The 57671-nt window shown below is 55.5% G+C and carries 39 protein-coding genes and 1 pseudogene (1 of these 40 cut by a window edge); 23 read left to right on the top strand and 17 right to left on the bottom strand.

The features are described 5' to 3' along the window. The 13 genes from Pla52o_RS18005 to Pla52o_RS17945 form a co-directional block, all read left to right on the top strand. Positions 1-2517, top strand: partial view of a beta strand repeat-containing protein gene (locus Pla52o_RS18005; protein WP_231612458.1) — the 3' portion only. The gene continues 2442 nt to the left of window position 1, outside the view; 2517 of the gene's 4959 nt are visible here — the last part of the coding sequence; the start codon falls outside the window, past its left edge; the stop codon is at positions 2515-2517. Positions 2518-3901: 1384 nt separating this feature from the next. Beyond that, positions 3902-4924, top strand: coding sequence for a DUF1559 domain-containing protein (locus Pla52o_RS18000; RefSeq protein ID WP_197169329.1), 1023 nt, complete (start codon positions 3902-3904; stop codon positions 4922-4924). A gap of 53 nt (positions 4925-4977) precedes the next feature. Continuing rightward, a complete protein-coding gene (locus Pla52o_RS17995; protein ID WP_146595988.1) occupies positions 4978-5454 on the top strand; it encodes a hypothetical protein in 477 nt (158 codons plus the stop codon). Between the two features lie 543 nt (positions 5455-5997). Next, positions 5998-7020, top strand: coding sequence for a DUF1559 domain-containing protein (locus Pla52o_RS17990; protein WP_146595987.1), 1023 nt, complete (start codon positions 5998-6000; stop codon positions 7018-7020). Between the two features lie 50 nt (positions 7021-7070). Next, on the top strand, positions 7071-7547 hold the full coding sequence (locus Pla52o_RS17985) for a hypothetical protein (protein ID WP_146595986.1): 477 nt from the start codon (positions 7071-7073) through the stop codon (positions 7545-7547). A 652-nt stretch (positions 7548-8199) separates the two neighbouring features. Beyond that, entirely contained in the window at positions 8200-9126 is a 927-nt protein-coding gene (locus tag Pla52o_RS17980; RefSeq protein ID WP_197169327.1) for a DUF1559 domain-containing protein, read from the top strand. 50 nt (positions 9127-9176) lie between these two features. Then, complete coding sequence (locus Pla52o_RS17975; RefSeq protein WP_146595985.1) at positions 9177-9653, top strand: hypothetical protein; 477 nt, start codon at positions 9177-9179, stop codon at positions 9651-9653. A 586-nt stretch (positions 9654-10239) separates the two neighbouring features. Further along, complete coding sequence (locus Pla52o_RS17970) at positions 10240-10857, top strand: GntR family transcriptional regulator (RefSeq protein WP_146595984.1); 618 nt, start codon at positions 10240-10242, stop codon at positions 10855-10857. Next, the gene (locus tag Pla52o_RS17965) at positions 10854-14207 is read left to right on the top strand and encodes a PSD1 and planctomycete cytochrome C domain-containing protein (RefSeq protein WP_146595983.1); all 3354 of its coding nucleotides are present in this window, start codon (positions 10854-10856) and stop codon (positions 14205-14207) included. The genes Pla52o_RS17970 and Pla52o_RS17965 overlap by 4 nt, the downstream gene beginning before the upstream one ends. 115 nt (positions 14208-14322) lie before the next feature. Then, the gene (locus Pla52o_RS17960) at positions 14323-15645 is read left to right on the top strand and encodes a DUF1501 domain-containing protein (protein ID WP_197169342.1); all 1323 of its coding nucleotides are present in this window, start codon (positions 14323-14325) and stop codon (positions 15643-15645) included. 261 nt (positions 15646-15906) lie between these two features. Further along, positions 15907-17025 (top strand): mandelate racemase/muconate lactonizing enzyme family protein, encoded by a 1119-nt coding sequence (locus Pla52o_RS17955; RefSeq protein ID WP_146595982.1) that lies wholly within the window; start codon positions 15907-15909, stop codon positions 17023-17025. 55 nt (positions 17026-17080) lie between these two features. Beyond that, positions 17081-18130 (top strand): succinylglutamate desuccinylase/aspartoacylase family protein, encoded by a 1050-nt coding sequence (locus Pla52o_RS17950; protein ID WP_146595981.1) that lies wholly within the window; start codon positions 17081-17083, stop codon positions 18128-18130. Between the two features lie 272 nt (positions 18131-18402). Continuing rightward, positions 18403-19920, top strand: coding sequence for an alpha-amylase family protein (locus Pla52o_RS17945; RefSeq protein WP_146595980.1), 1518 nt, complete (start codon positions 18403-18405; stop codon positions 19918-19920). A 118-nt stretch (positions 19921-20038) separates the two neighbouring features. Here the strand turns inward: Pla52o_RS17945 and Pla52o_RS17940 are convergent, their stop codons facing one another. The 4 genes from Pla52o_RS17940 to cls form a co-directional block, all read right to left on the bottom strand. Next, positions 20039-21592, bottom strand: a complete 1554-nt coding sequence (locus tag Pla52o_RS17940) for a hypothetical protein (RefSeq protein ID WP_146595979.1) — start codon at positions 21590-21592, stop codon at positions 20039-20041. 459 nt (positions 21593-22051) lie between these two features. Next, positions 22052-23116: a dihydrodipicolinate synthase family protein gene (locus Pla52o_RS17935; protein WP_146595978.1), complete on the bottom strand. Its 1065-nt coding sequence runs from the start codon at positions 23114-23116 to the stop codon at positions 22052-22054. Between the two features lie 69 nt (positions 23117-23185). Then, positions 23186-24217, bottom strand: a complete 1032-nt coding sequence (locus Pla52o_RS17930; RefSeq protein WP_231612457.1) for an NAD-dependent epimerase/dehydratase family protein — start codon at positions 24215-24217, stop codon at positions 23186-23188. 124 nt (positions 24218-24341) lie between these two features. Beyond that, positions 24342-25937: a cardiolipin synthase gene (gene cls / locus Pla52o_RS17925; RefSeq protein ID WP_146595976.1), complete on the bottom strand. Its 1596-nt coding sequence runs from the start codon at positions 25935-25937 to the stop codon at positions 24342-24344. A 313-nt stretch (positions 25938-26250) separates the two neighbouring features. Between cls and Pla52o_RS17920 the strand changes: the two genes are divergently transcribed. From Pla52o_RS17920 to Pla52o_RS17905, 4 genes are all read left to right on the top strand, one after another. Next, positions 26251-26691, top strand: coding sequence for a PGPGW domain-containing protein (locus tag Pla52o_RS17920; protein ID WP_146595975.1), 441 nt, complete (start codon positions 26251-26253; stop codon positions 26689-26691). Positions 26692-27231: 540 nt separating this feature from the next. After that, entirely contained in the window at positions 27232-28350 is a 1119-nt protein-coding gene (locus Pla52o_RS17915; protein WP_231612456.1) for an alkaline phosphatase D family protein, read from the top strand. 236 nt (positions 28351-28586) lie between these two features. Further along, positions 28587-30170 carry an arylsulfatase gene (locus Pla52o_RS17910; protein WP_146595974.1) on the top strand — a complete coding sequence of 528 codons (1584 nt, stop codon included), beginning with the start codon at positions 28587-28589 and terminating at the stop codon, positions 30168-30170. Between the two features lie 74 nt (positions 30171-30244). Continuing rightward, positions 30245-31651: a pyridoxal phosphate-dependent decarboxylase family protein gene (locus Pla52o_RS17905; RefSeq protein ID WP_146595973.1), complete on the top strand. Its 1407-nt coding sequence runs from the start codon at positions 30245-30247 to the stop codon at positions 31649-31651. Between the two features lie 48 nt (positions 31652-31699). On the opposite strand, the gene Pla52o_RS17900 is transcribed toward Pla52o_RS17905, so the two are convergent. Next, positions 31700-33535, bottom strand: a complete 1836-nt coding sequence (locus tag Pla52o_RS17900; RefSeq protein WP_146595972.1) for an alpha-amylase family glycosyl hydrolase — start codon at positions 33533-33535, stop codon at positions 31700-31702. Positions 33536-33961: 426 nt separating this feature from the next. On the opposite strand from Pla52o_RS17900, the gene Pla52o_RS17895 reads away from it, so the two are divergent. After that, positions 33962-34462: a hypothetical protein gene (locus Pla52o_RS17895; RefSeq protein ID WP_146595971.1), complete on the top strand. Its 501-nt coding sequence runs from the start codon at positions 33962-33964 to the stop codon at positions 34460-34462. A 491-nt stretch (positions 34463-34953) separates the two neighbouring features. Next, the gene (locus Pla52o_RS17890; protein WP_146595970.1) at positions 34954-36411 is read left to right on the top strand and encodes a sigma-54-dependent transcriptional regulator; all 1458 of its coding nucleotides are present in this window, start codon (positions 34954-34956) and stop codon (positions 36409-36411) included. Between the two features lie 366 nt (positions 36412-36777). On the opposite strand, the gene Pla52o_RS17885 is transcribed toward Pla52o_RS17890, so the two are convergent. The 3 genes from Pla52o_RS17885 to Pla52o_RS17875 form a co-directional block, all read right to left on the bottom strand. Next, the gene (locus tag Pla52o_RS17885) at positions 36778-37113 is read right to left on the bottom strand and encodes a DUF4235 domain-containing protein (RefSeq protein ID WP_146595969.1); all 336 of its coding nucleotides are present in this window, start codon (positions 37111-37113) and stop codon (positions 36778-36780) included. Between the two features lie 65 nt (positions 37114-37178). Further along, positions 37179-37661 (bottom strand): pyridoxamine 5'-phosphate oxidase family protein, encoded by a 483-nt coding sequence (locus tag Pla52o_RS17880; protein ID WP_146595968.1) that lies wholly within the window; start codon positions 37659-37661, stop codon positions 37179-37181. 110 nt (positions 37662-37771) lie between these two features. Next, positions 37772-38338, bottom strand: coding sequence for a type 1 glutamine amidotransferase domain-containing protein (locus Pla52o_RS17875; RefSeq protein ID WP_146595967.1), 567 nt, complete (start codon positions 38336-38338; stop codon positions 37772-37774). 408 nt (positions 38339-38746) lie between these two features. Here Pla52o_RS17875 and Pla52o_RS17870 point away from each other — a divergent pair, with 408 nt between their 5' ends. From Pla52o_RS17870 to Pla52o_RS17855, 4 genes are all read left to right on the top strand, one after another. Beyond that, the gene (locus Pla52o_RS17870) at positions 38747-44323 is read left to right on the top strand and encodes a PAS domain S-box protein (RefSeq protein WP_197169326.1); all 5577 of its coding nucleotides are present in this window, start codon (positions 38747-38749) and stop codon (positions 44321-44323) included. A gap of 61 nt (positions 44324-44384) precedes the next feature. Then, positions 44385-46685: a CHASE3 domain-containing protein gene (locus Pla52o_RS17865; protein ID WP_146595965.1), complete on the top strand. Its 2301-nt coding sequence runs from the start codon at positions 44385-44387 to the stop codon at positions 46683-46685. Positions 46686-47196: 511 nt separating this feature from the next. Beyond that, the gene (locus Pla52o_RS17860) at positions 47197-47841 is read left to right on the top strand and encodes a hypothetical protein (RefSeq protein ID WP_146595964.1); all 645 of its coding nucleotides are present in this window, start codon (positions 47197-47199) and stop codon (positions 47839-47841) included. Positions 47842-48068: 227 nt separating this feature from the next. Continuing rightward, positions 48069-48713, top strand: coding sequence for a M15 family metallopeptidase (locus tag Pla52o_RS17855; RefSeq protein ID WP_197169325.1), 645 nt, complete (start codon positions 48069-48071; stop codon positions 48711-48713). A gap of 50 nt (positions 48714-48763) precedes the next feature. Here Pla52o_RS17855 and Pla52o_RS17850 read toward each other — a convergent pair whose 3' ends face one another. The 9 genes and pseudogenes from Pla52o_RS17850 to Pla52o_RS17810 form a co-directional block, all read right to left on the bottom strand. After that, the gene (locus tag Pla52o_RS17850; RefSeq protein ID WP_146595962.1) at positions 48764-49855 is read right to left on the bottom strand and encodes a hypothetical protein; all 1092 of its coding nucleotides are present in this window, start codon (positions 49853-49855) and stop codon (positions 48764-48766) included. 4 nt (positions 49856-49859) lie between these two features. Further along, complete coding sequence (locus tag Pla52o_RS17845) at positions 49860-51509, bottom strand: flavin monoamine oxidase family protein (RefSeq protein ID WP_197169324.1); 1650 nt, start codon at positions 51507-51509, stop codon at positions 49860-49862. Then, positions 51506-53029, bottom strand: coding sequence for a polyamine aminopropyltransferase (locus Pla52o_RS17840; RefSeq protein WP_146595960.1), 1524 nt, complete (start codon positions 53027-53029; stop codon positions 51506-51508). The genes Pla52o_RS17845 and Pla52o_RS17840 overlap by 4 nt, the downstream gene beginning before the upstream one ends. Before the next feature lie 9 nt (positions 53030-53038). Further along, the gene (locus Pla52o_RS17835) at positions 53039-53302 is read right to left on the bottom strand and encodes a DUF350 domain-containing protein (protein WP_197169323.1); all 264 of its coding nucleotides are present in this window, start codon (positions 53300-53302) and stop codon (positions 53039-53041) included. Between the two features lie 14 nt (positions 53303-53316). Continuing rightward, on the bottom strand, positions 53317-53505 hold the full coding sequence (locus tag Pla52o_RS17830; RefSeq protein ID WP_146595959.1) for a hypothetical protein: 189 nt from the start codon (positions 53503-53505) through the stop codon (positions 53317-53319). Positions 53506-53538: 33 nt separating this feature from the next. Beyond that, positions 53539-55071 (bottom strand): DUF4178 domain-containing protein, encoded by a 1533-nt coding sequence (locus Pla52o_RS17825; RefSeq protein ID WP_146595958.1) that lies wholly within the window; start codon positions 55069-55071, stop codon positions 53539-53541. Next, positions 55068-55511, bottom strand: a complete 444-nt coding sequence (locus tag Pla52o_RS17820) for an S-adenosylmethionine decarboxylase family protein (RefSeq protein ID WP_197169322.1) — start codon at positions 55509-55511, stop codon at positions 55068-55070. The genes Pla52o_RS17825 and Pla52o_RS17820 overlap by 4 nt, the downstream gene beginning before the upstream one ends. A 172-nt stretch (positions 55512-55683) precedes the next feature. Then, positions 55684-56808: an SPFH domain-containing protein gene (locus tag Pla52o_RS17815; RefSeq protein ID WP_146595956.1), complete on the bottom strand. Its 1125-nt coding sequence runs from the start codon at positions 56806-56808 to the stop codon at positions 55684-55686. 442 nt (positions 56809-57250) lie between these two features. Further along, a pseudogene (locus Pla52o_RS17810) lies at positions 57251-57671 on the bottom strand (hypothetical protein); the annotation flags it as partial.

Here is a 57671-nt window from a genome sequence, read left to right as displayed (position 1 = left end):
GACGGCAGCAGCGGTTCAGGCGGCGGGATCTTAAATCTCGGTGGATCGACCACCGTGACCAACAGCGAAATCAGCGGCAACACAGCCAACCGGGCTGGCGGTGGGATCGAAACCACCAGCGGTTCGACGGTCACGCTCGACGGCGTGACGCTCGATACCAACAGTGCGGGAGTGGACATTGGCGTGGGCGCGACACCCGCGCCGGGTAACGGTGGCGGATTACATGTTTCGGGCGACGGCACGGTCACCGTCACGGGCGGTACGGTCAGTGGGAACGTGGCAGCCCAGGAGGGTGGGGGTTTGTGGAACGACAGCGGCTTGATGACCATCTCGGGAACCTCGCTGCTCGGCAACACCGCCAACGCTGGTAACAATACAAACAACGATCAAGGCGGAGGAGGGATTTTCAACAACGGTGGTACGTTAGCGATCTCAGGTGCGACGATCCGTGGCAACATATCGGTTGTCAATGCCGGCAATGGCGGCGGTGTGATGACGGTCGGGGGAACGGTAACGATCAACAACACTGCGCTGAGCGAAAACGTCGCGGCGCGAGCGGGTGGAGCGATCGAGAACAACGCTGGCGAAGTGACGTTGACGAATGTGATTCTCGGTGGCGAATTGAACGCAGGGAACACGGCGGGAATCAACGGCGGTGCCGTGCATCTCTCCGGCCAGGCCATGCTGAGCGTTCTCGAATCAACCGTAGCGAGCAACACGGCCGCCAATGAGGGCGGCGGCCTTTGGAACAGTGCCGCAGGAACGATCCACGTCGTGCGTTCCACCCTCTCAGGAAATACGGCGCAAGACGGAGGAGGTATTTTTAACGATGGCACGACGGGTGACATTACCATCGCGAACTCGACGATTGCCGCCAACTCGGCAACCAACCTCGGAGGAGGCATTGCCAGCGAAGGGGGCAAGCTCACACTAACGAGCGTCACCCTTGCGGGCAACACCGCTGCCGCGGGCGGCGGGATCGCCACCCAAGGCGGTGATTTCACGGCCACCAACACCCTGGTCGCCAACAATAACGCCGCAACGGGAGCGGACGCGTTAGGCACCATCAACAGTGGTGGCAATAATCTGTTCGGTGACTCGAGCGGTGTCACACTCCTAGGCACCTCGAGTTCGGACATCATTGATGTCGATGCAGGACTAGGAATGTTAGACGACAATGGTGGCACGACTCAAACGATCGCGTTACTAGATGCCAGCCCCGCACTGAACGCGGGCGTCGCCGCTGGATTGTCAATCGACCAGCGAGGCGTCGCGCGTCCGCAAGGACTTGCGATCGACATTGGGGCGTTTGAGTCCAGCCTTGGTGGTGCGGTTGGCAAGGCATTGCTGAGCATCGCGGCGACGGATGCCATTAAAAAAGAAGGAGACTCGGGATTAACTCCGTTCACGTTTACCGTCACGCGTAGCGGGAACACCGACGTCGAGGCCACGGTCGACTATGCCGTCACCGGCACGGGACTCCATCAAGCGACCGCTGATGATTTTAAGAACGGCGTATTCCCAAGCGGCACAATCGAGTTTGCTCAGGGAGAATTAAGTCAAACGCTGACGATCTACGTCAGAGGGGATACCGCGGTCGAAATCTACGATCGCTTCCGTGTCACCCTCGACAATCCATCGGCCACCGCTGAGACGATCGACGCCACTGCGAATGGGACGATTCTCGACGATGATCTCGTCATTCCCTCCCTCAATATTATCATCCCACACCAAGTCGAAGGAGGACAAACGATCCCTGGCGACGGGTCGACGAACGCGATTTTGTTCCAGTCGTTGACGGACACGGTCGTGAGCGTGACGCCCGTTGGCACGGCCGTGATCAACGAAAGGATCTTGATTTTTGATACCCACATCCAACTCATCAGCACGATGCATGGCACCATCGCGACAGCGGATCTCGAAGCAGGAGGCGTGTACGCGATCGTGTTCGAGCCCCAATCGTTTGACCGCATTTTCGCGATTCGCACCTCCACCGGCTCAGGCACGCTTTCCCAGGCCGCACCGACAAATATTCTGCAACCTACCGACACCAATGGCAGCGGCGAGACAACCGCATTGGATGCGGTCATCGTGATCAATGCGATCGACCGAAACCACGGTACCCAAGGCGAACAAGTCATCCCGAGGTTCCTGGACGTCAATCGCGACAACAAAGTCTCGGCTCTCGATGCGTTGCAAATCATCAACCATCTAAACCGTATTGGTAGCGGTCTTGTACAAACCGATGCGCACGGTGAGTCGATACCGATGTTGATAACGAACGATTCCACGCTGCAGACCCAATCGGCTAGCCAACGCGACGATGCCGTCGACGCATTGTTTAGAAACTCCAGTAGCGAATCGACCGGCAGCTCGTTTGTCGATCCAAGCTCTCCTACAATCGATCCGCCGTCGATTCATTCGACAGCCAACTTGGATGCCGTGGATGAAGCGATGGAGGAGGACGAGTTTGGATCCAATTCGGTGCTCCAAGATCCGATCGAGTTGCTAGTTTAGCAACACATCCACGCTTCTCGTTGTCGTCCATCGTATTCCTACGTCGCCAGTACGTCAGCATCACCGCTGTCGCGCCGTGACGCTGATGCGATGGTTTCGCACACGTGAACGCGTTAAGAAGTGACCAGGACAACGCAAGTTGCTCGCATCCGCAGGCGACTTGCGAAGCGGCCGTTGCACACCGAGAACCACCTGATCAACGGGGGCTTCCTAGCGGTGCTCTCGTCGAACGGACTGCGTTGCGGACTCGCTAGGGGCACAGAGACCCTCGCAGCGTCAGCGCTAAAGCAGAGCTTGCGACCATCACGTGCGACCTTGGTTGGCGAGCATCGCTTGCGACCGCATCTCTCAGTCGCATCTCTCAGTCGCATCGATCCGACGCCCGCGAGAACAAGCAGCGGCTGATTCCCATCATACGGATGAATGCACCGCGGCGTCGCGAACCGTCCGCACTCGTTGCGTCGTGCAAATCGTCGTCAAAAAAACAATATCAACACCGACACGGAAACGCCTGCATCGCTCCAGTGCAAACCGCCGTTCCCCTTTTCGGCGATCTCAACAGACAGCGATCTCTACAGGCAGCGACCGACGCTAGCAAGCCAATTCCTCTCCAACGAGTTCCGGCCCCACCATCGCCCTACATTCCGGCCTACGAGCCTAAACGAAGCCGCATCCTCGCCGCGACACTTTGCTGCGATCCCATTGCGCCAGCACGATCGCCGGCGCTACCCCAATCCGAACGATGCGGCCCTATCCGAACGATGCGGGTTGTCGATTGGGCGCTGATTTGAACTCACTTCCTGCAGCTCCCTTCAACGCGACGAGAAAACGCAATGGACGGAAAAGCTGAATGCACTCACAAATCTCTGATTTTTTAACATAAAAATGATTGACCCCGCCTTTGAGACCCCACATATTGTATGCAATCAACAATTGACCTCTTCCGAGAGATCATCGAACCCCCACACTAAAAGGTTGTCGCCATGGGGTCACGATTTTCCAAACGCTGCGGCGAAGGCATGATGGCTTGCCAGCATGACGGTTTCGCCACGGTTCTCACGCGACACCCCGCGACGGCAAGTGGGTCGGGAAAATCAGCTTCACAACCATCTGCGTCCGCAGGCCTGAGGCGACGGCACCGAGTATCAGAAACTCTCCCTTGCCCGCGACGGACAAATCGTCGCCACGCCACCCCGGTCATCGCTCCATCGCGAGAGGATCAAATCGGATGCTCGGGCACGCTTCTTCCGCGTCTCACGACGACAACCTCGTCACGTCCACGCCGCCCAACGCCGCACTGGTGCAATGCACCTGATTGCGCGCCGGTTCCAACAACGCAACTTTTACCGGTCCTTTTCTTTACTACTTCTGAGGGATTTGTCTGATGATGTCATTAACCATGCGTTGCGTGCCCAATAAGACGGGCGTTGACTCGCGAGATTCACATCCTGAGTCTTGCCCCCCTTTGACAAAAGTCTCGGGTGTATTCCCGCGTCACCGGCGTGATGGCAACGCCCGGCTAGGCTTCACGCTGGTGGAATTGCTGGTCGTGATTGCCATCATTGGTGTGTTGGTCGGACTGCTGCTACCCGCAGTGCAATCGGCGCGCGAAGCGGCGCGACGAATGAGTTGCAGCAACAACTTGAAACAGATCGCATTGGGACTGCATAACTACCACGACAGCAATCTCGATTTTCCCGCTGGCTACTACCAATTCACCTATGGGCCGGCGAACGAATCGACTTGGATCTCACACATTCTTCCCTTTATCGAACAAGGCGCATTGTACGAGCAAATCGAACAGTGGAATTATTTCGGCAGCCCAAATGTAAACCCCGGTGTCACCAACGTCATCAAAACCTTCCTGCCCACGATGACCTGTCCCTCGGATGTCGACGTGAAGCTAGCGCTCGGCTATTGGGCACGGGGTAACTACGGGGCAAACAACGGCATTGGGCCGATGTACACCGAAGGTCGAAACCTGGTTACTCGTGGGCCCGTGGGCGTGTTTGGCCAAAACGATTCCAAGAACATGAAGGACATTTTGGACGGGACGAGCAACACGGTAATGATTGCGGAGTTGCTGCGATCCCCCGGCGACGATTTCCGGGGCACGATGCATTATCCCGAAGGACCGCTTTACCAACACAACCAAGGCCCCAACAGCAAGGTGTTTGACCAATTCCGCACCAGTCTATGCAAATCGATCGACCGCGCTCCCTGCACTGGCACGTACACCGCTTGGAACAACCGATCCATCGTGTTGTCGACCCGCAGCCTTCATCCGAGCGTCGTCAATGTCGCGTTGGTGGACGGCAGCGTGCGCACGATCAGCGACTCCATCAACCTAGTCACTTGGCAATACCTCGGTACCCCCGAGGATGGCAATGTGCTTGCGGACTACTAAACGCCCCGCCCGAATGAATTGAATCAATCTCTTTTGAACTTTCGAGACATCACATGAAACTTAGCTTTTTTCCTAGCGTCGCGCAGCGCACGGACGCTGCGGGCGCAAGGGCACCATTGGGACGAATCCTTCCATTGGTGACCTTGGCCTCGACACTATTATTCGCGGTCGGTTGTGGGGACTCCGGTCCGCCACGTGCCGCGGTGCAAGGCAACGTATCGTGGAACGGAGCGCCGGTCGATGCCGGTACGATTAGCTTCATTCCCGATGCCGGTCCAGCGGCCACAGCCGAGATCGTCGCGGGCAAATACGCACTGGCAAAAGAAGAGGGCGCGATCTTCGCAACTCACACCGTGCAAATTTTTGGGATCAAGAATCTAGGCTCGGTCGAAGCGGGACCTCCTCATCCACCCGGCACGATGATTGACGCCACCGAGCAGTACATTCCGGCAAAATTTAACAATGCCACTACGTTGACGGTCGAGATCAAAGATGGCGACAACCAGCACGACTTTGATTTGAAAAAATAGTCGGCTGGCATCGTCCCGTGTGCGTTCGCGCCCGAATCGCAACCCGCACCGCGATCCACGCTCGACACGAATGCAGGGAACGACACGTAATTTGGGAACGCCGCCTCTCCGCCAAGCATCGGAGCGGCGGCGATCTCGACCGCTGTCCGCTCTCTCTCTCTCCGCCGCGACTGCTGACATGGCGCCAACGGCCTCACTCCCCAAGCGCAGCGGAGCGGGCACGATGCGATCCTTTGTACGCATCGCGCCGTCGCATTCTGGCGTAACTCGCCCACCCCCTATCGCAGGCCAAAACGCGGCAACGACGATTTGTCAACATTTTGTCCCCAGTTAGTTTACCCCGCCTTTCGCAACCGGTACCATGTGTGCCACAGACACCCCTACAGAACTCCCCTTAAGCCCCCTTCGCAACAGTGGTCGGAATCGGATTACTCTGTGCCGCGTTTTGCAAAAAACGCATCTGGCGGTCCCCCCACAAGCGTGACGCATCCTGCAGCGAAACTTTCTCGGCCGTTTTCATTACTACTTTTAGGGACTTTTCAGATGATAGTATCCACCATCTGCAGCGCACTCAGCGAACGGGACGCGTGCGTGCAACATTCACATTCCAAATCTTCCCCACGATCGCGCCGGGAATCAGGTGCATCCACTCGCCACCGGCATGATTGCAACGCCCGGCTAGGCTTCACGCTGGTGGAATTGCTGGTCGTGATTGCCATTATTGGCGTGTTGGTGGGACTGCTATTGCCTGCGGTGCAAGCCGCTCGTGAAGCGGCGCGACGAATGAGTTGCAGCAACAACTTGAAACAAATCGCATTGGGACTGCATAACTACCACGACACAAATCTCGACTTTCCTGCCGGTTACTATTGGTACACCTATGGAAGATCAAACGAGTCGACATGGGTCACACACATCCTGCCCTTCATCGAACAAGGGGCTGTGTACGATCAAATCGATGAATGGAGTTACTTTGGCAGCCCGAACCTTAACCCGGGCGTCACCAACGTCATCAGAACCTTTATCCCCACGATGACCTGTCCCTCGGATGTCGACGTGAAGCTGGCGCTCAGTTATTGGGCGCGGGGTAACTACGGGGCAAACAACGGCATTGGGCCGATGTCCACCGCAGGCAAAAACGTGGTTGCTCGTGGTCCAGAGGGAGTGTTTGGACAAAACGACGCCAAGAACATGAAGGACATTTTGGACGGGACGAGCAACACCGTGATGATTGCGGAGCTACTGCGGTCCCCCGGCGACGACTTCCGGGGCGTGTTGCATTACCCCGAAGGACCGCTCTACCAACACAACCAGGGCCCCAATAGCAAGGTGTTTGATCAATTCCGCACCGCTCTGTGCAAATCGATCGACCGCGCTCCCTGCACCGGCACGTATACCGCGCATAACAACCGCTCGATCGTATTATCGACTCGCAGCCTTCATCCGAGCATCGTCAATGTCGCGTTTGTCGATGGCAGCGTGCGCACGATCAGCGACTCCATCAACCTAGTCACCTGGCAAAACCTCGGCATCCCCGACGATGGCAACGTGCTTGCGGACTACTAAACAACCCCGCGCAGTATTGAATCAATTTCTTTTGAACTTTCGAGACAACTATGATACATAGCAGTTTTTCCGGGGGCGTGCTGGCTACGCACCTCTCCGGCGCAAGGGCACGGTTGGGCCGAACCCTACCACTGGTGACCTTGGCCTCGACACTATTATTCGCGGTCGGTTGTGGGGACTCCGGTCCGCCACGTGCCGCGGTGCAAGGCAACGTGTCGTGGAACGGAGCGCCGGTCGATGCCGGTACGATTAGCTTCATTCCCGATGCCGGTCCTGCGGCGACAGCCGAGATCGTCGCGGGCAAATACGCACTGGCGAAAGAAGAGGGCGCGATCTTCGCAACTCACACCGTGCAAATCTTTGGGATCAAGAATCTAGGCTCGGTCGAAGCGGGACCTCCTCATCCACCCGGGACGATGATTGACGCCACCGAGCAGTACATTCCGGCAAAATTTAATAACGCCACTACGTTGACGGTCGAGATCAAAGACGGCGACAACCAGCACGACTTTGATTTGAAAAAATAGTCGTCTGCCATCGTCCCGCGTGTGGTGGCGCCCGAATCGCAACCCGCACCGCGATCCACGCTCGACACGAATGCAGGGAACGACACGTAATTTGGGAACGCCGCCTCTCCTCCAACCAGCGGAGCGGCGGCGATCTCGACCGCTGGCCGCTGGCCTCTCTCTCTGCGCCGCGACTTCTGACATGACGCCAACGGCCTCAGCCCCCAAACGCCGCGGAGCGGGCTGGTAAAGCTGCGTCATTGGTGCCTGCCTCGTGCCCAAGCCTTCTTGTGTGACTCGCTAATCCGGGATCCCAGAACAGCATGCGGCAACGACAAATCTTCGATTTTCTCAGACAAAAATCGTTGACCCCACCTTTTACGACCTGCACATTGTATACAATATCCGCGCAAGGGAGTGCCCCAGCACCCCCTTGCTGAGCGTTGTTCGGAATCTGAGCACGATTTGCGGGATGCCACCAAAAAACGGCAGGTAACGTCCCGCACCGGCGTGTTGCTTCAAACAACGATCCCTTTACCGGTCGCTTTCATTTCTATCTTTAGAGATTCATCTGATGATGTCATCAAACATTTGCTGCCCACTCCACCACAGGGACGCGCGTGCGCGAGAGCCACGTGCAAAATTTGCCCCGCCTTCGACCAAAAGACCAGGTGTGCTCCCGCGTCACCGGCATGATGGCAACGCCCGGCTAGGCTTCACGTTGGTGGAATTGCTAGTCGTGATTGCCATCATTGGCGTGTTAGTCGGTCTGCTGTTGCCTGCGGTGCAAGCCGCTCGTGAAGCGGCGCGACGGATGAGTTGTAGCAACAACATGAAACAAGTCGCATTGGGGCTACATAACTACCACGATACCCATCTCAATTTCCCGGCTGGCTACTACTTTTGGGTGTCCGATCCATCGCCGAACGAGTCCACTTGGGTCACCCAACTTTTGCCATTTATCGAGCAAGGGGCACTGTATGACCAGATCACAGACTTTGATTATTTTGGCTACGGCACTCCTGGGACGGGGGTCACGTTAGTAACCAAAACCTTCCTGCCAACCATGACCTGCCCCTCGGATATTGATGTGGAGCTAATGTTTAGCGCGTTTGCGCGTGGCAACTATGCGGCGAACAATGGCATCGGCCCGATGTACACCGACACCATTAATGCTGCTGCTCGAGGTCCTGTGGGAGTGTTTGGACAAAACGATTCCAAGAACATGAAGGACATCTTGGATGGGACGAGTAACACGATAATGATTGCGGAATTACTGAAATCCAAGGGCACTGATTTCCGAGGCGTGCTGCACTACCCCGAAGGCCCGCTGTACCAGCACAATCAAATCCCCAATAGCAATGTGCCTGACCAAGTTCGCGGGTCTTTTTGCCAATCGATTGACCGCGCGCCTTGCATCAGCGGGTACACCAATCATACAACCCGCGCCCAAGTGCAGGCGTCTCGCAGCCTTCATCCCGGCATCGTCAATGTCGCGTTGGTCGATGGCAGCGTCCGCACAATCAGCGAAACGATCAACCTAGTCACGTGGCAAAACCTCGGCATCCCCGACGATGGCAACGTGCTTGCGGACTACTAAACAACCCCGCGCAGTATTGAATCAATTTCTTTTGAACTTTCGAGACAACTATGATACATAGCAGTTTTTCCGGGGTCGTGCTGGCTAGGCACGTCTCCGGCGCAAGGGCACGGTTGGGCCGAACCCTACCACTGGTGACCTTGGCCTCGACACTATTATTCGCCGTCGGTTGTGGGGACTCCGGTCCGCCACGTGCCGCGGTGCAAGGCAACGTGTCGTGGAACGGAACGCCGGTCGATGCCGGTACAATTAGCTTCATTCCCGATGCCGGTCCTGCGGCAACAGCCGAGATCGTCGCAGGCAAATACGCACTGGCAAAAGAAGAGGGCGCGATCTTCGCAACTCACACCGTGCAAATTTTTGGGATCAAGAATCTAGGCTCGGTCGAAGCGGGACCTCCTCATCCACCCGGGACGATGATTGACGCCACCGAGCAGTACATTCCGGCAAAATTTAACAATGCCACTACGTTGACGGTCGAGATCAAAGATGGCGACAACCAGCACGACTTTGATTTGAAAAAATAGTCGGCTGCCATCGTTCCGTGTGCGTTCGCGCCCGAATCCGCAACCCGCATCGCGATCCACGCTCGACACGAATTCAGGGAACGACACCTAATCAGGGAACAGCGCCGCCGCTCCGGCAACCAGCGGAGCGGCGGCGACCTCGGCTTATCTTGTTTAACGGCTTATCTTGTTTAACACTGCGACGACTTTAGCTACGCCGGAGGATGCGTGGCGGCCCCCCGGGTGCAAAAATCGCTAAGGCGTCGGTGGTGATTCCAGCGTGGCTCCGCCGAGGCAATAGGGCGACGCGATCGCGAAATGGACTGCGAAATGGACCCTGCGTTTCCACAATTTTGCCTTTCCACCCGAACGTCATGGACTCGTTCGCCACCCACCTTTATCGTTGTTTAGGTAATGCATCGTCATCCGTTTTGCTTCCCAAGCTTTGATGCAACGGTTCGGCCGATATCGCTAGCCGAAGCGAAGCAAAATTGCGGAAAAACCAGCCTCATCCGTAGCTTTCTCTTGGCAGACCGCCCGGATTGTATACAATGTGCAGGCACGATGTGTTCGCGTTTACAAATCATCCATTGCAATGGAGCTCAAAATGAATCCACCACTTGTCAGAGGCCTTGGAGAGCAGATTGTAGACCGACTGCGTGACGACATCTTCTCGGGACGCGTTAGCGAAGGGGAGCGATTGCGCGAGACCGAGTTAGCGAAGCGATTTGAGGTCAGCCGCAGTCCGATCCGCGACGCGCTCAAGCAACTGACGTGGGAAGGGGTCGTAGAGACCGACCGGAATCGAGGCTCGCAGGTCGCTTGCTCCGCTCCCGACGAAATCCAAACATTGATCATTCCCCTGCGTCGCACGGTTGAGACACACGCGCTGCGTCTTTTCTTTGGCACGCTACAGGATGCAGATTTCATCCAATGGGAAGGCATCTTGGAGCGAATGAAACATGCCTGTGCAAGCGGTGATTTCGCCGTCGTTTCGGAACAGGACATTGCCTTTCATCGCTATTGGGTCCAGCGATCGAACTCTCCCGATCTGCTCGCAATTTGGTCGGTGATTGTGGCACGAGTGCGGCGTCACTTTCTGGAAAGTCACCGAGCCTACACCGACCCGATGGACATCTATCGCGAACACTTACCGATCATCCAGCGGTTGAAGGACGGGGACCTTGAGGGGACCGTTTTAGCCCTGGAGGAGCACATTCAATGATCACTTTACCCGCGTTGCCGCTTGGCTTGCGTCGCTTCCTTTCGATTCAAACGTTGATCATCACCGCCCTGGTTGGCTCATTTCAATGCAACGATTTGCGCGCGGACAACGCGGTCTCCGCCGAACAACAGGCCGAGATCGAAGCCTTTTTTGAGAACAAGGTACGTCCGCTGTTGTTTGATAAGTGCATTTCGTGCCATGGAGAAAAGAAGCAGCACGCGGGACTGCGACTCGATTCGCGGCACGCGATGCTCGAGGGTGGCGACAGCGGCCCCTCGGTGGTGCCAAAGCAACCCGACGAAAGCTTGTTGATCGAGGCGGTTAAGCGTGAATCATTTGAGATGCCACCGGAGGAATCGCTCGACGACGACCAGGTTCAGATTTTGACGCGATGGGTGGAAATGGGCGCGCCATGGCCGGGCGAGGTCGCCGCGGTCCGCAGCGGCCCCGATTTTGCAAACCACTGGGCGTTCAAACCGATCATCCGTCCCGAGGTGCCAGCGGTCCGCAACTCCGCGTGGCCCCGCAATGCGATTGACTTTTTCATTCTCAATCAGTTGGAACATCAGGGACTCGCCCCCTCAGAACCCACGACGCAGGCGACGCTGGCGCGACGGATCAAATGGGACCTGGTCGGATTGCCTGCCACGTTCCAAGAGCTCGCAGAACTTGAACACAGCGACGCGGAAACCGCAATTTCAGATTGGACCGACCGCTGGCTCAATTCGCCACATTATGGCGAACGAACGGGCCGCCATTGGTTGGATGTGGCACGCTACTCCGATACCAAAGGATACGTTTTCTTTGAGAAACACGATTTCCGTGCCGCCTTCACTTATCGTGACTACGTCATCGACAGCTTCAATGCGGACAAGCCCTTTGATCAATTCATTCGCGAGCAATTGGCCGCGGATTTGATGGACGATGTACCTCATGAATCACTGGCCGCGCTCGGCTTTATTGTGGTGGGGCCGCGATTTAAGAACGACGAACATGAAATTGCCGCGGATCGCATCGACGTGGTCTCACGCGGACTCATGGGGCTCACGATCGCTTGCGCCCGTTGCCATGACCACAAATTTGATCCGATCACGATCGATGACTACTACGCGCTTTACGGTGTCTTTCAAAATTCAATCGAACCGCTGCAGTGGCCATTTCGCTGCGGCGACGAGAAGGCGTTGAAGGATCCTCAAGCAATTGCCATTCGCAAGGCAGCCGTTGAACTCGAGGATCACTACCACGCGCAATACGAGAAAGTGATGGCGGATAGCCATCAACGTTTGGCCGAGTATTTGTTGACGGCCCAATCGCAACGCGGCGGCGTCAACACCGCTGCCTTCGATACCGTCTCCGATGGCGACGACCTGAATCCGGAACTCATGTTGATCTGGAAGCAGTACCTCGACGACACCGAAAGCAGCAACGACCCGGTCTTTTTAGCCTGGCACCGTTTGGCTGGATTAACGCCGGAGACGTTTGCGGCGGAAGCCCCCAACGTGCTGAGTGCAATGACGGCGGCGGACTCCGAACCCGCCGCGAATTCGATCGTTGTCCAACGGTTGTTGGCTGACGCACCTCAATCATTAGCGGATGTTGCCGCCATCTACAAACAGTTGCTAGATGAAGCCGAGGCCGAGCCCACGAAAACCGCAGGCTCCGATCCAGCTTGGCAGGCATTCCGAGACACACTCCGCGGCAGAACCTCACCGCTGCAAACGCCATTTCATGCCTTCCGCATCCTGCGATTGTTTCCGGATCGTCCCTCCCAAGGACCGATCAAAAAACTAAATAACGCATTAGATTCTGCGCGTGCCAAGGCGCCGGTCGAGCTAGCACAAATGTTAGTGCTGAAGGACGCCGACCCTTTGATGGATGCACGTGTATTCCGGCGAGGCAATTCATCCAGCCCCATGCACGTGGTACCACGGCGGTTCCCAAGTTTTTTCGCCTCGGTCAGCGATCAACCGTTCGAACAAGGCAGCGGTCGATTGGAGTTGGCCAACGCAATTGTGTCTCCCAAAAACCCTTTGACGGCGCGTGTGATTGTCAATCGTATTTGGCATCAGCACTTCGGCCGTGGTTTGGTGACGACGCCGAGCAACTTCGGTATGCAGGCGCCCCCGCCATCGCACCCCGCATTGCTCGACTATTTGGCGAGTTGGTTCATGGACCACGGCTGGTCCATCAAGTCGCTTCGACGACTGATCCTCGATTCAGCGACCTACCAGCAGCAAAGCCATCTTAATTCGAAGATCAACACCATCGATCCTGATAACCAATGGTGCAGTCGGATGAACCGTCGTCGGCTCGATTTCGAAACGATGCGTGACACTTTATTATCGATCCGAGGCGATTTGGACCTGACCATTGGGGGCCCCTCGGCGGGAGATCCGCTGGAGCTCACCAACCGCCGTCGTTCGATGTACGCTCACAACAATCGGTTGGACGTTTCGGGCACGATGCGATTGTTCGATTTCCCGTCGCCGGATATCAGCAACGGGCGTCGCGACATGACCTCGGTGCCGGGACAGGCCTTGTTCCTAATGAATCATCCGTTGATGTTGTCGGCTGCGGAACAGGTTTCCAAACGAGCCGCCGAGGCATCCACGCCCGCGGAAAGTATCGAGCGATTGTTTCGTGAGATTTTAAATCGTCACCCCACGGCTCAGGAATTGGAGGAAACAACGGCCTTCGTACAGCGAGCGAGCGAACGTCAAACGGAGGACATTCTCCCTCCTTCCTACTGGTCGTACGGCTATGGCGACGTTGCGACGGATCCTGAGACGTTGAGCAAGTTTGCGGCACTTCCATTTTTCGACGGCGTTCAATTTCGAGGCGGCCCCAAGCTGCCCGATCCCAAGCTCGGCTGGGTGTTCCTCGATGCCACAGGTGGGCATCCGGGCAACACGCCACGACACGCCTCGGTCATTCGCTGGACCGCTCCCACCGCGATCACGGTCTCGGTCACCGGTACCCTGGCTCATGAAAGGGAACCGGGAGATGGCATCCGCGGTCAAATTTTTGCGGCCGGGCGTCGAATCGCCGGGCCGTTCACCCTGCACCAAGACTCCGTCGACACGCCCATTGAGTCGGTCACACTAGCGGCTGGCGAAACGCTCGACTTTGTCGTCGATGTAAATGGGAAACTCGGTCACGATTCGTTTGCTTGGTCGCCCACCATTGTCGAGCTTGTTCCCGAACCGTCGACATCCGAAGCCGAACCACCGGCCGCGCGAAGCTGGAACTACAGCGATCAGTTCCGCCCCAAAGACCCCATCCGGATCACACCGTTACAAAGTGTGGCTCAAGTGCTGTTGATGTCGAATGAATTCCACTTTATCGATTGAGAACTCCATGAACGAAACCAAACTCGACCGATCCAATGGATCCGACCTCACCGCGTCGGGCGTCTCCATTGGCAACCCGGTTTGCAATCGCCGCGAGATGTTGCGGCGATCGGGGATGGGCATCGGCATGCTCGGACTAGCCAGCGTGGCGGCGCATGAGGCCGCTGCGGGTTCCTCGGCACTGCACCATCCCGCCAAGGCCAAGCAAGTCGTTCATTTATTCATGAATGGCGGACCGTCACACGTCGACACGTTTGACCCGAAGCCCGCACTCAAAAAGTACCATGGAAAACCGCTTCCGAACCCTGCCTTGCCGACCGAACGTAAAACAGGCGGCGCGTTAGCGTCCCCGTTTAAGTTTTCACGTTACGGGGAATCGGGAATCGAGGTCAGCGAGTTATTCCATCAAACCGCCCAACACATCGACGACATGTGTGTGATCCGGTCGATGCATTCGGATATCCCTAATCACGAACCGTCACTGCTGTTGATGAACTGTGGTGATAACAATCAACCGCGTCCGAGTTTTGGATCCTGGGTGAATTACGGGCTTGGATCGCTCAATGATAATTTGCCGGGATTCGTGGTATTGTGCCCCAACGGCGTCCCCGTCGTCGGCTCGCAAAATTGGCACTCGGGCTTTCTACCCGGCGCGATGCAGGGCACGCATGTGGACACTGGCAAAGCGGACTATTCGCGGTTGATCGAAAACATCAACAATCCACAGGATCCCGGTGTTCAACGCCGCCAGCTCGATTTGTTGCAAACGATGAACCAACGCCATCTCGAAAACAGTGGCATCGATCCCCAATTGGAGGCCCGGATCGAATCGTATGAGTTGGCCTATCGGATGCAATTCGAAGCGTCCGATGCATTCGACCTGAGTCAGGAACCCGCCTACATTCATGAAATGTATGGTGATTCATTGCAGGGACGACAACTAATGTTGACGCGACGATTGGTCGAACGCGGCGTTCGCTTCACTCAGGTTTGGCATGCCGGTGGCCAAGAGTGGGATCACCACTCCAATCTCGAAAGCGGGTTACGAAACTTGTGTGGCCAGTGGGACAAGCCGTTAGCAGCTTTCCTGGCCGACTTGAAACAACGCGGCATGCTGGATTCGACACTGGTGTTGTGGGGCGGCGAATTCGGACGTACTCCCGTCGCCGAGCTGCCATCGTTGAGTGGTCGCGATCACAACCATTGGGGATTCAGCACGTGGATGGCGGGAGGCGGAGTCAAAGGCGGCCACGTCCACGGAGCAACCGATGAATTGGGATTCGCTGCGATGGAGGACCGAGTCCATGTCCACGACCTGCACGCGACGATGTTGCACTTGATGGGGCTGGATCATGAAAAATTGACCTATCGATACGCCGGTCGTGATTTCCGTTTGACCGACGTGCACGGAAATGTCGCCCATTCCATACTTAGCTAACTCCGAAACATTGATCGCTGGCTAAGGAACGAACGAAACACAATCGCGCAGTTTCACGTAGGGCCGGTTCCCACCGGCCGTCCTTAACGGCTCGATGAAACCGGCCGGGGTAGGAACCGGCCCTGCACTCCTGCCTCAAAAATCACAACCCGAAGCGTAAGCGAGGGACTGAACCAAGAGTCACGGGTCCCTCGCTCACGCGTCGGCTTACCCAAAACCAATGCCCCCCATCAACATGAAGACCACGAAAGCGATCGCTGGATGAAAATTGCTCAAATTATTTGCCAAGTATTACGTTCCAAATCGGTTGTCAACAAGACAGCCAGTTGCCAGGACCTAGTGCTCGTTCGCGTGCGAACGGACGATGGGCTCGAAGGCATTGGAGAAGCCGATTCGTCCCCCGAAGTGGTCAAGGCGATCATCGATGCCCCTTTTTCACACAACATCGCCTGTGGGCTGCGTGAGATTTTGGTCGGTGAGAATCCGCTCGAAACCGATCGGTTGTGGCAAAAGATGTACCGTCAAACGATGTATTTCGGTCGCTCAAGTGTCACTCTTTCGGCGATGAGTGCCATCGACATGGCGCTGTGGGATTTGAAAGGGAAATATTTCGGTGAACCGATCCACCGACTGCTCGGCGGCAAACAACACGATCGATTCCGCGCGTACGCGTCGATTTTATTTGGCAAAGACGGCTCCGAAACTCGCGAGATCGGACAACGCTGGATCGAAAATGGCTACTCGGCCGTCAAGTTTGGCTGGGAACCCATGGGGGAATCTGAAGCGGTCGATTTGGACCTTGTCGCCGGGGCCCGCGAAGGCATCAAGGATGCGACGTTGTTGGTTGATGCCGGATGTGTTTGGGATGCGAGGACGGCGTTACGGCGTGCTCACGCGTTCCAACCGTTCAATGTCGAATGGCTCGAAGAACCCCTACGTCCCGATGACGTCGAAGGCTATCGGTGGCTTCGCGATCGCTCACCGATCCCAATCGCCGCGGGCGAAGAAGAGTGCGGACGCACTGCGTTTCGGCCGTTAATCGATGCGCGAGCGTTGGACGTTTACCAGATCGATATCGCTCGAAACGGATTCACCGACGCCGCCTATCTGCGTCAACGCATTGAGGAGATCGGGGCGCGTCCGTGCAACCATTGTTACACCAGTCCGCTAACCGAAGCGGCGAGTTTGCATTGGTTGAGCACGTGTCGCGACGCGTTCCTGTTTGAGGATTGTGTCGAGGACGAACCGATGCGTCACGAGTTGGCGATTGAAAAAATCCAGGCCGAAGATGGCTGGATCGAAGTGCCCGATCGCCCCGGACTTGGGGTCACCTTGAATGAAGATTTTGTGGCCGCGCATGTGGTTGCACGCTCAGAATAACGCGTCCTCCCCCTCTCCCTTCCCTCCTCCCTCCCGCTGAAAGCCAGGCAACACGATGACGAATTCACCTATTAAAACCGAGATCGACTTTTCCGCGCCGGGTCGACAAGTGGGAATCCTAACGGTCCCGTACTCGTACAACCTGAGCGGTTGGGCCCAACTGCAAATTCCGATCGCAACGATCGCGCGGGGAGAGGGCCCCACGGTCTTGTTGATGGCCGGTAACCATGGTGACGAGTACCCGGGGCAAATCGCGATCATGCGACTGCTACGCGAACTGAAACTCGAAGAGATCACCGGTCGTGTGATTTTGATCCCATCGCTGAACATCCCCGCTGCGAAGGCGTCCACACGATTGTCGCCTGTCGATGGGATGAATCTGAACCGCTGCTTTCCGGGTGACCCAGGCGGCACGGTCTCTCAGATCATTGCCGACTATTTGACCACGGTTTTGTTTCCCTTGAGCGATGTGGTGATCGACCTGCATACGGGTGGACGCGGTGTCTACTTCTTTCCCTGTGCTCATATGCATTTGGTCGAGAATTTGGAACAACGTCAACGGATGGCCGGAGCGACCTTGGCTTACAACACCGATTTGGCGTTTTTGTACAGCGACATTGCCGGCACGGGATTGCTGCCCGTTGAAGCCGAGAGCCAGGGCAAAACGGTGGTGACTACCGAAATGGGAGGCGGAGAGGTCACCACACGCGCCATCCATCGTCTTTCCCAAGAAGGGCTTCGCAACGTGTTGATTCACGTCGGGGTGCTGGAGGGTCAAGAGCAGACGCGAAGTAGCTTGGATCTACCGCCGACACGTTGGGTTCAGGCGCTGGATTCAGGGGATTACATCTTCGCTGCGGAATCGGGTTTATACGAAAGTTTGGTTGACGTGGGTGACGATGTCAGTGCCGGTCAACCGCTTGGGGCGATTCACTTCATTGAGCGTCCCGACCGCCAGCCTACGATCATTGAAGCGCCTTCCTCGGGCGTCGTGATCGCGCATCGCGGCCCCACGGTGACACAGCAAGGCGACATCGCCGTCTGTCTCGCCCACGACGTCCCGGCAGACGTGATTGCCACGTTTGCAAGCTCTAACAAACGATAACTGGTGATGTGGCGGTGATCGGGGACGCTTTAGCATGTTGATGCGTCCCCTTTCTCCAAACGCCCTTCCTGATTGCAACCAACACGCAATGGAAACATCGCGGTTGAACTTGCGGGTAGTACGGATTCGAGTCCACAACCGAGCGTCGAGTCCGCACCCTCGGGGCGATCGCGGAGACCTTCCATCCTACGATGCTCGCAGGTCTCTTCGGCTCTATTTTACCTACGTAGCCATTCCACCTGTTTCATCGCTATTTCTCAGGAATTCAGCCGATGCTTCGACGCGGATTTTTCAAATCAGGCAGCCAGGCTATCGCAGCGGGTTCGATCGCACTGGGCTCCTCCGCCTTAGTCAGTGCGAAGGCGGAGGCGTGCGTCCCATCGGCGACATCCGATCGATCGCCATCGTTGCTGCGAGACTACAGCGAGCAGGATCATCGAAATCGACTGCAAAACATCGGCTTGTGTACCGCGGCGATTCGCGATTGCATGCGAAAGCACCTGGTTACCAATTATTTACCGGCTCAATGCTGTTACAACCTTGGCGAATATCCGGCCCGACAACCCTGGAACCCCGGCGACGCTGACGAACAAGAACTCGATCGTTTAAAAGCGATCGGGGTGCAGGTAATTCAGGTCTTTGACGACTGGAATGATTCGCTACGGTTGTTTGGCGGCGACAAGTACAGCGCCGTCAATCCCGAGGGTTATCATCGGTTTATCGAGATGGTACATCGCCGCGGCATGAAGGTGTTAACCTATGTCTCCACTGGGTTTATTCAGCGTTCTGATCCCGATTTCGATCCAAAATGGAGTAGTGAATGGAACCATTTGAAGGTCGGCTACTGGTCCATGGCTCGGTGTTCGCCAGCAAGCCCAGGTTGGCGCGCATTTGTGATGAAGAAGATTGTCCAAATCATGGACGAGTATGGTAACGACGGTATCTATGTCGACACCGGCTATCTGATGAATCGCCACGGATACAAACATCGGATGGAAGCGCCCGTTGATGAAATCGTTGCCTTTGAAGAGACCCCCGAGCATGATGGAGCGTTTGCAGACATGCTGGCACTGGTTTATGCCGAAGTCAAACATCGCGGTGGTATCCTTAAACTCCATGTCGACGGAACCGACCGGCCCCTGACCGACTTGAAAACGTACGACTATCTGTGGGTAGGTGAAGGCGTGCGCAACGCAGACGAGATGCGTGAAAAAGTAAAAAAACACGCTCCGTACTTGGTGCCGTGTTTGGACATGGGGTTCACCACACTCGAAGCAGCCCACGAACCCTATTTGCACTCAATCCCCTACCTGCAGTTTCCGGTCACGATGGGAGGCAGAATCTTTACTGGCGAACGGGGCATGATTCCTGGGATCGAGTACAAGGACGATTTTTGGATGAAGCGATGCCGTGATGCTTGGCAACAATACCAGACCGATCCCAGCAAATTACACACCTACAGTGCGTGGGACGAAGTTCCCGGCAGCCCCGAAACAAGAGCCACCTATGCACGATGGCTCAAACGCTACCAACCGCTGGTCGAAGAAGGAACTTGGGCTTGGCTGGAGATCGGCGACTCGAACCTATTTACCACGCCGCTTCCTGAGGGAGTTGTCGCCTCGGCGTTTGCCAATCGCCAACTGCACTTAGTGCTGGCGAACTACCATCGTGAAGCGGTCTCGGTGGAGACATCCGATGCGTATGTGCTTGATGAGAATGCATCATCGCCGGCCAAGAAGAGCTGGAACATCCCAGCTCGATCACTGCTGATTTTGCGGCGTCCGGTGTAATTCGTTGGCATTGAAATTACGGACTGCAATTCTACTTCCAAACGGTTCACGCTTGGTTCCATCCCAAGCGTGAATTGCGTCCTGCATCATGGGTTGTCTGATGTCGGCGGTTAGCCGCTTACAGCTTTCCTAACATCTCCGCAACTTTGACTTCATACAACTGTTGCCACTGAGGATCGAGGATGCAATCGCTGTCTTCCTGGGCGCCCCCTACGTTGGCGAGTTGCTCCGCGGTTGGCGCGTAATAGATGTAGCCGTTGGTGTAGCCAGCGACAAAGGTGTGTGGGTGAGGAGACCGCTCTTTGATATTCAATCCGATCCGCACGGTCAATTCTCCGGGAAAGGTCGTCAACACAAAATCGCCGATCCGCACCGCAGCGAGCTCCACGTCAATCGTGCGTTTCCCCGAGTCCACTAAGCTTTGCTGATGCTTTCGCAATAGGGCGAGGTTGGTATTCACTCGCGTCAATTCCTCCATCGTGTGGATGTTGTTGATGTAGGCATTCATATTGCGACGATTCTCGGCGTCGAGTCGGCTAAGGTCATTGCGGCCCAATTTTTCGTCGAGTAAATATCGATGCGAGTAATACGACGGAAATTCGCCTGACAGATTGTACTTCACCACCAACGGCAAAAACGTCTTGAGATTCAAACTGGTCCCACCGAGCGAATTCAGCAATCGTTGCTGCTCGGCTTCGAGTTGAAAGATACGCTCGGTGCGATCCCCTCGAGGCAGCGTAAGCGTTTCGCTGACCAATTCAAAACGAGCATCCTCGCGGCACTCAATTTTGCGAAGCCCCTGTAACGCGCTCAGTCCCAACAGATTCCCCAGCGGTTCAGCGCTACGTGCGTTCTCGACGTCCTTGTACATGACCGGGTTGATGTCGCCCCCGCAACCTTGCAGAAACAGGGCAAGCGTGTCATCGCTTAGATTTTCTTCGATCACTTTCGAAGCAAAGCCGATGATGTCTGCGGTATTTCCGCCGCTAGGCACTCCTTGAATCGGATGACAAGCAAAGTTGTAGACGACCGCCAACGTGCTGCCATCGAGCCGATCGAGACGCAACAGACCGATCTGGGGATCGACAGGTCCAACTTCGGCAACCTGCTCATCGGGCGGCAGCGCGTAAGCGTGACGAACGTCGGCTTCTTTCCCACTTTTCAGCTTCAGTCGTCGGTTCTCCATGATGCGATCCTCGTGCCCCTCGCCCGCACCGATCTTCACCGGCACTAAATTCTCCGCCGCCTTTTTCACTGCCTGCACGGTCCGCGCGTCCACGTCGGCACAAACAACTCCGTGACAATGGCTGGCGTTGACGAGCACTTGAGAGGGAGCGATCCCGAGCTCTTTTTCTAGCTGCGAACGAACCTTGGGTAGGTAGTCATTCTTGATGTGCCCAATTTCGCCAATCGCGACGGCATCCACCGTGACCAACACCGCGGTGGTTGTGTCCGACTTGAGCACAAGCGCTTTGACATACAACGGATCGTTGACCGGTCCCGCTTCCCGATTCGTAATATCGACTTTGGCAACACCGGCCCTCAACGATGCCGCATGCCCGGGCGATGACGCCAAACCGACGCTCCCAATGATTGCTGCGAAAAGCAGCAAGGGGACTGCACTTGGAATCACCGGGAAGGGCTTCGCTCTGCGTAGAATCGCTTTCTTCATGTTCTAATCCGTGGTGGGTACGATGCACATTTGAGATCAAAGGTGCAGCTATCTTAACGGAAAAGAAAGCGTGTTGGGGGGGGATTCATCCGGAACGGCGGCGGGTCTACTCCGCGGTGGTCGCCGCCACGTTTCCAGATGGTCCCGGTGGTCAGCACGGCGGCAGAAGTTTTTCAGTCGATTAGCCGTTTTGGCAATTAGCCGTTTGAGCGATTGCCCAGATATTGCAAAACCCGACGCGTCAGCGAGGGACTGAATCAAGAGTGAGGGGCCCTCGCTAACACTTCGGGTTATGATTTTGAATGGCGCACATCACTCCAATGTCGTAACGGTTTTCGGAGAAAACGGTTACGACATTCCTGGTCGTTCCGATGCAATATCCGGGGATTGCGTCCAAACGGCGAAGGGGATTTTATCCATGATTCGTGCCTAGCTGCTTATCGGAACGCCGCTTCGCCGTTAGGCAAGCCACTCGTCGAGATGCTCGGCCACAAAGGCATCGTCATTCATGTCGGGATAGGATTGATGGACGCGATCGAGTTGCTCCGCTTGGCCTGGGCTCAAGGTTTCGCGGGGATCGAGACACCACGTCCCCTCTAGCAATCCTTGGCGCCGCAGCACTTCGTGGATCCCTGGGATGCAACCGTGAAATCCGTTAGCGGCATCAAACAACGCGGCATTGGCATCGGTCACCTGGGCCGCCCGGGTCATCATCTCCATTGGAATGGAACCCGATTGGCGGATCTGTTTGCATTGATCCAAGAGCGCGACCGCTTTCTGAGTCCAGCAGGCCCAGTGCCCGAGCAACCCACCGACGATCGGGATCCGCTTTTCTCCTTGAGCGGTCGGAAACACGAACTCGGTCAACAAATCGCAAACGATGTTGTCATCGTTCCCCGTATAGAGCGCGATGTCGTCGCGTCCGGAATCGGCAACCGCCCGCACAACCTCAAGCGTCTGATAGCGGTTGAAGGGAGCCATCTTGATCGCGACCACGTTTTCAATTTCAGCGAAGCGACGCCAAAATGCGTACGGTAATTCGCAGCCGCCCACGGCGGGTTGCAAATAGAATCCGACCACCGGGATAACTTCCGCAACACGGCGGCAATGATCGATCAACTCGTCGAGGCTGCGCTCGGCGTGACCAGCCAAACTGAGTAGCCCCACATGATATTTCAAGTCATGCAGCAATTCAGCTTCCTTGATCGCTTGCTCGGTTTGCCCAAGGATCCCACCGACACGGACGATCGGCCGGTCAAGCGTCTGTTCTTGGTTCGCTAATTCTTCAGCGGTCAATTCGAGCACCGGGCGAAGCAAATCGTATTGTGGCTGGCGGATTTCAAACTGCGTGGTATGAACCGCGACAGCGACTCCACCGGCGCCCGCGTTGGCATAGTATCGAATCAGCGCCCGTTGACGTCGTTCATCGAACCGCCGCTCCGCCGTCAACGCAAGCGGGCAAGCGGGAATTGCGATACCATCGCGAAGCAAATTTTGGATTGAGGGTGCAAGTGGTTGAGCCATCTCTTCTCTTGTTCTTTAAAATTGCAGGACGTCGACTTTGTCGTGAATCAATATTGACTCAGTCGCGGATCAATATTTGCCGTCACGAACTTGAAAACCGGTTGGCTTGTTATGCGTCGGTTCGCCGCGGCGAATCCAATCCGCCGTCCACTGGATCACCGTTTGCACCGGCACCTGGGGGTAACCAAAATTTTCTTGGCAACGTTGGCCGTTCGTCAACAAACAAGAGGGGGATTCGGTCCCCACAAAACGAACTTCTTTGTCAAACAATTTACCGAACGACTCCGCGATCCCACGCACACTGAGCAATTCCGGTCCGACAATATTAACCACAAACGGCGGGCTGCTAACGTTCGCCAGCGATGCCAACGCCATCGCATTGGCATCCCCCTGCCAAATCACGTTGCAATGTCCCATGGTCACATCGACGGGCTTCTCGGCAAGCACCATTTTGGCGATATCAACTAACACGCCATAGCGAGGTTCGACGGCATAATTCAATCGCAAAATCGATGTCGGCGTGCCATTGGTCCTGCTGAAATACTCCACGATGCGTTCGCGACCGAGACAACTCATGCTGTACTCGTCGGTCGGGTTCAGCGGATCGGTCTCGACGGCACCGCCGCGAACCAGCTCACTCAACCCATACACGCAACCGGTCGAGTAGGCGACCACTCGGCTATCGCGATAACGCTGCATCACGGTCCCCGGCAAAAAACTGTTCATCGCCCAGGTCAGCGATGGATCGTCGCTGACTCCGAACTTGTGCCCCGCCAAGTACAGGATATTTTCCGCATCGGGCAAATCGGCCAATTTTTCGGTGTCCAGCAAATCCGCCTGGACCGTCTCGACGCCAAATTCTTCCAACCGTTTCCGGCTGGCGGAATCCGAAAAGCGGGAGATGGCGATAATACGGCGAGGGGTTTCGGCCTGGTCCGACGCACGCTTCGCCATGCGGGCAATGGAAGGTCCGATTTTCCCCCCCGCCCCGAGCACGATGATGTCCCCCGACAAATGCAACATCGTCGAGATCACGGCGTCGGTGGGCCGGCTAATCAATTCTTCAAGTTGGGTGATGTCCGTCGCTGGAATATGTTGCATCGAGTTCATCGCCGAAGGTACCTAATGTTTGCGAGTGCTTATTTATCCGCACGTAGGATACCCGGTTTCGCGGCCAAGCAAAGGTCTAGGACGGCAAAGATTGCGTGGGGGCACCCCACCTGGCTCACTGCACGGGGGCAAGCAATCGAGCCCCGCGAACGAGCAGTTCGAAGAAGAAATGACGGTCGGTCAACTCGCTTCCCGGGGCCGGTGTACATCGGAGAAAATCGTGCTCCAGCATCTCAGCGACTCGGCCGGCAAAGCCCTTGTCAAAGAACACCATCATCACCTCGAAATTTAGGCGAAACGATCGATTGTCAAAATTCGCGGTACCGATCGACGCAAATTCATCGTCCACGAGAATCACCTTCTGATGCATAAAACGACCGCCGTAACGAAACATTTTCACCCCCGCCAATTCCATCTCCGGCAGGTAGGAAAACGACGAAAGCCAAACCAGCGTGGAGTCGGATTTTTCCGGAATGATGACGCGAACGTCCACCCCGCGCAATGCCGCTAACTGAAGCGCCGTGGACATCTGTTGGTCTGGAACGAAGTAAGGCGTCGCGATCCAAATCCGATCCTTGGCATGGTTGATGGCCTGCAGAAAAAAGAAGGAAGCGGTCTCAAAATCGTCGGCCGGTCCGCTGGGAAGACAGATCCCGTGGATGTCTCCCGATGCCGATGGCCTCGGGGTCCATTCCAATTGTTCGAGTAATTCGTCACTGACCGAGTGCCAATCTTCGGCGAACACGATCTGACAACATTGGACGATCGGTCCGGTGAACGACACGTGGGTGTCACGATAGACGCCTAGATCACCACCGTCGCTGAGGTACTCGTCCCCCACATTGAGCCCACCCACAAAGGCCTCTCGCCCGTCGACGATCACAATTTTCCGGTGATTGCGAAAGTTCAGACGGGTCGTCGAACCTGATTCGAGCGGCGAATTGAAACCATAGCACCGCACGCCACCCGCTCTCAATTCATCGAGATACTGCTGTGACAGATCGCGGCTTCCGTACTCGTCGTATAGTAACAGCACGCGAACCCCTTGCTTCGCTTTGCTGAGCAACAACTGTTGAAACCGCTTGCCAAGTTCATCATCACGCAGAATGTAGAACTCGACCAGAATGTAGGAGGTGGCTTGCTCGATCGACGCAAAGATGGTGGGGAATGCTTGCTGACCGTCAGCGAGGATTTCGGCGGAGTTTCCCCGCGTCAAGGGAAAGTGAACAAGTCTGCTGAGCAAGCGTTGCGTGTCGTTCTCAGGCGAAACCACCAGCTCCGCTTCGCTGAGATCTTGTTTCAGCCGCTTAAGAATGTGTGCCCCTTTTGATTGTCGGGCGCGATAGGCGATCGCTTGCTCTCCATAGTCCGTCTCTCCAATCGCCCAGTAGACAGGAACCGCAAGGTAGGGGAACGTGTTGAGCGTCACCATCCACGCGATCGCCCCTTGAGGCGTCCGCGACTCGGTCAAAACATTGACCGATGAAACGAACCCAAGCAGATGAGCGATCAAGACGATCGTGCCGGTAATACTTCGTCGGTGGATCCGCATCCAAGCGACCGCTCGCCGCGACCGCTGGTGTCGTAGATAGAGCAGACGAACCGGCCGCCACAACCAGCGTGAAATCGCCTCTCGCTTGCGACGCCATCCGTCAAACCACCGCCTTAGAAAGTGTCGCGGTTGGCTTGTGGTTTCGCCGGATGGATTCATCGTAGTCAACTCGTCCGTCAGAGCTTGTCAGTCAAAGTAGGCTCGGAGGGAAAGCTCCGCAGCGACAATCAACGCCAACACAGTGCCAGTGCAGCTTTTGTGCCAAGTGCGTGAATGAGCGTGGAACAAGAATTGCTAATTCATCTGGCGACGAAACGAGACTCTTGATTCGGGGGGCAACGGACTCCGTGCGAAGTATCGAGGCGATCGCCAAACCGAGTCTTCATCATCGTTAAAATGTTTCATCGTCGTTAAAATGAAGAGACCCCCGATTCAGACACCCCGCTACTAAGCCCCACTTTCGACCATCCGCATGGGAATGACCTCAACGATGCAGCAATCTGGTGAATTGATCACTGAGCCGATGTTTTGGTGGGTCGCGGCAGCGTCAGGGCTCGTGTTTGTCGCGTCGTTGGTCGCGGTTCCTTGGGTGATCATCCGGCTACCTTCGAATTACTTCAATCACCCACACCGCATCTTCCTTAAACCGAACGGCAACAAGGCGGGGTTTTATTCGCTCGTGGTGCTAAAGAACTTGGTCGGCGCCGCCTTTCTCGCGATGGGAGTTGCGATGTTGGTGCTTCCCGGCCAAGGTTTGCTCACGATCTTGATCGGTCTCTCGCTCATTGAGTTCCCTGGAAAATATCGACTTCAGCAATTCCTGATCTCACGCCCCTTCGTTCGCAGACCTTTGAACTGGATCCGACATCAAGCCGGAAAACCCGATTTCGAAATTTCGTCGCCCATGCAATGAGTCGCCGTAATGATCGGAGGTGATCGTCGGGTCCGCATCCTGGACTCGTGGCCGAGTTGAGATCCGATGGATTCGTCTGCACGCCTCTCTAAATCGCTTGAGCGTGGAACCGGTCGATCGCGTCGCACGAGTTTCGCTGTCCTGCCCGCTGCCATCCTGCCCGCCGCTGTCCTGCCCGCCGCTGTCCTGCCCGCTGCTGTCCTCTCGCTGCCCTGCCCGCCGCTGTCATAACGCCAGTCGTTATGATCTCGCACTCGCTCACTCGCTAAGCCGCACCACCGCCCGCGAAAACACGGGACGTGCTTCCATTTGTATTGCATTCGTAGCCCCCACTTCAGGATCGAGTTGGGCCCAGCGTGCCATCGCCCATCGAGACCAACAATCCGTTAAGCCCGATCGCGGGTGAATCGAATTCGCCTGGGGAACGATCGGTCCATCACGTTCGCTTCGCTAGCGTCTTCCATCGCCACAGCGACTATACTGTGTGCTCGCCACGCCCCTGCGGTCACCTTCATCGATCTCCAAACGAAAACGCGAACCATGTTACGACGTTTGCTTCTAAGTTGCTCGCTGTTCTCGCTGCTAGCCGGTCAACCGCTGGCGTGGTGCGCGGAGCCGGACACGGGTTCGCCGGTCACGGGGCCGCCGGGTACGGGAATGCCGGATACGGGGACGCCGGTCAATCGAGTCCTTTTTGGATCTTGTATCCGCCAGGATCGCCCCACGCCGATCCTGCAGACGATGATGCGTGCGGCGCCCCAGTTGCTGCTCTTTCTAGGTGACAATATCTATGCGGACACATCGGATATCAAGGTGATGCGTGCCAAATACAAACAGTTGTCCAGCAACGAGAGCTTCAAGCGTTTGTGTTCGCTGTGCCCGGTACTCGCGACCTGGGATGATCATGATTACGGGTTGAACGATGGAGGCGCAGACTTTCCTCAGCGAGAAGCGGCGCAGCAAGCGTTCTTGGATTTTTGGGGCGAACCGGAGGACTCCGCCAGACGTCAGCAAGTGGGAATCTATGAAGCGAAAATCTTTGGACCGCCGGGAAAGCGATTGCAAGTGATCATGCTCGACACACGCTATTTTCGCTCGCCGCTGAGAACAGGGACGCGGCGACTAGGCGGTCCGTATATGCCGGACGACGATGCCAAAAAAACAATTTTAGGTGAGGCTCAATGGACGTGGCTCGAGGATCAATTGCGTAAACCAGCCGAGATCCGTTTGATCGGATCGAGCATCCAATTCGTCGCCGAGGCGGCCGGCCAAGAAGCGTGGGCCAATCTACCGCTGGAACGCAAGCGTTTGCTCGACATGATTCGCAGCACGGATGCTGGCGGCGTGCTCGTGCTCAGCGGTGATCGCCACTGGGCTGAGTTTTCGATTGCTCGCGAAGGGGCTGCATATCCGCTGATCGACGTCACATCAAGCAGCTTGAATCAGAAACATCCCCGTGGTACCCCCACCATCAATCGATACCGGGCGATCGATCAAACCTATCATCAAGAAAACTTCGGAGTGATCTCGATTGATTGGGAATTGCCGGACCCGATGATTGCGATCGAAATTCGCGACCTAGAAAATAAAACGCGAATCCACAAAAGCGTTCGCTTGAGTGAACTTCAGGGCGACTCGAGCGACCAACCGTTGCAGTAGAATGATCGTCCCAACGCCAAACCAAGCGATTCGATTTCGAAGCCACTTTGTGAGAACGATGGCCGCCGAGCTCAGATCGCTGAAGTCGCCCCCTGAGTCGCCCCGTGAGCCAGGCGTCGAGCGCTCGCCGAGCCCGCACCCATTCCGCTGAAGCGAACCCGGGATCCCTGCAAGCACTCTCGGCGACGGTTTCATAACGCGATTCGATCCACCGTAATCCTCCTCGAGAGAATGTGATGAAGCAGCTAATCGTGAGCCTCGTGGCCTTGAATTTTCTCCTTTGCAATGTCGCGGCTGCGGAGCAGGAGCGACCGAACATTATCATGGTTATGGCGGACGACCTCGGTTGGTCCGACATCGGCTGTTATGGAGGGGAAATCCGTACGCCTCACATCGACTCGCTGGCCCATGAAGGGCTGCGGTTTACACAGTTCTACAACAATGCCGTGTGTGGCCCGACTCGCGCCTCGCTGTTGACGGGGCTCTATTGTCAACAGACCGGACACGCCGGTGAGCATTGGAATCAACCCAAAGACTATTCCAAATGTGTGCTGAGCTCCGAAGTGCTGCGACACGCGGGTTATCAGACGATGATGGTGGGGAAATGGCAAGGCAGCGATCTGCCGCTTGATCGGGGCTTTGATCATTTCTTTGGTCCAATGTGCCAAGGCAAAATCAGCTACTTTCATGATGTCCAAAAAAATCCGTTTTATCTGGACCGCGACCGTTTCCCTCTGCCGAAGGATTTTTATCTCACCGACGCCATCAACGACTATTCCGTCCGCTTCCTCAAAGATGCCATCTCGCATGACAACCCCTTCTTTCTGTACGTAGCACATATCGCTCCCCATTGGCCGCTCCATGCCAAGGAAACCGAGATCGCACCGTATCGAAAACGGTATCGCGACCAGGGATGGGACGAATCGCGAGCCAAGCGGTTCGAATCTCAGCGAGCAAACCAACTTGTTCCGGCGCACTGGAAACTAGCACCACGCCCCGCTGCGATGGGAGCATGGGAAGACCAACGGCACCAGGACTGGCAAGCCGAGCGAATGGCGGTCTACGCCGCTCAAGTTGCCGCCATCGACGAAGGTTTGGGCCAACTCCTAAGCGTCCTGAAGGATAGCGGGAAGGAGCAGAACACCGTCGTGGTGTTTCTGTCGGACAACGGAGCCGCACCCGATGGCGGGATCGGCCCAACACAAGCGGGGTTTGGCTTTGGTCCCAAGCAAGCGAACGATCGCTGGAGAACGGACCAAGTTTCGATTCGACCAGGCAGCGGCCCCAAGAATCTCCCCGGACCGCATGACACTTTTGCCGCTTACGGCGAGGCGTGGGCCACCCTCAGCAACACCCCCTTCCGCAGCACAAAACTTTCTGGCTATGAAGGCGGCATCCGTACCCCGTTGATTGTCAAATGGCCTGAGGGGGTGCGAAAGAATCAAACTTCAAATCAAGTTGGTCATGTGATGGATCTGATGGCAACCTGGCTCGATCTTGCCGAAGTGGAGTACCCGGCTGAGTTTCAAGGCAGGAGCCCACTTGCCATGGAAGGCAAAAGTCTGTTACCAATCTTTGCCGGAAAGCAGCGTCAGGGACATGACGTGCTGTGCTGGAGCGTGCCGCGGCATCACGTCGTCCGGATGGGCAAATGGAAAGCCATTCGTCCGCGTAACGGAGGCGAATGGCAACTATACGACCTCGAGGCTGATGGGACCGAGACGACCAATCTTGCCCCTCAAGAGCCACAACGAGTCGACCAACTGGCCCGTCATTTTGCGTCCTGGCAAGCACGCGTGCACGCTGCCCCCTCGCACTAGTCCGTCAAGACGAGTGCAACCTTGATGTCGCCCGACCCGATTTCCTCTGACCTACCTACAACCACGCCCCCTTTATGTACGAGCCGCTTCACACCGACCACCAACATCTTGAGCAAATTTTGGCGAGCGTGCTTGAGGACAGCGTCCGTATTCTCAGCACGCCTCGTTCCCGTCCGGCCGCCGTCGTTCCGCCGGAAACCGCCCCTGAAACGCTACCCCAGACGGGGATTGGTGCCACCGCAACATTGGACCTTTTCCGATCAAAGTATGCGGACTGGATGAGCGGGTCAGCGGGTCCCCACTACTTTGGTCTTGTCACCGGCGGAGCGACTCCGGCGAGTATCGCGGGCGATTGGCTTACGACCATCTATGACCAGAACGCAACCGGCTCTCCCGACTCAATTGCCCCCCAGATCGAACTTACCGCGATCGGGTTGCTACGCGAGTTGTTTGGTCTCTCGGACGCCTTCGCGGGAGTCTTCGTCTCCGGCGCAACGATGGCAAACTTTGTCGGCTTAGCCACCGCTCGCCAATGGGTCGGGCACCAACGCGGTGTCGATATTGCTCAATCGGGTTTGTCAGGATTGCCGCCCATCCGAGTGCTTTGCGGAACGCCCCACTCCAGTGTGCACAAGGCGCTGGCCATGCTAGGGCTCGGGCGCGATAGCTTGGAGCGGATTGCAACCCTTCCTAAGCGGGAAGCCGTGGACGTCGAAGCACTGCGAAAACGATTGACGGAGTTACGCGAATTGGGCCAACCGTGTTGGGTTGTGGGCAATGCGGGGACCGTCAATAGCGTCGACTACGATGACTTGAACGCATTGGCGGATCTTTGTAGCGAATTCAACGTTTGGTTACATGTCGATGCGGCATTCGGTGGTTTCGCAGCGTGCGTCCCCGAGAAACAATCACTGATTGCGGGGATGGACCGCGCGGACTCGATCACGATTGACGCACATAAATGGCTCAACGTGCCCTACGATTCCGCGATGGTGTTTACACGCCATCTGCATCTGCAACGCGAAGTTTTCCAGAACTCCGCCGCGTATCTCGAGGCCGACCCGAGCCCGACCAATTTCGTGAATCTCACCCCCGAGAACTCGCGTCGATTCCGTGCCTTGCCCGCGTGGTTCACCTTGATGGCTTATGGCCGTGAGGGTTACCGTGAATTGGTGACGCGAAACTGCCACATCGCCGAGCAATTGGGAGAGCGAATTCAAGACTCGGACCAGTTTCAGTTGCTCGCTCCGGTTCGAATGAATGGCATCGTGTTTACCCTCGCTGGTGAAAACGTCACGCAACACTCGATCCAAGAGTATTTGTATCGCGTGCAATCAAGCGGCGTGCTTTACATGACGCCGACGGAATACATGGCAGCACCAGCGATCCGCATTTCCGTGACCAATTGGCGAACCACCCCGCAAGACATTTCGCAAGTATGGAGCGGAATGTTGACTGCGTTGGAGCCCGCATCGACCTGAGTGCTTCTTTAGCGTGCAGACACGCAATGTGTCTTCACTCGGCTCACGCTACTTTGAAAACACGAGTACCGCGTAGGGGCCAAACGAGATCGTACCCGTCGCAGGTAAACCGTCGCGGCTTCTCGCTTCGGCAACGACACCGCCGGTCGATTCATTAGCGAACGCTTCGCTGTAGCCTTTCCAATCGGAGTTCAATCTCAATTTCCAATCCCCAGCGGAAGGGAACCCGATCTCGTAATCTTCCCAACCGCGATTCGCGAAATTGGCGACCACCACCACGCGACCTTGGTCACCGTCACCTGAGCGGACAAAGGCGATCACTTTGTCGCCGTCGTTGACGTGATGCACATCGATGTGCTGGCCCAATAATCCACTTGAATGGCCATCGCGGTTTAGACGCAACCGAATCAAGTCCCGAAACAATCGTTTGATTCCCTTGAATTCATCGGCGCGATCCCAATCGAGCGGGTCGGTGTCATCGAACCAATCGTCTTCAAGCAACTCTTGTCCCTGAAACAACATCGGGATGCCGGGGGCGGTGAGGGCTAAGCCGGCCGCCAGCACCGCACGCTTTTGTGCATGACTACTTTCCGGATTCTCGGGGTCAATCTCCGAGGGAACCCGTGATTTCCCATTGGCAACTTCGTCATGCGATTCGCTGTAAATCACTCGCTGCATCGAATCATCGTTGTAGCGATGACACAATGCATCACGCACGGACCACATATCGCGATGCGCGTCGTCAATCTGTTGGACCGCTTCACGAATCGGATGCACGAACGCGGCGTCCCACTGCGTTGAAAACCCAGCCCCGCCATGGTCATGACGTTTCGTCAACCAATTGTTCGTCTGCAAATCCTCTGCGATCAATAGGCAATTAGGGAATTGCTCGGCCAAGTCACGATTGATCCACTGCATCAATCCCCAACCTTCGCTGATGTCATCGTCACCGATCCCGCTGACCGTACGGATGTATGCAGTCATGTCGTAGCGCAGGCCATCGACATGGTACTCTTCGAGCCACATTTTCGCGTTGTCATAGATAAATTGACGGACTTCGCCTCGTCCGTAATCGGGCCGCGTCTCACCCCACGGCGTCGAGGATCGATGATCGTTGTAAAAGTAGATCCCTCCCTTGTCGTTTTCGCTCCAACCGTCGAACCGCCAAAGATCGAGATCGCTCGGACCAAAGTGGTTGTAAACAACATCCATGACCACGGCGAAGCCTTCGGCATGTGCATTTTTGACAAAGTTCTTAAGCGCCACCGGTCCGCCATAGGCGCTCTCGACCGCAAAGATATGAGCCGGATTGTAGCCCCAGGACAGGTCGCCAGCAAACTCTGCGACCGGCATGATTTGCAACACGTTCACGCCGAGTTGCTTGAGGTGGGGCATCCGCCGGAGCGCATCTTCAAAGCCGCCTGGTTGGTTCTCGTCGCTGCGATGAAACGTCCCGATGTGCATTTCGTAGATCACGATCTCGTTATGCGGCGGCATTTGGAAATCATCTCCGCTCCAATCAAATGACGTATCATGCACAACGCCGTTTCCGATTGAATTGGTCACTTCACGCGCGTACGGATCAATGCGGTTAAACGTCTCTTCACCGCGGGTGATTTGATACTTGTATTCCTGACCGGTCGACGCCGACTCGATGTCAACGTACCAGTATCCGTTGCCTTCGGAATGCATCGGATCGCTGGTGCTGCTCCAATCATTGAAGTCGCCAATCACGCTGACGTGATCCGCGTGGGGTGCCCAAACGCGAAAGGCAACGCCGCCGGAATGTGGGATCGATCCCATGCCAGCATGTTTTTCGCTCTGTGGCTGGCCGAGTGATGATTTGGGGGACGAGTTCGATTCAACCGAAAGGGTAGTACCCATTGCGTTCCTTCAGATTTTTCAAGGGTTAATTCGCCCCTAGGAATAAGGGCCTGATCCCTAAAGCAAAGGCTGTGCCACGCTCGCATCCGCCCAAGGTGGCCCGCTTCTTCGGCTTGACACAACTTCAATCGATGGCAACTCGACGCGACGGGGGGATCGCGTTAAGGTACACAAGTAAACACGCTTTTTATCGCCAGCAGGTCGCAACCCAGCCACGAACACGCTCGGTCGATCACGTCATCAGCGACTCGATCCCGCCCACCTGAGGACACGATCTTTAATCACCCAAACGGTTCTATATCCGACCAAACCAAGATTGAAGAGATTGTGCTGGTCCCCGGCTTTTGCGAGCCGCGTTTGTTTCTATGGCCGCTGTGGTATTCATTAAATCCTCATTGCGAGCACGTTGAATTGTGGCGTGACCGGATGGCCTTTCGTAATCTTGACGCAAGTGTCGCTCGTTTAGCAGCCAGATTGGAAGACGATCATTCGGGGCGCCGCATTGCCTTAGTCACGCATAGCTTCGGCGACTGGGTGGCCCGTCGAGCGATCGCGTCCGCGACTCAACATCGGGTTGCCGCGCTCGTCTCGATCACTCCCGTTCTGCGGACGGGCATCGTGCCTTATCTGATTCACGGTCTAACCGGCAACTTGATCTCTGAAATCGAGGTCATCAACGATCCGATGCGGGCGAGCGCGGATGCGAGCGTCGATAAAAAGATAAAACGGTTGGTACTTTGGGCCCAACTCGATGCGTACGTTCGTCCCCTCGATATCGACGGCGACGACACGATTGCGGTGCATCATTTCCTCAGCACCCATTTGTCGATCATTCTGCAGCCCAACTCGCTACGTTTGATTACGCGTTTCTTGTTCCCCACGCCTGCAACGACTTGTGGGTTGGGAGAGACGCACGCCCGTGAGTAGCCGAGGCTCACCCCTGTGATTTGAAGTTCGGTTAAATCAGCGACTCATCAACGCACGAGTTCCGAAACGAGGTTCCCAAATGAGAAAACCCGCAGCCAACTTCGGGGCGAGCTAGCGATTCACGCGTCTTAGATGGACTCGCTCGAAACTCACTCAAACTCAACGTACTTGCACTTCATTACCCAAACCGATTGACTCGAACCCCAATGACGAGCGTCGAGTTGAAGAGCGCCGAGATGAAGAGCGTCGAGTCACCGTTCAAGCGGTGCTCCGAAACCACACCACTCGCGGGGGTGCGAGCCCCTAAGAGGTTTGCTCGCAACCTTTCCGGCACGCCACTTGCGTTCGCTGTTTCGTTCAATTTCCAACCAACCTGATCGACATTGAACCTCCCTCAACTGTAGAATCAAACACAGATGCCTGCTCCCGTCGAAATACAACCTTCGCACATCCATCCCGAAGTCACCCCCAAGTCCAAATGGTCCAAGTCTATGCCTAATGTCCTGGTCATCGATGACGACCGAGCCATTCTCGCGCTGACGGAAAAGGCGCTTTCCCCCATCGCAGACGTAGAGACTGCGGCGACCGCGAAAGAGGGGATCGCCAAACTGCGAAATGGAACGTTCGACACCGTTCTGCTCGACATACAGTTGCCCGACCAGAATGGGTTGGCGGTCTATTGTGAAATCCGAGAATTTGATCGTCGCATTCCGGTCGTTTTCATGACGGTCGAAGCGGCTAGCAGCACTGCGATCGAGGCCATGCAGTTGGGGGCGTTCGATTACATTGGCAAACCGTTGTCTGTCGAACCCCTCCGCGATCTCGTCGAAAAGGCAATTGAGCAGCGGCAAATCAGCAGCGTGCCAGTCGCCATCAGTGCGGACGATAAATCCTCCGCCGAATCGGCCGAACTATTTATTGGTCGATCAACAGCCATGCTGGACGTTTTCAAAGCAATTGGGAAGGTTAGCAAACAGGATGTGCCTATTCTGATTCGCGGCGAAAGCGGAACGGGAAAAGAGCTGGTCGCCCGCGCGTTGTATCAGTACAGCCACCGCGGCACCGAGACATTCTTAGCGGTCAATTGTGCAGCGCTACCCGATAACTTGCTCGAAAGCGAGTTGTTCGGACACGAGAAAGGAGCCTTCACGGGGGCGGAATCACGCCGAATTGGCAAATTTGAACAGTGCAACGGGGGCACGCTCTTCCTGGATGAGATTGGCGACATGGCGCCCTCGGTCCAGGCCAAGGTATTGCGGGTGCTTCAAGAGCAACGGTTTGAGCGTGTTGGTGGCAACAAAGAACTAAAAACCGATGTCCGCATCATCGCGGCCACCAACCGTCCCTTGGAACAAATGGTCGAAGAGGGAGACTATCGCGAAGATCTACTGTATCGTCTCAATGGCGTCACGATCGAACTACCACCGCTGCGTGAACGCTTAAGCGATGTTCCAGCACTGGTACAGTTTTTCATGGCCCAAGCGAAGAAAGAATTTAACAAACCAGACCTGGAAGGCTTGTCGCCCGAAGCAGCCGAGTTGCTCGAAGGCTACCACTGGCCCGGCAACGTCCGCCAACTGCGAGCGGTGATCCGGCGATGCGTCTTGGACACGGTGATGCCCGTGATCACCCCAGACGGATTGCCTAAGGAAATCAATCGCTTAAAAACAACGGCCGCAGGCACCGACAACCATAGCGCAGCCGAGTCTGGGCCAGTTGAAGGTGCGGGGCTGCCCCAGTTGGTCAAGCGATTGTTGGCCGAAAAGTCGACCGATGTTTACGCCGAAGCGACTCAGTACATGGAAAAGTACGTGATCACCGAAGTGCTCAAGTCGACCGATGGTAATCAAAGCCAAGCAGCAGAGATCCTGGGCATCACCCGTGGCAAGCTGCGTGACCGCATTACGAGCTTTGACATTTCGTTGACCAGCCATGTTCAAATCGGCTAGCGTGGGTGACACCGAATCCTTCCTGTGTTGGAAACGTTCACACAGGGGATCGCGAAACCTCCGCATCTAAAACCAACGGAGGTGATCGGGGTGAGATGGGTGAGCCGCCACCGCAGGCAACCGTGGTGTGGAGTGACTCTCTCTGCCACTGAGCTCCCAAGGGCTGCTGAGATCGGGGCCGCTGCGATCGCAGGAATACGCGATTGGCCCGGCGACAACGTGGGCTGTTGTCCGCGACTACGAAATCTTCGATGTCTCACTCGACACCATCCACTCACTCGACACCTTCCACTCACTCGACACCCACCTCGGCCGTGGGCACTCGATGTCCATCGATAGGAAAATGGAAATTCAACGGGACAATTTTCAAGGATAGAAACGTCGGTAAGCGTTGGAGGAGGCTCGGCGTGACGCAATCCTGACCATGCCCACGATCGCTCCCGAGACGCCACCCCAAAGCAATGCGTCCTTCCAATCGACTTCGGACGAAGCCGGATTCTTGGGCGGTTCGCGGTCCAGTGCCGTTCGCCATCCCGCTTGCAGTGCATTGCGTGCTAGGAACGTGGCCCCGATCGCTGCCGCCAACGCAAGCAAATTTTCGGTGCGTCCGATCCCCTCGTTACGCCCATCGGGTTGCTCGTCAAAGCCTTCCTGGGCGGAGGAACGGATGTGTTGAAGTTTTTCTTGAACTTGATCGATCATCAGATTGACTTTCGTTTGTTTAGAGTAGGCGTCACTCGGACGCTCGGCTTCTTTGCAGTATCGGGCTACATTGAAACGGTGGCGTTGACCGACGCATCGTTCGAGACGCGTTTGCCCTGCAAGTATGCCTTACCCGCCTTGATCAGGTACTTCAGTCCGGTCACACCGGATTGATCCCAATATTCGCCACGCTGTGGTTCGACATGCAGCAGCACAATCGACGCACTCGTTTTGCCTTCGGGAAACCAGACCTTCCAGGCATCATTCCACAATTGGTCTAGTTTCGCCCGGTCATCGATCGCGCGGGCGGTTCCGGCCAGCGAGGCGAATTTGTTCGATCCTTGCATCGTCACTGCAACTTCGTCGTCGAGCCTCAGGTCGGCAACCTTGCCCGAGTTGCGGTCGGTGACAAACCAAAGACCGCCGTCGGGCTCCAACTCGGCGACCGCCATCGGTCGCGCCTCGAGCGAACCATCGCTGCAGCGGGTCACCAGCATCGCGCTATCAAAATCGCCCATCAAATCGACTAATTTCTCGTACTTGTCCATCGAAAATCCTAACTCGAATTGTGGTTATTCGTGGCGACCACCACCCCAACTTGAATGGTGACCGCTACGGTGCGTTCCCTAACCGGCAAGCTCTCTAACCGGCAAACTCCTTAAACGGTTTGCTCGGCGTGTTTGCCCTCGGCAAACTCTTCGATCGCCTTGTCGCAAAATGCCGGCAAGTCGTCGGGGTTGCGACTGGTCACCAAGCCTTCATCACAGACGCATGCTTCGTCACACCACTGGGCTCCGGCGTTCTTCAGATCGGTCTTCAGACTTGGCCATGATGTCATGCGGCGACCGCGAACGACATCGGCTTCGATCAAAGTCCAAGGGCCATGACAGATCGCCGCCACCGGTTTGTGCTGTTTAAAGAAATCACGGACAAAACTAACCGAAGTGTCACAGGTTCGCAGCGAATCGGGATTGGCAACGCCGCCCGGAAGGACGAGACCATCAAAGTCCTCGGCGGAAGCCGATGCGACGTCTTGATCGACCTTGAACGTGTCGGCTTTCTCATCGTGGTTCATCCCCTGGATCTCACCATGCTTGGGCGAGACCAATACAACTTCTGCCCCGGCGGCGTGAATCGCTTTCCAGGGCGCAGTCAACTCGACTTGCTCGAACCCATCCGTGGCAAGAAACGCGATTCGTTTCCCACTTAATTTCTGATCGTTCATTGTCTGCTCTTTCATGGAGTCTTCCCCATTCTGGAGTTCGCTATCGGATGTCATCTTCTACAAATGCAGATGGACTGATACAGATAGAGTGATGCAGATCGCATGCCGATGCAGATCGTAATCGGGGACTCATTGAAAGAGGCGGTTCACACGCGAGCGAGTTGGTCTTGGCCTTGTCCGACAACCGAGATCAAGTCGAAGTGCGGGTGATTTGCAATCGCCCAGCTTGGCCGATTCGCGACCTCCACCTATGACTGAGACCTCCCCCCCAATCGCATTCGGCTGGAGGGCGGAAAGTTCCGACCCCATCCCTGTGGACCTACTCTACATTCGCTGATCGAGTCGCTAAACTTTGGCAGGAGATCCGTACCAATGAAGCAAAGCGACCCGCTAGACAGACCGAGTTCTGTGTCCAATCCGTTGATCGTTGGCGTGGGGGCATCCGTAGATGGTCTGCAGGCGTTCCAGGAATTCTTAATCACGCTGGGGGAAACGCCTGGGATGGCGATTGTGGTCGTTCCCCACGGCGATGGAGCCAGCGCGTCACGATTCGCCGAACGCTTGCCTGAGATCACGAAGCTTGATGTCGTTGAAATCATCGGGCGTCACAGGGTCGAAGCGGACACGATCTATCTCGGTTCGCCTCAGCAGCGGATCGAACTAGTACACGGCTTTGTAACGGTCGTCGCGCGTGAACACGAGGGCCCCCAAGCCGCAGCAATCGATCATTTCTTTAACTCCATTGCCAAACAACCAGACGTCTGCGGCGTCGGCGTGATTTTCTCCGCTGGGGGAAGCGATAGAAACTTGGGGCTCAAAACGCTACGGGATCGTGGCGGATTGCCGTTCCCTCAAGATCCAAGATCAGACCAGTTCGACAACCTGTCTCCCAGCGTCGCCACGACGGGCGTCCCTCGCCCGCTGATGTCACCCCAGGCGCTGGGGACCGAATTGCTGCAATACGCCACACAGCAGCGAAACCAAGCCAACGCACCTGGGTGGAAACATTTTCATGTCCAAATCGAAGAAGCGATTCCGACGATCGTCACTCCCATCGACGAGTTTGCTCCCGCAACCGCGGTGATCGACCCATCGGGCCAAGTGATAACCAGTTCGCCGAACATCGGCAGATACTTGACAATCGACGGAGGGACTTTCCAAACCAACATCATCAAGATGGCCCCTCGCGATTTGCGAAGCGGGTTGCGCGCCGCAATCGCAAATGCCACGCAACAAAACCGGACGGTTCATCACGAACCTTTGTCGCTGTGCGACGGCGAGAAGCCTGGTCGGGTGATGTTGACGGTCCAACCCATACCGCGTTTGGGTGAGGACGTCCCTTTGCTCTTGGTCGTCTTTCACGAACTCGGCTTCCCCCAAGGTCGCGAGCCATTTAAACCATCGGGGGCGAGCGCAACCGAGGATAAAGATGCGATCATTGCGCACCTGCAACGCGAGCTCGAAACGACACGCGAGGCCCTTGATCGATCGATCCAGGATCTGGAGGCGGCCAACGGAAATCGCGAAAGTTCAAAACAAGAAGTACGTACAAGCATCGATGCCACGGGGCGTGCCAAAACCGTATTAGAAAATTGGTTTGGCAGCGAGCAAAGCGCCACCGTTTTCCTCAATCACGATTTGTTGATTCTCGGTTTCACCCCGGCCATTTGCGAAATCTACGGTTTGGTTCGCAGCGATGTCGGCCGTCCGCTGCTGAATTTTGTCCCGCGAGTCAACGAGATGCCGCCCTTGCCCGATCCCAAGTCGCTTGCCGAAGGCGACTGCATTGAGCACCCGGTCACCGCGACATCGGGCAAGTCATTCATTCGCCGGGTCCTGCCTTACAAGTCACCCCACGGCCCAGACGAAGGGATCGTCGTCACGTTTACCGATGTCTCGGAACAACGCGAGAGTCAAAAACAGCTCGTTACCCCCGTAACGCAACCGAGATCCATTGCCCAAGCGACTCCGTCACGGGTCGCATACGTCACCCCCAACCTACGGTACGGCTTTGTCAATGCGGCCTATGCGGCTCAGTGGCAGCAAGGTATCGAGGATGTGGTTGGAAAGAAGATCCTAGAGGTTGTCGGCCCCGAACATTACCAAAACATTGAACCCCATCTGACTCAGGGACTGCACGGCAAGCACACGACATGCGAGATGACGCTCCATGTTCCCGATTCGACCGAGACTCAGATCATGGAGGTCACCTACGTCCCTCAAGCGAATCCCGATGGCACGATCGTCGGTTGCCATATGGTGTTGACGGACATCACCGAACGCAAACGCTCTGAACAAGCCTTGCTGCGGTCGCGGCAAGAATTGGCGGTTGGAGTGGACGTTGCAAAACTGGGACTTGGCCGAGTCGATTTCATCAACAACCGCATCACGTTGACCGCCGAAGCCGCCGCGATGCATGGAATCAGCGACAGCGAGATCACGATCACACGCGACGCATTTCACGCCCACTACCATCCGGAGGACCGCGAGTCGGTGATCCAACTCGTGCAAGATTGTCTTGACGGCAATGGCGATGGCCGCTGTGACTTGGAATACCGGATCGTATTGGCCAATGGCCAGACGCATTGGATCAGCACCCGGAAGCAGGTTGAATTTGACCGCAGCGTCGATCCCCCGCGACCCACCACTGCGATTCTCGCCGCCCAAGACATCACCGAACGCAAACACGCGGAATTGAACATGGCGTTCTTGGCGGACTTGCAAGCACAATTTAGCTCGCTCGCCTCAGTCGCTGAATTGATGGCGGTGGCGACCGAGCAAACCGCGAAGTACCTCGGTTTGTCACGCTGTATCTTGGCTGAATTTGATGAACAAGCGCAGCAAGTGGATATCATTTACGAGCACCATGACGCCTCGCTCCAAAGCATCGTGGGAAGGCATCGAGTGGAGGACTTCCACACGGAAGTGGAACGCAAGCAATTGATTGCCGGGCGACAATTTTATCTTGCCGACACACAGCATCGCCGGAACGATTCTCAACTCGCCAAACAGTTTCGCTCGCTCCAGATTGGTGCATTTTGCAATTCGGCCTATGTCACCAAACAACGCATCCGCTTTGTCGTCTCAGCGACAAAACCCCACGCCTATCAATGGCGTGCGGATGAATTGCATTTGTTGCAAGAGATTGTCAACCGCCTCTGTGTTCGGATCGAACGAGCGCGAGCGGAAACGGCGTTGGCCGACCGAGAAACCCATCTTCGCCGCGTGATCGACAACACCGTCGCTTTCATTGGAGTGCTCGATATCGATGGCACGCTGCGTGAAGCCAACCAACCGGCACTGAGTGTGGCGTCACTCCGTCGCGACGATGTGATTGGAAAACCGTTCTGGGAATGTTACTGGTGGAATTATGATGACGATGTGGTCGCGCAACTAAAGTCCGCCTTCGCACGCACGCTTCAAGGCGAAACGATTCGCTATGACGCGGTTATCCGTGTCGGTGAGGATCAACGCACCACGATCGACTTTATGTTAGTGCCCGTCCGCGATAACAACGGCAAAATTACTCACGTGATCCCATCGGGGGTGGACGTCAACGATCGCAAGGCCGCCGAAGACCTCGTTCGTCAAAACGCCGAACAATTGGCCGACAAACAAGCCAAATTGATCGCGTTGCTTGCCGATTATGAACGGGCCGAAAGCAAATTACAGGTGTTGTTCGACAATGGTTATTACTACACCGGCATCGTCGAACTCGACGGCACTTCGACGGACATCAATGAAATTGCACTAAACCAACTCGGCGCGACCATCGAGCAAGCCACCAATCGCCCCTTCTGGGATTGCCCTTGGTGGGGCGACAATGCAATGGTCAAAGAAAAGCTGAAGCATGGCTTAGCAAAAGCGATCGCCGGTGAAATCTATCGTGAGGACTTGCCATTTTGGTTATCTGATGGCTGCGAGCGGATCACCGACTTTATCTTTACCCCAGCGCGCAACCAAGAGGGCGAGGTCGTGTTCGTCGTCGCCAACGGCAGCGACGTGACCGAACTTCGCCGCGCAGAGGATGAGTTAAAGAAACGGGAGCAACATCTGAAGCTATCCCTCCAAGCAGGTCGGCTGGGCACCTGGGAATGGAACCCCGAGAGCGATCGAGTCACGTGGTCCGACGAACTCCGCAGTATCTTCGGCAGGAACGACGCGCCCACGGACGACTCCTTTGCCGCCACCATGCTTGTCATCCACCCGGAGGATCGCGTTGAAGCTGCGAATTATCTCAAAGCCGTTATCGAAGGGACCGGATCGACCTATCGAATCGATTGGCGAATCATCCGTGCGGACAATGGCAAGACGAGTTGGGTCGAAAACCTTGGGCTGATCTCGCGCAACTCAATGGGCAAAGCAATTCTCGTCACCGGCATCACTCGTGACGTCACCGAACGTAAACATTATGAGTTGGCACTCGCCGAAGGCAAAGAGCGATTGACGATGGCGCTGCGTGCCGGTGGCATGGCGGTTTGGGAGTGGAGCGAAGAAGGAGCGTTTTGGGATGAATCGATGTGCGAGCTACTCGGCTTGCCCGCCGAAACGCAGTGTGACGCTCAAACGTTAATGGCGTTGGTGCACCCCGACGATCTTCCGCGTTTGACGGAAGCTTGGTTTCGAACCGTCGAAGAAAAAGACTGCCTCGATGAAGAGTTTCGAATCCTTCGTCCCGATGGATCGACGCGCTGGATCGCGGCAGTCGGCGAACTTGTGCATCGCGATGCAGGCGAAGTAAAACGCGTGCTCGGCTTGACCTGGGACATTACCGAGCAGCACGAACTGCAAGAATCGTTGCAAGTCGCTCGCGCTCAGGCTGAAGCGGCCAGTAATTCGAAGAGTGAATTCCTAGCCAACATGAGTCACGAGATTCGCACCCCCATGACCGCAATCCTAGGTTACACCGATTTGATCGCGGAACAGATCGCGCACCCCGAAGCGTTGGAGCATGTCCGAACGATCCGTCGCAACGGCGATTTTCTTCTCGACATCATCAACGATATTTTGGATCTCTCAAAAATCGAGGCGGGCAAACTAGAAGTCTCCTCCGAGCCGTTTGCTCCGTGTCGATTGATTGAGGACGTTCGTTCGATCATGGAGGTCCGAGCAACCGAGGACGGCTTAGATCTGGCTGTCGAATACGTTGGCGGAGTTCCCGCCCAAGTCGTCTCGGACCCCAAACGTCTCAAACAAATCTTGGTCAATCTGGTCGGAAATGCAATTAAATTCACGCACCACGGTGGCGTGCGTTTACGAGTTCACTACCTTGCCGATCAGCAAGCGATGCGTATCGATATCATCGACACTGGCATCGGGATGAAGCCGGAGCAACAGACGCGTTTGTTCAAGCCGTTCATGCAGGGCGACTCCAGCGTGACGCGAGACTTCGGTGGCACTGGACTCGGTTTGGCGATAAGCCAGCGATTGGCCAAGATGCTCGGAGGCAACATCACCGCCCACAGTATCGAAGGCAAAGGCAGCACTTTCTCTGTCACGATCGCTACCGGTGACATCCGTGGCATTGCTCTCAATCAGCCGTCCTTGACGGTGCCCCCCCCCAGCGAAGACCACGAGCAAACCGCGCCGATCACGCTCGATTGCAATATTTTGGTCGTCGATGATCGCCGTGACATCCGCTTCCTCAGTAAATCGTTGCTACGCAAAGCGGGAGCAACCGTCGACGAAGCCGAAGACGGCGAAGTCGCGATCGAAATGGTCGAAGCCAAGATCGGTCAAGGAAAATGCTACGACTTGATCCTGCTCGACATGCAGATGCCAAGACTCGACGGCTATCAAACCGCCGAACAACTGCGTCGACTCGGGTTTGCTGGCCCGATCATCGCCCTCACCGCCGACGCGATGCAAGGGGATATGCCCCGCTGCATTCAAAGCGGCTGTAACGACTACCTTAGCAAACCGATCAACAAAATCGTGATGTTGCAACTAGTGCGTCGCTACGTTGACCGCAGTTCACCCCCATGAACGTCCTCCCACTTATTCGATCGCGTCTCATGTCTCGAAGTAGATCGACTGGATAACCCCCGTGCAGGCAAATCAATCGACTCGACGTCTCTATCGGCCGGCTGAACCGTTTGCGGTCGCAGCAACGGTGGCGTTGTTGGTGGTCACCGGCATTGTCACCTTTCACAACATGCGCCGGTTGCGGTCTCATACCGATTTGGTCGCGCGTTCGTACGAACTGTTGAGCACGCTTGACCAGATCGAATCGACGATGAAGTCAGCCGAAACCGGACAACGCGGCTTCGTCATTACCGGCCAGGAAGTTTACCTTGAACCGTATCAAAATGCGATCATTGAGATCGGCGGTTTGATGAATCAATTGGAGTTATCAACAGCCGATGCTCCTACCAAACGGGCCAGGGTTGCACCGCTGCAGGAGTTGATCGACCAAAAGCTAAAAGAGCTAGCCGACAGCATCGAGATACGTCGAGAGAGCGGATTCGAGACAGTGCAAACGATCGTGGCAACCAACATCGGCAAGCGGACGATGGATAGCATCCATCAACACATTGCTGAGTTTCGGAGAATCGAGGATGGCGTGATCGCGGCGCGCGAACAGACCGCGGCAACGACCTACTGGACTGCATTAGCGACCGCACTCCTTTCAACGGTGGCGGGATTAATCCTTGTCGTTGGCGTACTGTACTTGGTGCAACACAATCGACAACGTGCGGAAGCGTCGGCGCGGGCACTCGAAAGCGAACGCGATCGATTGCAAGAAACTCTCGACCGAGCTGGACGACTCGAAGCCGAGAATGCACGCATGGACCAATACATGCGAACGTTCTTGGAGCAAATCGAGGACTATGCCATTTTTGCCATGGATGCCGATTGCCGAGCGACCACATGGAATCGCGGAGTGCTAAACGTGTTGGGCTTCCGCGAAGAGGAGTTTCTTGGCCAAGACATTCGGGAACTCCTCTTTACACCCGAAGCCGTCGCCATGCAAATCCCCAATGCCGAGTTCGAAACTGCCGCCGCGTTGGGGAGTGCTAGTGACGATCGTTGGATGATGCGAAAGGGAGCTGAACGGTTTTGGGCCTCGGGAATCACTAGCGCTGTCAAAGATGCCAATGAGACCGTGATTGGCTATAGCAAGGTGATGCGAGACTTAACAGAACGCAAACACGACCAGGACGAGATGGCGGAACTTGCCGCCAGGTTGTCGGAAGCCGATCGTCGCAAGAATGAGTTTCTTGCAACCCTCGCTCATGAACTCCGTAACCCGCTAGCCCCGATCAAAAACGCAATCCAGTTGATGGGCATGTCGAAGTTAAATGCGGAAACCGAAGAACTGCGTCAAACGATGGCTAGGCAAGTCGAACAACTGATCCGATTGATCGAGGACTTGCTCGACGTCTCACGAATCGAACGCGGCAAAATTCAACTCAAAAAGGAAGTCGTCGAACTCCGAGAGGTCATCAAGGCAGCCGTTGAATCGTCAAGCACGTTTATTTCGGAAAAGATGCAGCACCTTCACGTCGATCTCGGCACGGACGACGTTTTTGTCCGCGTCGACCCCGCTCGCATGACCCAGGTGGTTTCCAATTTGCTCAATAATGCATCCCGCTACAGCGATTGTGGCGGTAACGTCGACCTCACTTTGTCCATCGAACCCTCCGCCACCGATCCAGGTTTTGCGGCCATCTCGGTGCGGGACAACGGGATCGGAATCGCACCCGATCGGATGGATGATATTTTCCAAATGTTTGCACAGGTCGATGACTCGCTACATCGCGGAAGCGCGGGGCTAGGCATTGGCTTGACCTTGGTGAAGACGTTGGTCGAAATCCATGACGGAACCGTGACCGCACAAAGTGACGGGATCGGACGAGGCAGCAAGTTTACCGTCCGCATCCCGCTGTCCACCGCCACCGAACCAACCGTTCCGGTCGCTCTCGATCCTGAAACGGTCAACTCACCACGCTCGTTTCGCGTCCTGGTTGTCGAAGACATGAAGGCGTTACGCACCATCATGGCACGCCTTTTGTCCAAGCTAGGTCACGAGGTTGATGTGGCCGAGGATGCCCGCGTTGCCCTAGACCGTTTGAACCATTCGATTCCCGACATTATCTTTTCGGACATTTCGATGCCCGGGATGACGGGCTACGATCTCGCTCGAAAATTGCGAGAACGTCCCGAGACATCCCATATTTATCTCGTCGCCATGACTGGCTACGGGCAATCGTCAGACCGTCAACAGGCTCACGTCTGCGGCTTTGACGAACACATGGTCAAACCGGTCGACATCGCGAAACTGCAAGCACTGTTCCAACGGCTTTCACGTTCCGAGACGTTTTGCAACCAGCAAGGACAGGAATAATTGCGACGGGTCATTGCGACGGGCAAAGATCCCTGCGAATCGGCATCAAAAATGCTCAATGCATTGAACATGCCAGCTCAAGTGCCGAGCTCAGCGTTAACACAGGTTGCTTGCGATCATCCCATTGGTGGACATCGACGCAAACGACAATGCCCGCGCTGACCGGCGAAAAAGCCAATACTAGAATCGCTGAACCTGGATTCAATGTTTCTAGCTTCGCGGCACCATTGAAGCTCGCACGCAGTCGATCGCTAAGCGTTCTTCGCGATCGGCGATGAAGGCTCTTTTTCCAAATTAATTTCTGGCGTGAAACGAATCCACTTGGTTGCATTGCATCTATAAAAACATGAATCATCCCCAACCGCCGCTGCGCAAGCCCTTCGGATCAAACGACATCCCTGCCATCCGTCCTGGCGTGAACACTGCGATTGGCGTCGAGGCTAGGCCAGCTTTTAGCACGAGGGCAACTATTTTCGTTTTGGGAATTGCCCTTCTGATCTTCATTGGAGGAATGGTTGCTTGGTCAGGATGGTCGGTTGAACATCGCGCTACGGCGTATCAGGATCGCAGCATTGTTGTCGATTGCGATTTTGCAAAATTCCGACAGATCATGGTGCGAAAAAATGCGACCGCAGCAATCGTCGAACATAGCGGGATGACGTTGCTAGATGAACGGATCCAAGACGTTGCACTTGATACGTCCGGCGATGATCGCCCACTGCTGAACGCCATTCGCGGTGTCTCTAAGACCGATGTCGCAGCCGTGAAACAATTGACGGTGCAATTGGATGACCCGACGCTCGAAGCAAGCGAGCTTGTGCTTCGCCAAAATGTTGACATTCAACAGGATTCATTTCACGTGACCACCGTTTCGGAAGGCCCAGCAGGGCGACTAGAGAACTACAAAACGACACTGGACGCAGTGCCCAACGAAGCTGAAGCGGGCACAACCGAGGCGGTAGCAGGAGGGACGCGAATCAAGTTGACCGTCGAAATGACGGTGCGTGTCAAGGTGCCGCGGCTATTCCGTCATCGAGCTGACGCGGGCGTGCAAGACGCCGCAGACGATGCAATCCAAGGCCAGGCTGACGCGATCGAGCAGTTCATCGCTCGCTACGCCGACGATGCCTTCATTCTGCCCGAACTCAATCGTTAATGCGGTCCCTTCTGAATCGCAGAATCGTTTAAAATCATCTCCAAATTTGATCGATGTTCGATTCAATTGTGAAAATTACCGAGCCGCACCATTCGTCACACGATCCGCTCGCGCCGAGAGAAATTTGATCGATTGCGATAAGCTCCCCGACGCCACAGGCTGATCGCAATTGCGTAATGGCACAGATCGAATCCCCACAGGAGATAACAAATCCAATGAACCTTTCTGTGATTCCAAATCTGGTCATGCTAGTGATGTTTGGCTCGGCTGCGTCTGTGACCCTCGCCGCGGAGCCAGCTGGAACCCTCGACGATCCGATCATCGACAGTGCGATGAGCGTCGCCGACGCGTTTGACGGATTGGCGGTCGATTGCCCCGAGGAGATTCGAGAGCGCCAGAAACTCGTCACGGTCCTTTATTACTCGTTCGACCACAAAATTCATCAGGGCCAAGTCCTAATCGACAGCGAATTAGAGCACGACATCCAACGGGTGTTCGCCGTCGCGCTACAGGAAAAGTTTCCCATCCAGTCGGTCATACCGATTTCGCACCCGAGGTTCCGTAAAGAGGGGAACTGGGACGACGAGCTTTCAATGCAGGCCAACAACACTTCGGCCTTCAACTATCGCGTGATCGCGGGCACCACTCGGCTATCGAACCACGCCCGCGGCCGAGCAATCGACTTAAATCCGCTGTTGAATCCCTACGTTCGCGGCGAATCCGTTTCACCGGCTGGAGCGGTTTACTCGCCGCATACCCCGGGCACCCTGACCGACGAAAACTCCGTCACGCAAGCGTTTCTGCGGCTCGGTTGGGGCTGGGGCGGCCATTGGCAACGCGGCCAGGACTACCAGCACTTCGACAAGCCCTAGCCCACGACGCGTTGAACCGTTGACGGCGCAAGACACCAACCGCTTCGTGGTCACGAGCGCACCATTGCGGAAAAGCGTCGATTCGATCTCCGCCGCCAAATAAATCCATCTAACACGTAATGCGTGATTTGAGGAACCGCTAACAATGGCACCAACGTCGTCTCGAGCCCATCGATTTGCCCCAGTTGGTTAAAAATCCCCGAGCCGAAAAGCCACGCTCGCTCGCGCCAAATTCCGCTGTCCCAAAGCAACTCTTCGAGATACGCCAATACCCACACGATCCCGAGAAATTTTGCGACACGAGAGATCGTGGCATGGGATTCACGATCGCTGCGCTGGTTTTCGTCACGCCAACGGTACCAATACACCAACACCATGTAGGGCACGCCATGGATAATCACGTTGGTCACCGTGAACGCATAATCGGAATTCAGCGTGATGATTCCAACATGCCAACACAGCGCGGTGGTGAATACGACGATGTCCTTCCCTGGACAATACTCCCCTTTCCAATACGCTCGGTAAATTGCCCGCACTCCATAGGCCACCAATGAAGCCCAGTAGACGGGTGCGAGCAGCATGGCAACATCAAACGAAAGCATCGCAAAGTCGCCGTCACGAAACCACCAAAATTGTCGCGGTAAATGCGTGTGCCAATAAACCAGCGGATAGATCGTCGCCAAATAGATCGCACTGGCGTCAACCCACCATCCCAATCGACTCGTTTCACCGCCGCGTGAGCGGTACAGGGCGACCCATCCGTATTGCTGACGAATAAAGTGGAACACAGCCAAATAGGCCAACGCTCGCCAAAATCCTGTGACGCTCTCACTGTATACCGCCCAACCGATTCCAAACGCCATTAGCGGCGTTAACCCGTACAGCCAAGGACGTCGCCGCAGTTCGGCACGGTCAAAGTAAACCCGAAAACCAGTGGAATAAACATGTGCCACGTCAATCAGTAAAATCGTCGCGATCCAGGCCCACTCAGGCGTGTCCGAATGCAACCAACCAAAGGGAATGCCAATCGCTAAGAGTGCAAACGCAATAACGGCGCTCCCCAAGAACGTCAACAAATCCACTCGCGGCGAAAATAGCCACGGGATCGTTTTTTTAGACGTTGGTTCGGAGATCGATACCATCAAACTACAAAATCGACTCGAAGGATTGACCTCGCTTGGCAAGCACTTCTTCGGCAGCCCGTACGCCGTGATAAAACGCCTCTTCCATCAACGCCACGCCACTTAAATCGGTGCCGGCGAAATGCAAATTGCCAATGGGTTTGGCGGCGTCGCGCCGCGTCTGACTCCAAACAAATCCAGGACGTGGCTGTATCATTGCGTGTCCCCATCGCATGATGTCCATCCGCGTGATCAAGGACCCGATATCCGCATGGGCTTGCGATAAATCCGCAACCACAATTTCCGCCCAATCCGCCCACGTCATACCTAGCAATTGTTGTCGCGAAATTTTCCCTTCGTGCTCCGTGAGCGGATAATACCATGTGATCACGGTCTCGCCGTAATCCAAGCCCGATTGGTGCGTCGATGTAACGTAACCGAGTGACTTACTTTGGTAAATCACATTGTCCCAACACATCGACATCCCATTCTCGTGGGGGCGATCATGGAGCCAAACATTGGCCACCATCCACGCACCATACTGAAACGATTGCACCGAGCGGTCGGTGATTTTATCGAAGTCTTCAATCAGATAGGGAACAATGAATTGCGGCGCCGCAAAAATCAGCTGGTCGCAATGCACTCCTACTGGCCTCTCGGTTTCACGATTCCACGAGGTGACCTTGGCGGAGCGATCGGCCGACGAGTTGACTTGAATGTTGCAAACGCCTGTCGAGCGGCGAATCTGACGCTGCACTGAATCGACCAAGTGCTTGACAATACGGCCGTTCCCCTCGGGCCATGTCATCACCTCCTGTGACGAGGTCGTTGTCGATTTGGCTCGCGATGCAAAGTAAAAGATGCCTGCCCACGCACTGGTTTGATCGATCGTTAATCCATAGTCGTCGCGGCAAGAATAATCGACTAGCCACTGTAAACGAGGCGACGAGAATGCATGAGAATCCATCCAATCGAGCATCGAAATCTGGTCGAGTGATGTGACCTGTTCGCAATCGGAGCCGTTTGCGACAGGAATCGCAAACATTCGTCGCCCTTGTTCATCGCGTCGGTTGATCCAACGGTCAATTTCGACTTGGAACCTCTCGAGTTGGACGAGGTCGTCTTCCGTGGCATTCTCACGCGGATAAAGTCCTTCGCTCCATTTCCCATCCACAAACACACGCTCATGTGGATCGCGACAGAGGAATCGTTCGGCCACGCGTGGGGATCCATCTGCCGTTTCACCGATGACCACGTCCATCTCTTTCAACAGCGTGATGAGCCCGCAATTCTCTTGCATCGGCGTTGGCACATAGTGGGCTCCCCATGGAAATGCGAACGATCCACGTGCACCGCTGCGTGATGTACCTCCGCATTCCCGATCGATTTCCAGCAACAGAAAATCGTTGAACCCCGCCTTCTTTAAACGCCAAGCCGCCGAAAGCCCCGCGATTCCGCCTCCCACGATCACCACGGCGGAGTGCTCGCATTCATCCCGTTCAATGTGGGGACGAAAACCATCGCGGATGCGATGCCCTAGAGAAAAGTCAGGACTAAGCAATTCTCCCTCGGGGGGCAACACGCCAGACGTGCACCCCGCCAAGTTCGCAACCGACGTGCCGAGCAACAACGTCATCAACTCACGGCGACTTAGCATCGGTGGCGATTGGCTCACTCGCTCTGACTCCATTCCTTGTCATAGTAACGGACAAGCACTTGGTTGTTTAAACGATTCAGATCAGTAGCGGTTGGCCGAATATCCATTGGCAACTCAAACATGGATTTCAGCAGCGATGGCGTCAGAAAGCGAAGCGGGCCAATGCTCTCCGCTAACTCGATCGGCTTTCCATCCGCAGGCGACATTGTCGCATAGGCAAACCCCCAAACCCCAAAGGAGGGCACCGAGGCACAATAGGGAATCGCGTCAAACCCCGAATCCTTTAACGTATTGATGACACACCAATAAGACTGAGGAGCGACAAGCGGCGACGTACACTGAATACTGATTCGCGCCGTGTCCGTTAAATGACGGCGAAGCATTTGATAAAACCGCGTCGTGTACAGTTTTCCGACTGAGTAACTGCCGGGATCAGGAAAGTCGATGATCGCGATGTCAAACAACTGACTCGAATCGCGAACCCAGATGAACGCATCTTGATTGATCACCGTGACGCGAGGATCGAGCAGGGAACGCTGATTCAAATCGACCATCAAGCCGAATTCTTTGCCCAACTTGGTGATCTCCGGATCAATGTCGACCAACGTCACTGATTCCACGGACGAATATTTTAAGACTTCGCGAACCGCTAGCCCGTCGCCTCCCCCCAGCACAAGCACATGTTTCGGAGCATCCGATGCAGACATAGCGGGATGCACGAGCGCTTCGTGATAGCGATATTCGTCTGCCGAGTTAAACTGTAAATGACCGTTCAGATGTAATTGAAAACCACGTTGATTCTGGGTGACCACGATCCGTTGATAGGGGGTTTGTTTAGCGTACACGATCGGATTCGCCAGCATCGCTTCTTCTGCGATCGTGGTGAACGATTCCGCCTTGATGATTCCCACGATCAAAAGCCCCACCACTAACATCGCCCGTCCACGTAATCCAGCAAGTCCTTTTTCGCTTAAGATCGGCCGCAATAGATACGTTCCCCACAGCCCGACCAGTGCGTTGAGGGTCCCAAAAACGAGCGACGTCCGCACCAATCCCAGTTGAGGAACCAACAGGATGGGAAACAGCAACGAAGCGAGCAACGCTCCGATGTAATCGAAAGTCAGAGCCCGTGAGACGAGGTCATTGAAATCTAGGTGTTCTTTTAAAATCCGCATCAACAGTGGCAATTCGAGCCCAACCAGGGTGCCGATAACGAAGACGAGTCCAAACAAGGAAACCTGGAACCACTCAATCCAGGCAAAGGCCACGAACAGAAATGGAGCGGACAAACCACCGATCAACGCTAACGCGAGTTCGACCTCGATGAACGTCCGCGCTAATTTGTTTAGAACGTATTGCGATAGCCAAGAACCGACACCGAGTGCAGACAAATAAACGCCGATTACCAACGAAAACTGAGTGACGGAATCTCCTAGCAAGTAGCTCGCAAGCGTTCCGGCGAGCAGTTCGTAGATCAACCCGCAGGTCGCAATGATCAGAACGTTCAGGTACAGCAGGGCCAAAGGTGCGCGATTCATTAGCGATTTCTATCCTAGAATCGCGGCCGCGATAATAACCGAAATCCCTAGCACGATCGCGCCCAGGATGATGGCGAGGGCTTGATTATGTTCTTCGACAATTTCGTGGACCAACGAAAAGGGAGTCAGTTTATCCATAGCCAGTAACGACACGAAGAAAACGAGAATCCCAACCAACGAAAACACGACCGCAGCCATCAAGTGTCCCCCAATCAAGCTCATCGAGCTCTCGGTCGCTTCAGCGCCAATCAACAACAACGAATTAGTACTCATTTCAATTCCAAACACTATTTTCCACCTCCCCAGGAACCACCATAGGATCGGCCATAGCCACCGCCGCCAGACGCACCGCCCGCAGCCATCCCGTCAAAAACACCTAGGTTTGGCGCCCGCCAGCCTTTTGCGGCTGCAATCGAATACCAAACACAAACGCTTAGCCCAAAACAGATATACATGATCAGTAGCGTTTTCCTCATAACATTTATTCATTCCTTGGCAACGCTAAAGCACTAGTCGTCCGTTGCGTACGGGTTGTAATCGCTTTCTGCCCAACGTTGTCTTTCAAATTGATGAGCGTAAAACAGAAACGCGGCCGGTGGCAACGAAACAAACAACATTGCATAGATCGTCAACCAACCATCGGCACGAGTGAAATTGATGGCATAGATCATAAAAACCAACAACACAAAGCTGCCCCACGTCAACACAAACGTGGTGCCAAGCTTGGGGCCCGGTTGCATCGGGCCCACACCCCACGGTCGAGCAACGTTCTTGATCCCAAACGCGGCTTCAATCTCTTCGACCCGCAGATAGGTTCCCAAGGAAACGTTGCGTTCCTCCGACGATTTCATCTTCGTCGTTTCGATGGACAACATCTTCGGCGGAGCGATGTAGTCGGCCGTTTGCACCATTTCGCCCACCTTTACCCGCCAATAGAACTCGCCGACAACATAACGCACATAGGCAACGCCGCGATCGAAGATGCGAAAGGTGTTTCCATCGTAAGACACCTGCCGCCCTCCGATCCGCCCCGTGTAGGAAACGGGTTCAACAAACGACCAATGTCTTTGGTTTTCCACCAACCATCGAAAACCAAGTTCGTGGTGATGTAAAAGATACTCGGTCCACGGATAGGTCTTGCCCTCGTACCGTGCGAATCGCTCCATGATGCCAATGACCGTGTATTGATTGTTGAAAAAAACGCCGTCGGTTCCAATCGGAACAATCGGGTTCAATTCCTTGGCCTTGAGCGTTTGCAAATAGGACAGTTTCCCTTGTCTAGCATCGAGCAGTGAGTGGCAATGCGGACACGTGACGCGTTGGGTTTCGTCAGGAGTGCGAAGCAAAAGCGTCCCGGCACAATGCGGACAATTTAATTGAAGTGCCGCGACCCGCAGTTTTTCGCTCTCCGGATCGGCTCCGCCCGTGTCGATTCCGAGTTCCGCAACAGTGACTTCCTTGCCAACATAGACACTCGTTGTTTTGCCATACTCGAGCGTTGCAAACGCCCCGGCGGCACCATCGAGGTCGACAAACCGGTGATCATCTCCTGGACGAAACGCCCAGGGGATTTCGCCTTCGGCCGAGGTCGCCTTTGCAGTTCCTTTCTCGCGGACGAAAAACTCGCGGTCACCAAGCTCCACGCTACTGCCAAGTGAAATTGAAGCGAATTCAGGCAGTCTTAATTTGCTCGTCACTCGACGTTCAAACATCAAGTAGAATTTGCCTTGAGCCTCGGTCAACCAGCCCCACTTTTCGCCAGGGAAAACTAAATACCATTCGTCCCAGATCCCGCCCGCGGGATGCGAATAGCGAACGCGTCCGGAAATGAAGAAGTGCTTCTTGTTGAACGTGCCGGATAATCCCAAGCGGAGCCCCGAATTGGTCTCGCCAACATCGGCCACTTTGCCAAAATCGGCGACCGCTTTGTCGCCCCGCGCCACCGCGGTTTGACAAAAGTCGCAAATCGTAACAAGTGAGGAACCGGTTTTGAATTCAACAGGGCCACCGCAAGCCGGACACGTCGCGCTGCGAACCTTCATTCCTGGCCTCGTTGTGCCATACGTTGTGTCACGAGGTTACCCCGCTCCACGCGCCGAACCAAGACCTCAGTCGATCCCAACCGATCCTCTAGCTGTTTTTGCCAATTCCACCCCGGACGATCACGACAGCAATATAGATTGAAGGTGGCTAAGCGGTGTTCAGGATAGGTATGACATGCAAGGTGCGATTCACTAAGCATGTACATTGCCGTAACTCCCCCGTGGCCGGGAAACGCATGTTGTTGAGGTTGACCGAGCACTTGCAAGCCCAGGTAGGCGACCGCGTCTTCGCAAATCTGTGCGATCACCTTTAAATCCTGCAAAACACGGGGCTCACATCCGTAAGCATCCACAATCCATTCCGATCCCACTGACGCGGTAAGCGAATGCGGCAAAGCTCCGCTGGCTTGAGCCAATGGGAATGAGGCTTCGGTTTTCATTTCGTGGGCCAAAGTGTCACGGTCCAAAGTGTCGCGGGGCGAATGGGTACGGGGTAAGGTGCTGCGGAACGACGTGGTGCGGATCCTCATAGCAAGGCAATCAACGGGTTCAGCCCGACGGAGCAGTGCATGCGTTAATCGATCACGCAGAGCATCAACTCAAACGTAATGCTTATGGAACTGGCGGTGGCGGCGGAGGTGCCGCAGAGAATAGAACAGCCAATTGAGGAACGTCGGAGGCTGCTTTCCAGCCTTCCATTCCCGCAGTCCAGACGACCGAATCAGCCCTGACTTCACCGCTATTCACCCCCGCAGCCATCTGCTGCATCGAAAAAGGCCCTCGCGTTTCACCATTGACCGCGATATGCCATGCGGCGGAGGGTGGCGGAGGAGGAGGAACGCTCCCAGTGGGAGCAGCACCGGCGGTCGCTGGGGCGCCGCCCGCTTGAGGCATCATCCGACTGGCCATGGCAAACCCCATGCCCAGTCCCATTCCTTCCGCCGCACCGCCGCCGCCAGGGTTTTCTGCCGCCGCGGTCATCGCTTGTCCCATTTGATATTGTTGAAAGCGATTCATATCCCCGATCACGCCCATGCTGGTGCGAGTGTCGAGCGCCTTTTCGACCGCTTCGGGCAGTGAGATGTTAACCACAATTAATTGAGGACAATCCAGACCGTATTCATCATCGATTTGTTCAACAACAGCGGTTCTAATCGCTGATGCAATTTCAGAATAACGCGAGGCAAGATCCAACGCGGGGATATTCAATTTACCAATCACGTCCGAGAACGCCGATGTGATCATCGAACGCAAAATCCCCGTAATCTCGTCAGATTGAAAATCGCCATCGGTGCCGACGATCTCACGCAGTAACGCTTTTGGCTCCACTGCCTTCAGCGAGTAAGTGCCAAAGCCACGTATACGGATGGGGCCGAACTCCGCATCACGCAACATGACTGGGTTGGGCGTGCCCCATTTCAAATCGGTGATCTGTCGGGTGCTAACAAAATAGACTTCCGCCTTGAAGGGGCTTTCGAAGCCGTATTTCCAACTGGAAAGTGTCGTGATGATTGGCATATTCTGAGTGGTTAACTCAAAATGTCCCGGCGGGTAGACATCGGCGATCTCACCATCGTGAACAAGCACCGCAACTTGCCCAGGACGCACGATCAATTGAGCGCCGTTTTTGATTTCGTTGTTATGGCGAGGGAAACGCCAAACCAGCGTATGGTTCGAATCATCGATCCACTCAATAATATCGATGAGTTCGCCACGAAGCTTATCGAAGAGTCCCATGTGCCTACCGTTTGTCGAACGAATTTGAAGAAGGTAACGAAACGCATGTCCAGAATGACTGCGGGTATTCCGAAAACACGGTACTGGATTCTAGCGGGATGCGTGAATCCAGCATACCAGTTCAGTCACGTTTGATGTTACCAGGGACAATAAAACCAACGCCAGGGCGCGCGGTCGTGACAATCAACTTTTCGAAGTTTTATCACTTGGTGTATCACTTGGTGCCACCCACCTTCACATTTGGTGCCACCCATTATATAGAGCCTCAATCTGGTTTGAGTCTCAATTCCTTGCAGCCACGCCGGATGCCAGACCCTCGCGTTGGGTGATAAAAACAGCCGCCGGGCCGCTTGCACTGAAGGGACATGTCGCCGAAACGCCGAAGCCGGCCTACGAATGCACCGGAGCAGTGACGTCCGCGGCTGCCACAACACGCGACCGATCAAACGAAACAAGTCGATGCACTCGCTTGGCCACGATGCCAATGGTGCTTCGTTCGCGCCGCATCGGCTCGCATCGACTCAGGCCGCCTCACACAGGAAGACCTACCGAAGTACTGCTTCCAGTGCCAAACCAAGTCACGCCACATCGACGCATCAATGCCTAGCGCGGTCAGCGTTCGCGCCAGCCCCGCTGGGACTTTCTTCCCGCCGACGCCCTGGCGAGCGGTCCAGCGCAACAGACGCAAGTAGTCCCCAATAGACAGACTCAGAAAACCGCGATCGCTGCTGCGAAGCCCTGCAGTGTGTGTCTGTGGATCGGTTGAAAGCGTGCTCGGCTGGAGCGTCAAAGGAGCAAGCCACGCGTCGCGAAGCATATTGCGTCCAGTAGGACTACGACGTTTGGCTCGTCGCTGCTGACGC

Source organism: Novipirellula galeiformis, assembly GCF_007860095.1.
GTDB classification, from domain to species: domain Bacteria; phylum Planctomycetota; class Planctomycetia; order Pirellulales; family Pirellulaceae; genus Novipirellula; species Novipirellula galeiformis.
The sequence above is the reverse complement of the archived record's forward strand: the minus strand, read 5'-3'. Positions and strand labels throughout refer to the sequence as shown.

Bases quoted from the DNA above. Each gene is read 5' to 3' on its own strand.
- Pla52o_RS18000 (WP_197169329.1), top strand. From the start codon at position 3,902: ATGATGTCATTAACCATGCGTTGCGTGCCCAATAAGACGGGCGTTGAC.
- Pla52o_RS17995 (WP_146595988.1), top strand. From the start codon at position 4,978: ATGAAACTTAGCTTTTTTCCTAGCGTCGCGCAGCGCACGGACGCTGCG.
- Pla52o_RS17990 (WP_146595987.1), top strand. From the start codon at position 5,998: ATGATAGTATCCACCATCTGCAGCGCACTCAGCGAACGGGACGCGTGC.
- Pla52o_RS17985 (WP_146595986.1), top strand. From the start codon at position 7,071: ATGATACATAGCAGTTTTTCCGGGGGCGTGCTGGCTACGCACCTCTCC.
- Pla52o_RS17975 (WP_146595985.1), top strand. From the start codon at position 9,177: ATGATACATAGCAGTTTTTCCGGGGTCGTGCTGGCTAGGCACGTCTCC.
- Pla52o_RS17970 (WP_146595984.1), top strand. From the start codon at position 10,240: ATGAATCCACCACTTGTCAGAGGCCTTGGAGAGCAGATTGTAGACCGA.
- Pla52o_RS17965 (WP_146595983.1), top strand. From the start codon at position 10,854: ATGATCACTTTACCCGCGTTGCCGCTTGGCTTGCGTCGCTTCCTTTCG.
- Pla52o_RS17960 (WP_197169342.1), top strand. From the start codon at position 14,323: ATGGGCATCGGCATGCTCGGACTAGCCAGCGTGGCGGCGCATGAGGCC.
- Pla52o_RS17955 (WP_146595982.1), top strand. From the start codon at position 15,907: ATGAAAATTGCTCAAATTATTTGCCAAGTATTACGTTCCAAATCGGTT.
- Pla52o_RS17950 (WP_146595981.1), top strand. From the start codon at position 17,081: ATGACGAATTCACCTATTAAAACCGAGATCGACTTTTCCGCGCCGGGT.
- Pla52o_RS17945 (WP_146595980.1), top strand. From the start codon at position 18,403: ATGCTTCGACGCGGATTTTTCAAATCAGGCAGCCAGGCTATCGCAGCG.
- Pla52o_RS17940 (WP_146595979.1), bottom strand. From the start codon at position 21,592: ATGAAGAAAGCGATTCTACGCAGAGCGAAGCCCTTCCCGGTGATTCCA.
- Pla52o_RS17935 (WP_146595978.1), bottom strand. From the start codon at position 23,116: ATGGCTCAACCACTTGCACCCTCAATCCAAAATTTGCTTCGCGATGGT.
- Pla52o_RS17930 (WP_231612457.1), bottom strand. From the start codon at position 24,217: ATGCAACATATTCCAGCGACGGACATCACCCAACTTGAAGAATTGATT.
- cls (WP_146595976.1), bottom strand. From the start codon at position 25,937: ATGAATCCATCCGGCGAAACCACAAGCCAACCGCGACACTTTCTAAGG.
- Pla52o_RS17920 (WP_146595975.1), top strand. From the start codon at position 26,251: ATGGGAATGACCTCAACGATGCAGCAATCTGGTGAATTGATCACTGAG.
- Pla52o_RS17915 (WP_231612456.1), top strand. From the start codon at position 27,232: ATGTTACGACGTTTGCTTCTAAGTTGCTCGCTGTTCTCGCTGCTAGCC.
- Pla52o_RS17910 (WP_146595974.1), top strand. From the start codon at position 28,587: ATGAAGCAGCTAATCGTGAGCCTCGTGGCCTTGAATTTTCTCCTTTGC.
- Pla52o_RS17905 (WP_146595973.1), top strand. From the start codon at position 30,245: ATGTACGAGCCGCTTCACACCGACCACCAACATCTTGAGCAAATTTTG.
- Pla52o_RS17900 (WP_146595972.1), bottom strand. From the start codon at position 33,535: ATGGGTACTACCCTTTCGGTTGAATCGAACTCGTCCCCCAAATCATCA.
- Pla52o_RS17895 (WP_146595971.1), top strand. From the start codon at position 33,962: ATGGCCTTTCGTAATCTTGACGCAAGTGTCGCTCGTTTAGCAGCCAGA.
- Pla52o_RS17890 (WP_146595970.1), top strand. From the start codon at position 34,954: ATGCCTAATGTCCTGGTCATCGATGACGACCGAGCCATTCTCGCGCTG.
- Pla52o_RS17885 (WP_146595969.1), bottom strand. From the start codon at position 37,113: ATGATCGATCAAGTTCAAGAAAAACTTCAACACATCCGTTCCTCCGCC.
- Pla52o_RS17880 (WP_146595968.1), bottom strand. From the start codon at position 37,661: ATGGACAAGTACGAGAAATTAGTCGATTTGATGGGCGATTTTGATAGC.
- Pla52o_RS17875 (WP_146595967.1), bottom strand. From the start codon at position 38,338: ATGAACGATCAGAAATTAAGTGGGAAACGAATCGCGTTTCTTGCCACG.
- Pla52o_RS17860 (WP_146595964.1), top strand. From the start codon at position 47,197: ATGGTTGCTTGGTCAGGATGGTCGGTTGAACATCGCGCTACGGCGTAT.
- Pla52o_RS17850 (WP_146595962.1), bottom strand. From the start codon at position 49,855: ATGGTATCGATCTCCGAACCAACGTCTAAAAAAACGATCCCGTGGCTA.
- Pla52o_RS17840 (WP_146595960.1), bottom strand. From the start codon at position 53,029: ATGAATCGCGCACCTTTGGCCCTGCTGTACCTGAACGTTCTGATCATT.
- Pla52o_RS17835 (WP_197169323.1), bottom strand. From the start codon at position 53,302: ATGAGTACTAATTCGTTGTTGTTGATTGGCGCTGAAGCGACCGAGAGC.
- Pla52o_RS17830 (WP_146595959.1), bottom strand. From the start codon at position 53,505: ATGAGGAAAACGCTACTGATCATGTATATCTGTTTTGGGCTAAGCGTT.
- Pla52o_RS17825 (WP_146595958.1), bottom strand. From the start codon at position 55,071: ATGAAGGTTCGCAGCGCGACGTGTCCGGCTTGCGGTGGCCCTGTTGAA.
- Pla52o_RS17820 (WP_197169322.1), bottom strand. From the start codon at position 55,511: ATGAAAACCGAAGCCTCATTCCCATTGGCTCAAGCCAGCGGAGCTTTG.
- Pla52o_RS17815 (WP_146595956.1), bottom strand. From the start codon at position 56,808: ATGGGACTCTTCGATAAGCTTCGTGGCGAACTCATCGATATTATTGAG.